Genomic DNA, 56,824 nt, shown 5'->3' with positions numbered 1-56,824 from the left:
GCGGCCGAGGCCTCGTGCCCGCCGAGCCGCTCTACCTGCGCGAGTCCGACGCCAAGGTCCCCGGCCCCCGCAAGCGGGCGGGCGCGTGAGCCCGGCCGAGCCGGACCCGGCCGACGACGGGCGCCCCGCTGAGGACGCGCACGGGCTGCCGCCCGGATACCTGCTGCGCCCCATGACCGTGTGGGACATCCCCGAGGTGCTCGCCCACGAGGCCACGCTCTTCCCGCTCGACGCCTGGCCCGCGCACTTCTACGAGGAGGAGCTCGCCCAGACCGGCCCCGCCAGCGGGCGGGACGCGCACGGCCGCCCGCCCACCCGGGACTACCGCGTGGTCGTCCGCGACGTGGCCGCGCCCGGCTCCGCGGACGACGACGGCCCCGCCCCCGGCGAGATCGTCGGCTACGGCGGGATCATGGTGGTCGGCGACGTCGCCGACGTGCAGACCGTGGGCACCGTCGCCGCGGCGCAGGGAAGGGGGATCGGCGCGGCCCAGCTGCGCTGGATGGCCGCGGAGGCCACGGTGCGCGGCGCGAGCGCCCTCATGCTCGAGGTCCGGGCCTCCAACGCCGCCGCCCGGCGCCTCTACGTGCGCCACGGATTCGAGGAGCTGCACGTGCGCCGCCGCTACTACCCGGGCGGCGAGGACGCCGTGATCATGCGCAAGGCCCTGTGACCGGGCCGCTCACTAGACTGGAGCCCATGCCCACCGCCACCGCAGCCCCCCTCGTGCTCGGCATCGAGTCCTCCTGCGACGAGACCGGCGTCGGCGTCGTCCGCGGCACCGCCCTGCTGGCCCACGAGGTCGCCTCCTCCGTCGAGGAGCACGTGCGCTTCGGCGGCGTGATCCCGGAGATCGCCGCCCGTGCGCACCTCGAGGCCCTCGTGCCCACGATCCGCCGCGCTCTGGACGCCGCCGACGTCACCCTCGCGGACCTCGACGCGATCGCCGTCACCTCCGGTCCGGGTCTGGCGGGCGCGCTCATGGTGGGGGTCGCGGGGGCGAAGGCGCTCGCCACGGCCCTCGGCACGCCCCTCTACGGCATCAACCACCTCGTGGCGCATGTGGGCGTGGGCATGCTGGACGGCGTGCGGCCCGCGCAGTGGGACGACCTGCCCGCGGACCTGGGCGCGCTGCTCGTCTCCGGCGGGCACACCGAGATCCTGCGCGTGGGCCGGATCAGCTCCGAGGTCGAGCTGCTGGGCTCGACCATCGACGACGCGGCCGGCGAGGCGTACGACAAGGTCGCCCGGCTCATCGGGGCGGGCTACCCCGGGGGCCCCGTGATCGACCGGCTCGCCGCCGAGGGCGATCCGAGGGCCTTCCGCTTCCCGCGCGGGCTCACCGCGGGCAAGTTCGTCGGCAGCGTCGAGGAGCCCGGCCCGCACCGGCACGACTGGTCCTTCTCCGGGCTGAAGACCGCCGTCTCCCGCGCCGTGGAGCAGTTCGAGGCCCGCGGGCTCGAGGTGCCGCGCGCGGACATCGCCGCCTCCTTCCAGGAGGCCGTCGCGGACGTGATCACCGCCAAGGCCGTCCGCGCCTGCCGCGAGCACGGGCTCACCCACCTGATGCTCGGCGGCGGCGTCGCGGCGAACTCGCGCCTGCGCGCCCTGCTCGCCGACCGGTGCCGCTCCGCGGGCATCGAGCTGACCGTCCCGCCCGTGGACCTGTGCACCGACAACGGGGCGATGGTCGCCGCGCTCGGCGCACGCCTGGTGCGCGACGGCGTCGCCCCCTCCGACGCGTGGTTCGGCGCGGACCCGGGACAGCCGGTCGAGGTCGTCAGCGTCTGAGCGCGCCCGGCCCCTTGCCGCCACGCCCACACGTTCCGTAGATAGGGCCCATGACCGGCCATGAGCACCCCCGCCCCGAGTCCACCTCCGCCGCCGTGGACGAGCAGATGCTGGAGGACTTCCTCAATCAGCACCTGCTCGGCTCCCGCTCGGGCGTGAAGGCGTTCCGCGCCGCCGAGCAGACCTGGGCCGGCACCCCGCAGGAGGCCGCGCTGCGCCGCCTCGGCGACGCCGTCCAGGACGACCAGGACCGCCTGGAGGCGCTCATCGGCGAACTGGGTCTCCGCACCCCGCTGGTGGACCGGGCCGCCGGCGCGGCGGCCGAGGTCGGCGGACGCCTCAACCCCGTGAACGCGCTGCGCACGCGCGGCTCCGGCTGGACGCAGATCGAACTGGACCTGCTGCAGGGCATGCTCCAGGCCAAGTCCGCGATGTGGCACGTCCTCGAACAGCTCGCGCCGCACCTGCCGGCGGTCGACGCCGCCGAGATGCAGGCACTGCGTCAGAGGGCCGCCGACCAGCAGCGCGAGGTCCAGCGCATCACCTCCGCCACCCTCGAGGGCCGGTTCCTGGCCGGCTGAGGCCCGGGCTACTCCTCGCCCGTCTGATGCTCCCCGGACCGACCGCCGTGCACCTCGGCGGGCAGCTCGTCCACCGGGGCGACGACGACGTCCTGCAGCTTCCAGTCCAGGGCGGCGATCGCGTCCCGCAGCGCGCAGCAGCGGGCCACCGTCACGTCCGCCCCCTCGTGCGGCACCACGAACATCTCGACGTGGAACACGTGGCCCTCGTCTCGGACGCGGGCGCCCGCATGGCGCACCCACGGCTCCGCCCAGGCGACCCGCTCGGCACGGTCGATGAGCGGGTGCGGCCGGGCGCCGTCGATCGTGGCGGCGCGGCGGTCCGCCAGGTTCGTGACGGCCTCCTTGAGGTTCTTCCAGCCGTCCAGCACGATGCTCACTCCCACGAAGATCGCCGCAGCGGAGTCCGCCCACCACCAGCCCAGGCCGATGCCGGCCACGCCGACGATGGTGGCCACGCCCGTCTGCCAGTCCGCCTTGTTCATGTCCGCGTCCGCGTACAGCACGCGGTCGTGGAGCTGCTCGGCCAGCGTGAGCTTCTTGTGGCCGAGGATCATGGGCCCGGGCACGGACAGGGCCATCACGGCCATCATGAACCAGCCCTGCCACACGGTGTGCCCGAACAGGTCGAACGTGCCGATGGGTGGGTGCTCCGCCGTCACCAGGCCCAGGATGGAGTCGCCGACGAGGACCACGCCCATCACGGACAGGGCGACGGCGGCCACGAGGTGTCCCACCCCGACGGACCGGTGAGAGCCGTAGGGCCGGGCCCGCGTCGGGGCCATGCGGGCCACGCGCAGGGCGACGAGGAACGCGATCGGCGGGATCAGGGACAGCAGGTCCTCGATCCACGCGGCCCGCATGGCCTGCGAGGAGCCCATCACGATCGCCACGAGGACGATCGTGACCACGATCACCCCCAGCGTCACCCATTCGAGCCGCTTGGCCTGCTGGACCACGCGCTCGATCTCCGGGGGCAGCTCCGTGGCGCCGAACCGGCGCCCGCTCGGCCCCGTCTCCCGGGTGTCCTGCCGCGTCATCGGGCCTCCTCCGCTGCGCGCTGGTCGAAGTACGCCTCGAGTGCCGTGAGCATCTGATTCTCACCCAGGGGCACGGCCATCACGAGCTTCACCGGCTCGCCGTCCGGGCCCTCCGCCTCGGCGTAGTCGCGGGTGATGCTCGCGTGCGACGTCCACGGGGACGCCGAGGTCAGGCCACCGGCCACCAGGTCCATGTCACCCTTCTCCAGCGCGGTCATGAGCGCCTCCTCCCCGGCCACGGTCCACTCGACGCGTGCGTCGTGCGCCGCCGCGAAGCCGCGGATCAGGTCGGGCTCGGGGCCGACGGGCTCGGCGCCCGAGGCGTCCACGTGGGGCGGGTGGTGCACGACGCCGGCGCGCAGCACCCCGCCCGTGACGCGGTCCAGGGTGCCGTCCGGGTCGGCGGGGTAGCCGGAGGAGGTGCAGGCGGTGAACCCGAGGGCGGCGCCCCCGAGCAGGCCCGCCAGGGCGGCCCGGCGGGTGATGGTCATCGTCCTCATTCCGTGGGCGAGTGCGAGCGGTGCCCGGCGTTGCCGAGGCCTTCGGCGCCGTCGAGATGGTCGAGCACGAGGCGGACCGCCTCCCGGGCGTCGGTGGTCTCGGACCAACCGGTCGCGGCGCGCAGGGCCGTGGTGTCCATGATGGGCACCGCTGCGGCCATGTCCACCCACCCCGGGTCGGTGGGCTGCAGCCGTGCCCGGTAGCTCAGCGCCGCGGCCGCGCGGAACAGGCCCACGGGCAGCTCCAGGATGCGGCGCGCCCCGAGGACGGTGCCCATGGTGTGCGCGTCCAGCACGGGGTCGGCGGCCACATTGAAGGCGCCGCCTGCCCGGTGGACGATCACGCGCCAGTACGCGTCCGCCACGTCCTGGGCCGTGAGCGCCTGGAATCGCAGGCCCCGCGGGAACGGAAGCACCGGAGTGCGCAGGCGGGCGACCAGCCGGGCGGGGACGAGGTCGCCCAGGAAGTAGTCCTTGATCTCGGGCCCGGCGGCGGACTGGAAGATCAGCCCGGGGCGCAGCCGGGTCACGAGCAGCTCAGGGTGCTCGGCCTGCACGCGGTCGAGGATCGACTCGACCTCGGCCTTCTGCGCGGCGTAGTGCGAGGTGGGGACCCCGGTGGTGGGATGGGACTCGGGCACGGCGCGGCCCTTCGGCCCGGGCCCGTACGCGCCCACCGAGGACGCGTAGACCAGGTGGGGCACGCCCGCCTCGGCCACGGCCCGGAACACCCGCTCGTTGCCGGCCACGTTGACGGCGCGCAGGTGGTCGCGGTCGCGGTTGGGGCGGATCACCCACACCAGGTCGACAACGGCGTCGGCGCCGGCCACGATCTCGCGCAGCCGCCCCGCCGCCGTGGGCTCCGCCACGTCCAGGCGGTGCCACTCGACGCCGTCGTAGGGCGCTCCGGCCCGGTCCGGGCCGCGCCGGCTCACGCCCACGATCGAGCTCACCTCGGCCGCGGCCTGGAGGCGGTGCAGGACAGCGGTGCCGACGTTGCCCGTCGCGCCCAGGACGACGATCCTCACGGCTTCAGGACCACCTTGATGCAGCCGTCCTCCTTCTTCTGGAACGTCTCATAGAGGGCGGGCGCGTCCTCGAGCGGGGCGGTGTGCGTGGCCAGGTCGAGCACGCCGAGGGGATCGGACGGGTCGTCGAGCAGGGGCAGCAGGTCGTCCACCCAGCGACGGACGTTGCACTGGCCCATCGTCAGGGTGACCTGCTTGTCGAACAGGGTGAGCATCGGCATCGGGTCCTTCATGCCGCCGTAGACCCCGGAGAGCGACACCGTGCCGCCGCGCCGGACCGCGTCGATCGCGGTGTGGAGGGCGCTCAGGCGGTCGACGCCGGCGGTCTTCATGGCCGCCCGGCCGAGCGCGTCGGGCAGCAGGCCCACGGCGGTGTGGGCCGCATGCCCCGCCGGGGAGGCGTGCGCCTCCATGCCGACCGCGTCCACGACCCCGTCGGGGCCGCGGCCGCCGGTGCGCTCGCGGAGCACCTCGGCCTCGCCGCCGTCGGCGTCCAGGACCTCGATGCCGTGCCGGGCCGCCATCGCGCGGCGCTCGGGGACCGGGTCGACGCCGATCACCCGGTACCCCAGGTGCACGCCGATGCGCGCCGCCAGCTGGCCGATGGGGCCGAGGCCGAGCACCGCGAGCGTGCCGCCGTCGGGGACGTTCGCGTACTGGACCCCCTGCCAGGCGGTGGGGACGACGTCCGAGAGGAACAGCCACTGCTCATCCGGGCCGGTGTGCGGCACCTTCACGGGGCCGTAGTCCGCGTGGGGCACACGCAGCAGCTCGGCCTGCCCGCCGGGGACGGAGCCGTAGAGCCGGGAGTAGCCGAAGAGCGCGGCGCCGGAGCCCTGCTCCCGCACCTGGGTGGTCTCGCACTGGGACTGCAGCCCGCGCTGACACATCCAGCACCGACCGCAGGAGATGGTGAAGGGCACGACCACCCGATCACCGGGCCGGATGTGGGTGACCTCGGACCCGACCTCGCGGACGATGCCCATCGGCTCGTGGCCGATCACGTCCCCCGCGTCCATGAACGGCCCCAGGACCTCGTACAGATGCAGGTCCGACCCGCAGATGCCGGTCGAGGTGACCTCGATGATCGCGTCCGTCGGCTCCTGGATCCGAGGATCCGGGACCTCCTCGACGGCGACGTTGCGCTTTCCCTGCCATGTGAGTGCTCGCATGGTGCGACCGTAGCCGCGTCGGGCGGGCCGGCGGAAGCGTGGAGGCGCGGCGGGGCCGCCACCTCGTCGGGGGAGCGGCCGCTCAGCCGGTGCGGCCGGCCAACGAGGCGCGGGTGCGGGCGGCGGCGTCCAGCACGACCGCGCGCAGCGGGGCCACCGCGTCATCCGTGTCCTCGCCCGCGGCCGGCGGGCCGGCCAGGGCCTGCGCCTCCACGCGGCGCTGCCGGGCCGCGGCGCCGCCGTCGTCGATCATCGCCTGGACGCCGGCGAGCTCCGCCGCGCAGCCCAGCCGCTCGGCGACCGGGGTCAGTCGCTCGATCTCCGCCGGCAGGTGCTCCGCCAGCGGGACCTGGGTGCCGCGGGCGTCCACGATCACGGTGGCGTCCATGCCGTACCGGGCGGCGCGCCACTTGTTCTCCTGCACGTGCCACGGCGGCAGGACCTCGACCGTCTCGCCGCGCTCCAGGCTCGCGGACAGGTCGTCCACGAGGCACTGCGTGTAGGCGGTCACGGCGGCGATCTCCTCGAGCGTGGCCAGGCCGTCGCACGCGCGCATCTCCACCGTGCCCAGGCGGGGCACGGCCCGCACGTCCCAGCGGCACTCGGTGACGTCCGCGATCATGCCCACCTGCTCCATCTGGGCCACGCAGCGCTCGAAGTCCTCCCACTCCTGGAACTGGAACGGCAGGCCGGCCGTGGGCAGCTGCTGGAACAGGAGGGTGCGCTGGGACTGGTAGCCCGTGTCCGTGCCCGCCCAGAAGGGGGAGGAGGCCGAGAGTGCGAGCAGGTGCGGCACGCGGTTGACCAGGCCGTTCACCACCGGCATGGCCTTGGAGACGTCGTCCAGGCCCACGTGCACGTGCACGCCGAAGATCAGCATCTGCCGACCCCAGTACTGGGTGAGATCCAGCATGCGGTCGTAGCGCTCGCTGGGCGTCGAGGGCTGCGCGATCGCGTCCGCGAACGGGTGCGTGCCCTGGCAGAACAGGGAGATGCCCCGCGCCGCCGCGGCGTCGGCCACGCGCGCGGCGATCCGGCCGAGGTCCGCCGTCGCGGCGTCGACGCGCTCGTGCACACCCGTGACGAGTTCCACCGTGTTCTGCAGGAGCTCGCTGGTCATGTGCGGGTTCACGTCGTCCTCGGCGAGGCCCTCGGTCACATGCAGGGCGCGCAGCAGGTCTGGGGCCTCGGAGCGCAGCTCGCCGGACACGGCGTCCACGAGCGCGAGCTCCCACTCGATTCCGAGAGTGGACTGCGCGGAGTCGGCGAAGGGCAGAGTCATGCCGCCCATCCTAGAAGCCCCTGCCGGGTCTGCGCCCGGTGTCCACGCTTCGGACCTAGGGTGGGGCGCATGGCCCGTCCCCGCCCCGCCTCCCGCTCGCCGCGCCCCACGGCCGCCGCCTCGGAGGCGGACGCCACCGCCCTGGCCCCCGTCCTCGAGCCGGAGGGCCGCGCGCTCCTCGACTCCCTCGCCGGGTACCGCGAGGCCGACGCGCTCGCGGTCTCCTCACGCCTGCGTGCGGCCGGGCATCCGCCGGAGCGCGTGGCCGCCGCGCTGACCCAGGCCGCGCTGCGGTCCCGGGCGGAGGCCCGCCTCGGGCGGCAGGCGCGCCGGATGCTGTTCACCCGCGACGGCCTGGAGCAGGCCACCCGCCCGCTGGTCGCGGGCCTGCACGCGGACCGGCTGGCGGCCGCGGGGGCCCGGTGCGTCGCCGACCTCGGCTGCGGTCTCGGCCTGGACGCGCGCGCCTTCGCCGACCGGGGCCTGGACGTCGTGGCGGTGGAGCGGGACGCCGTCGTCGCCGCGGCCGCCGAGGTGAACCTCGCCGGCCACCGCGGTGCGCGTGTGGTGCACGGCGACGCCGTGGCCTGGGCCCGCGCCCACGTGCCCGCCGAGGCGGACGCGGTGTGGCTGGACCCCGCCCGCCGTCAGGTCGGCGGGGGCGGGTCCGCGCGCGTGTTCGACCCCGAGGCGTTCTCCCCGCCCCTGAGCGTCGTGACGGACATCGCCGCGACGGGCGTGCCGGTCGGGGTCAAGCTCGGCCCGGGGCTTCCGCACGAGGCCGTGCCGGCGGGCGCCGAGGCCGAGTGGGTGAGCGTCGACGGCGACGTCGTGGAGGCCGCCCTGTGGTTCAACGCGGCGGCCCGCCCCGGGGTGCGGCGGGCGGCGCGCGTCATGACCGTCCGGGGCGGGGAGACGACGACGGCGCAGCTCGTCTCCGGCGCGGACTTCGGCGACTCGCCCGAGCTCGAGGCCGTGGGGGAGGAGGGCATGGCGGGGCTCGTCGGCGCGGTCCTGCACGAGCCGGACGGCGCCGTCATCCGGGCCGGACTCGTGACGGACCTGGCCGCGTCCTGGCCCGTGCCGACGCGGCAGCTGGACCCCCACCTGGCCTACCTCGTCGCGCCCGAACCCGTGCGGGACGGCCTGGCCCGCGCCCATCGGATCGAGGCGGTGCACGGCTTCCACCTGGCCTCCCTGCGGCGCTGGGCGAAGGAGACCGGGGTGGGTCGGCTGGACGTGAAGAAGCGGGGCATCCGCGAGACGCCCGAGGAGGTGCGGCGCGCCGTCCTCGGCGGGGCGAAGCCGGGCCGGCGTGGCGGGGCCGGACGGCACGCCACCCTCGTGCTGGCGCGCGTGGGTCGGTCGCGGTTCGCCCTCGAGGTGACGCCGTTGGACTGACAGGGCTCCAGGCCGCGGGCTCCGGGCGGCGGGAGCCGTCGAACCCCCGTTGGGGGATTACGGCACCCTCGTGTACGGTATTCGACTGAGGCAAGGCTCACCTCCACGGGAGCGCGCCCACCACCCCGACTGCTCATCCCGGGGCAGCCCCGCCGCCCAGAAGGAGAACCATGCCGCGTTCCGCCCGTGCCCCCCGCCTCGCCCGTCTCGCCCTGACCTCGGTGGCGGCCCTCGCCCTCGTCGGCTGCTCCGCCGGCGGCGCGGCCACGGGCTCGTCCTCCGCGAGCGCCTCCGGCGAGTCCTCGTCCTCCGCGAGCGCCGCCGACGGCTCCTCGGCCGCCTCGGGCGGCGTCGCGGCCGGGGTCACCGTCACCGACATGTCCGGCGCCGAGGTCACCCTGCCGGAGGAGGTCGACTCCGTCATCGCCACGGACAACCGCACCTTCCGCACGCTGGACGACTGGGGCGTCGAGCTGTCGGCCGCGCCGAAGCAGATCATGTACAAGGGCGAGGGCGGGCCCTCCTACCTCCAGGACGACTCGGTCGCCGACATCGGCAACCACCGGGAGCCGGACATGGAGCTGTTCGTCACCGCCGAGCCGGACGTCGTGTTCAACGGCCAGCGGTTCAACGAGCGCAAGGCCGAGATCGACGAGCTGACCGGCGACGCCGCCGTCGTGGACACGGACTTCGACGTCACGCAGACCCCCATGGACGAGGGCCTGAAGGAGCTGACCACCCTGCTGGGCGAGGCCACCGGCCACGAGGCCGATGCCGAGAAGCTCATCGCCGACTTCGACGCCGCCACCCAGCGCGCCAAGGACGCCTACGACCCCGAGCAGACCGTCATGGGCCTCATCGCCTCGGGCGGTGAGCTGTCGTACGTCGCGCCCAGCACCGGTCGCGCCATCGGCCCGTTCTTCGACATGCTGGAGCTGACCCCGGCCCTCGAGCAGTCGGGCACCGACAACCACCAGGGCGACGACATCTCCGTCGAGGCCATCGCGAAGTCGAACCCGGACTGGCTGATCGTCATGGACCGCGACGCCGCCATCGGCGAGGAGAACGCCACCGCCGCCGAGCTGATCGAGCGCTCCGAGGCCCTCCAGGACGTGACCGCGGTGAAGGAGGGCAACATCGTCTACCTGCCCGCCGACTTCTACGTCGCCGAGGACATCCAGAACCACACCACCGTCATGGAGGACCTCGCGAAGGCCTTCGAAGGCGCGCAGTGACTCTCGACGTGCGTCACCACGTCGCCGACGCCCCGCCCCGGCTCGAGGAGCCGGGGCGGGGCGACCGCGTGTGCTGGGTCCCGCCCGCCGTCCTGCGGCCCGAGCGCACCCGCTGGCAGCGCACCTGGCCGCTGCTGGTCGGCGTCGTGGTGACCGCGGCCCTCATCGTGGTCTCGCTGTTCGTGGGCGTGTACGACGTCGGCGCGGAGGGCGGACGCGAGATGTTCGCCATCACGCGCGTGCCGCGCACGGTCGCCCTCGTGCTGGCCGGCGCCTCGATGGCGATGTGCGGGCTGATCATGCAGCTCATGACGCAGAACCGCTTCGTGGAGCCCAGCACCACGGGCACCACCGAGTGGGCCGGTCTCGGCTTATTGGTGACCATGGTGCTCGTGCCGGGGGCGGGCCTGGTGACCCGGATGGCCGGGGCCATCCTCTTCGCCTTCGTCGGCACCCTCGTGTTCTTCCTCTTCCTGCGGCGTGTGCGCCTGCAGTCCTCCCTCATCGTGCCGATCGTGGGCATCATGCTCGGCGCCGTCGTGGGCGCCGCCTCGACGTTCCTCGCCCTCCAGACGGACATGCTGCAGCAGGTGGGCGCGTGGTTCGCGGGCTCGTTCACCTCCGTGGTCCGCGGCCGGTATGAGCTGCTCTTCCTCGTGCTGATCGTGTGCGTGGCGGTCTTCGTCATCGCGGACCGCTTCACCGTGGCCGGCCTCGGCAAGGACGTCGCCACGAACGTCGGCCTCAACTACGACGCCGTGATCCTCACCGGCGTGGCCATGGTGGCCGTGGCCACCGGCGTGGTCACCGTGGTGATCGGGGCCCTCCCGTTCCTGGGGCTCGTGGTCCCCAACCTCGTGTCCATGGTGCGCGGCGACAACCTGCGGACGAACCTGCCCTGGGTGGTCATGGTCGGCGTGTGGATCGTGATCGTCTGCGACCTGATCGGGCGCACCGTGATCGCCCCGTTCGAGGTGCCCATCTCGCTGATCCTGGGCCTCGTGGGCGCGATCGTGTTCCTCGCCCTGCTGCTGAGGCAGGCCAAGCATGGCTGAGCCGCTCGCGACCGCCCCGGGTCGCCTCCCCGCCCCGCCCGGTGGCGCCACCGCGGCCGGGCCCGTCGAGGCCGACGCCCCGCGCCGGTCCGGCGCGTTCGTCACCGCCGCCGACCGCCGGAGGTATGCGGTCGTCGTCGCCGTGCTGGCCGCCGTCGCCGTGCTCTCCACCGCCGGGATCCTGCTGTGGGGCAACGAGGCCGAACCCGGTTCGCGCGCGTTCTGGATGATCGCGCGGATGCGCGTGGAGTCCCTGGGCGTGATCGGCATCGTGGCGCTGTGCCACTCCTTCGCGACCGTCAGCTTCCACACGGTGACGGGCAACCGCATCATCACGCCCTCGATCATGGGGTTCGAGGCGCTCTACACCGCCGTGTCGACCGCCGCCGTGTACGTGCTGGGAGCCGCCGGCGTCGCGGTGCTGACCGGGGTGGGGCCGTTCCTCGCCCAGGCCGCGCTCATGGTGGCGCTGGCGACGGCCCTGTACTCGTGGCTGCTCTCCCGGCCCTACGGCAGCGTCCATCTGATGCTGCTCGTGGGCGTGGTGCTGGGCGGCGGGCTGGCCGCGCTGAGCACGTTCATGCAGCGACTGCTGGACCCGAACTCGTTCGACCTGCTGAGCGCGCGGCTCTTCGGCAACATCTCCAACGCCCGGACCGAGTACGTGGCGATCGCCGCGCCCATCGCCGTCGTCGTGTGCGCGCTGCTGTGGCTGCGCTCCCGCCGCCTGAACACGGTGGCGCTCGGCGCCGACGCCGCGACCAACCTGGGCCTGCACCACCGGCGCGAGCTCATGGTGACGCTGCTGCTGGTCTCCGTGCTGATGGCCATGACCACCGCGCTCGTGGGCCCGATGACGTTCCTCGGCTTCCTCGTGGCGACGCTGGCGTACAGCCTCGTCGACACCCACGACCACCGGTTCATCCTCCCGGTGGCGGCGCTGGCCGGGTACGCGGTGCTCACGAGCGCCTACTTCGTGCTGCGGCACGTGTTCTACGCGGGGGGTGCGGTCACGGTGGTCATCGAGCTGATCGGCGGCATCACCTTCCTGGTCGTCGTGATGAGAAAGGGACGTCTGTGATCGAGCTGCGCGGCGTGGTGAAGCGCCACAGCGACGAGGTGTGCATCGGGCCCGTGGACCTGGACATCCAGGCCGGGGGAGTGACCGCGCTCGTGGGGCCCAACGGGGCGGGCAAGTCCACGCTGCTGACGATGATCGGCCGGCTGCAGGACGCCGACGCCGGGACGATCGCCGTGGGCAGGCACGACATCACCACGACGCCGTCCCGGAAGATCGCGCAGACCCTGTCCATCCTGCGGCAGGAGAACCACTTCGTGACGCGGCTGACCGTGCGACAGCTCGTGGGGTTCGGGCGCTACCCGTACACGCGCGGCCGGCTGACCCTGGAGGACGAGCGGCACGTGTCCGACGCGATCGACTTCCTCAACCTCGGCCCGTTCGAGAACCGGTACCTCGACCAGCTCTCGGGCGGCCAGCGGCAGCGCGCGTACGTGGCGATGGTGCTGGCGCAGAACACCGAGTACGTGCTGCTGGACGAGCCGCTGAACAACCTGGACATGCAGCACTCGGTGCAGATGATGCAGCAGTTGCGCCGGGCCGCCGACGAGCTGGGCCGGACCGTGGTGATCGTGCTGCACGACATCAACTTCGCCGCCCACTACGCCGACCGGATCGTGGCCATGGGCGACGGCCAGGTGGTGGAGACCGGCACCCCGGCCGAGATCCTGCGCCCTGAGGTGCTGGAGCGAATCTTCAAGACCCCCTGCAGCGTGGTGGACGGACCGCACGGGCCGCTGGCCGTGTACTACTGAGCGGGGCGACGGTGAGGCCGGCCCGGGTCGGTCCGGGCGGGGGTCGGGTGCCCGGCCGACGCGAGCGTTCCGTGGGCAGAACCCGCCGGGTCTCGCCTTCCGGGGGCAGAACCCGCGTGTTTCCAGGTTCCGTGGGCAGAAGCACCCTCGCTTCTGCCCACGGAACCCCTGCGCATGGACGGCAGGGCCATACGCGACGACGACGTCAGGCATCCCAGCCGTTCGAGACCTGTGCCCGTCGTCTGAGGACGGCCTCGATCACCCGCGCGTATCCCTCGCCGACGTCCCGGCTCGTGACGTGCAGGGTCATCTGCCCACGCTCCGCGTAGTACTGGTCTCGCCGGGCGTCCCGGGCGTGTTGCTCGGCACTCCGGTGCACCTCGCCGTCGTACTGGAGGACGAGCCGGCAGTCCTCGAACCACAGATCGGCCTCGGGGGCGTCCCGCCGCCCGGGGTCGAACACGTGCTGCAGCGTCGGCTCGCCCAGCCCCGCCTCGACGAGCGCCAGCCTCAGCCGGGTCTCCTGCGGCGAGTCGGCACCCACCCGTACGCGCTCGAGCGCCGCCGTCGCCCGCGGTCTTCCGACGAACCGCCCGAGCGGCCGCATCGCCTCGTGCAGCGCGGTGACCGTGGTGATGGGAGGCCGCCGGCCGCGCGGGGACCAGGGGTGACGGACCAGGTGGTCACCCGCCGACACGAGGGATGCCTCGTCCCAGGGGTGGCCGATCGAGCACAGATCGAGCCAGGTCCGTTCCGGCGTCGTCACCCGTAGCCCGAGCACGGAGGTGACGTGGCCGGCGGGCAGGGGTCTGCGGTGCTCCATGACGCCGGGGATCCGCGCCCGTGCGGTGCCGCGGTGCAACGTGATCTCGACGGCGGCGCGTCGCGTGGCCCCGCCCGGGGGAAGCGGGAGGCCGTGGAGGTGCGCCGCCGTCTCGTGGGAGAGAACGGCGTCGGGACGGGACCGCAGGAGGGCGGTCAGCAGGTCGAGGCCGACCCCGTGGTGCGGCGGCGGGAGCCCGGCAGACTCCCAGGTGCGCAGCGGCATGTCACGGCGACGGTGGATGCCGCGGGCGAGGCGGAGGACGTCGGACCGCCGCACCCGGCTGGGCGGCAGACCGCGTTCGAGCACGTCGCGGGTGGTGAAGACGGGGACGAGGGGGAGATCGGGGGCGAAGGACATGGGTCGACCTTGACGCGGTCGGCCTGACGACGGCCGGGCGGGCCGCGTGTCTGTGCACACCAGCGCAGGGTGGGCCGGCTGTGCAGGACTCGGCGGCGGCCGGTTGTCCCGCCGGGACGACGTCGTCATGGCTCGGTGGGCAGAACTGCGAGGAGTTCCGCCCACGCAACATCCGTGGGCAGAAGAGAGGGCGCTTCTGCCCACGGAGACCGAAAACCTGCGGATGCTGCCCACGCGATGGGCGGGGGTGCGGTTTCTGCCCACGGAGGGGGAGGGGGGAGGGTGGGGAGTGGGGGAGGGACAGGTTGCGGGCCGCCGTCGTGACCACTCCGCGTGCTCTTGGGCTCGGAACCCGCCCCGCCCGCCGCCCCACGGCATCCCACCGCACCGCGCCCCACGCCTCCGCCCACGGCGGACGGCGGGGACACGGCTGGCACTCATGTTGAAGGAGTGCCAAAACCCGGAGTAGAGTCTGGACTGGCACTCGGGGGTACCGGGTGCCAATGCCCGAGGTGGACCGTCCGGCACCGCGACGACGGAGGGTCTGACGCCCGTGGCGCACCCGCAGACCACAGCATCAGCGGACCGGCGAGCCCGCCGGAGCCGCACGTCGACGAAGAAGGAGTGTGCAGCATGTCTGTCTCCATCAAGCCCCTCGAGGATCGCATCGTTGTCCGCCCCCTGGAGGCCGAGCAGACCACCGCGTCGGGCCTCGTGATCCCGGACACCGCCAAGGAGAAGCCGCAGGAGGGCCAGGTCGTGGCCGTGGGCCCGGGCCGGGTCGCCGAGAACGGCAACCGCGTGCCCGTCGACGTCGCCGAGGGTGACGTGGTGCTGTACTCCAAGTACGGCGGCACCGAGGTCAAGGTCGGCGGCGAGGAGTACCTGGTGCTCTCCGCCCGCGACGTGCTGGCCGTCGTCGCCAAGTGACCCCGCCGCGACGGGCCCGGTGAGCGGCGCGCACCGCACCGGTGCGCGCGCCCCGGGCCCCTCGCGTCCCCGCACCCCCTGACTCCCTGAACGAAAGGAGCGTCCGTCATGGCCAAGCAGCTGGCTTTCAACGACGACGCACGCCGCGCCCTCCAGGCCGGCATCGACAAGCTCGCCGACACCGTCAAGGTCACCCTCGGCCCCAAGGGCCGCAACGTGGTGCTCGACAAGGCGTGGGGCGCCCCCACCATCACCAACGACGGCGTCACGATCGCCCGTGAGGTGGAGCTGGAGGACCCGTACGAGAACATGGGCGCCCAGCTCGCCAAGGAGGTCGCCACCAAGACCAACGACATCGCGGGCGACGGCACCACCACCGCCACCGTGCTGGCCCAGGCGCTCGTGAACGAGGGCATGCGCCAGGTCGCCGCCGGCGCCGCGCCGGGCGAGGTCAAGAAGGGCATCGAGGTGGCCGTGGCCGCCGTCGAGCAGCGCCTGCAGGAGAACGCCCGCCCGGTCGAGGGCCAGGAGGTGGCCCACGTGGCCGCCATCTCGGCCCAGAACGACGAGGTCGGCGAGCTGCTGGCCCGCGCGTTCGACACGGTCGGCACCGACGGCGTCATCACCATCGAGGAGTCCTCCACGACCTCCACCGAGCTGGACGTCACCGAGGGCATGCAGTTCGACAAGGGCTTCCTGTCCCCGTACATGGTCACCGACGCCGAGCGTCAGGAGGCCGTGCTCGAGGACGCCTACGTCCTGATCAACTCGGGCAAGATCTCCAACGTGCAGGAGCTGCTGCCCCTGCTCGAGAAGGTCCTGCAGGCCAACAAGCCGCTGTTCGTGATCGCCGAGGACATCGAGGGCGAGGCCCTGTCCACCCTCGTGGTGAACAAGATCCGCGGCACCCTGAACGTCGTGGCCGTCAAGGCCCCGGGCTTCGGCGACCGCCGCAAGGCCATGATGCAGGACATCGCGATCCTCACCGGCGCCCAGGTCGTCTCCCCGGACCTCGGCATGAAGCTCGAGCAGGCCGACCTGGACGTGCTCGGCTCCGCCCGCCGCATCACCGTCACCAAGGACGAGACCACCATCGTCGACGGCGGCGGTGCGGCCGAGGACGTCGAGGCCCGGGTCGCCCAGATCAAGGCCGAGTCCGCCGCGACCGACTCCGACTGGGACCGCGAGAAGCTCCAGGAGCGCCTCGCCAAGCTCTCCGGCGGCATCGGCGTGATCCGCGTGGGCGCCGCCACCGAGGTGGAGCTCAAGGAGCGCAAGCACCGCATCGAGGACGCCGTGTCCTCGACCCGCGCCGCCCTCGAGGAGGGCATCGTGGCCGGCGGCGGCACCGCGCTCATCAATGCGCTGACCGCGCTCGACACCGACGCCGACGTCCAGGCCCTGACCGGCGACGCCGCCGTGGGCGTGGACATCGTCCGCAAGGCCCTGAAGCAGCCGCTGCGCTGGATCGCCCAGAACGCGGGCGAGGACGGCTACGTGGTGGTCTCCAAGGTCGCCGAGCTGGAGCCGAACCACGGCTTCAACGCGAAGACCGGCGTCTACGGCGACCTGATCGCCGACGGCGTGATCGACCCGGTCAAGGTGACCCGCTCCGCGCTCGCCAACGCCGCCTCCATCGCGGCCCTCGTGTTGACCACCGAGACCCTCGTGGCGGACAAGCCCGCCGAGGAGGACGAGGCCGACCACCAGCACTGACCCCTCCGTCGGCCCTGACGCGGCCGGTCGACGACGACGGCCCCTCGCCCGCCCGGGTGAGGGGCCGTCGTCGTGCGGGCGGGAGACGACCGCCGTCCGGGGCGCCCTCTAGGGTGTGCCCATGGACACACCCACGCCGCCCCGTCCCACCGGGTCCCACCCGACCCGGGCCCCGGCCCGGCCACGGCTGCGCCGCTTCGTCCGCGAGTTCTCCTATCCGCACGGCATCCACCCGGCCCTCGTGCCGGGCGTGTCCGTGGAGGACCGCCGGGTGCGCTACGGCGTGGACCGGGTGATCCTCGCCGTCGTCGGCCTGCTGGTGGTCGGCTTCGTGGTGTGGGGCGTGCTGCAGCCGGACGCCGTGCTGGCCGTCTCGAGCGCGGCCCTCGACTGGGTGATGCTCCACGCCGGCTGGCTGTTCGCCCTGCTGGCCATCGGGATGGTGGTGTTCCTGCTCGTCCTGGCGTTCTCCCGGTACGGCGAGATCCCGCTGGGACTGGACGGGGAGAAGCCGGAGTACTCCACGGCGAGCTGGTCGGCCATGCTCTTCGCGGCCGGCATCGGCATCGGCATCATCTTCTTCGGCCCGTACGAGCCGCTGACCTACTACCTGGCCCCGCGCCCGGGGGCGTACGAGGCGGGGAGCGAGGAGGCGGTGACGGGCGCGCTGGCCCAGGCCGCGCTGCACTGGGGCGTGAACGCGTGGGCGATCTACGCGATCGTCGGTCTGTCGGTCGGCTACGTGTCCTACCGCCGGGGCCGGGTGCCGCTGATGAGCTCGATCATCGCGCCGCTGTTCGGCGACTCCCAGCGCAGCGACTCGGTCGGCGCGCGCCTGATCGACGGGCTCGCGATCATCGCCACACTGTTCGGCACGGCGGCCTCGCTGGGCATCGGCGCCCTGCAGATCGGCCGCGGCGTGGAGATCGTCTCGGGCTGGTCGGCGCCGGGGAACACGGTGGCGCTGGGGATCATCGTGGTGCTCACGATCGGCACCATCTTCTCGGCGGTGTCCGGTGTGGCCCGCGGCATCCGGTGGCTGTCCAACATCAACATGCTGCTCGCCCTCGGCCTGGCGCTGTTCTTCTTCGTCGTCGGCCCGACGGCGTTCCTGCTGAACATCGTGCCCGGCGTCCTGATGGACTACGTCTCCTCCGCCCCGGACGCCCTCGGCGCCTCGATGGCCCAGGGGGAGGACATGCAGGAGTTCCTCTCCAGCTGGACGATCTTCTACTGGGCGTGGTGGGTCAGCTGGGCCCCGTTCGTGGGCGTGTTCATGGCGAAGATCTCGAAGGGTCGGACCATCCGCCAGTACGTCCTCGGGGCCCTGTTCATCCCGGCCGCGGTGATCGTCGGCGCGTTCACGATCATCGGCGGCACCACCATCTGGCTGCAGCGGACCCAGGGCTCCGTGGCGCCGGACGGCACAGCCGCGTCGCTGCCCGCGCCGGCGGAGATCTTCTGGGTGGTCCTGGACCAGCTGCCCGGCGGCGGGCTGGTGGCCCCGGTCGTGATCGTCATGCTGGCGGTCTTCTTCATCACGACGGCGGACTCCGCCTCGATCGTGAACTCGCAGCTCTCGCAGCGCGGCGCCCCGGCCCCGCGCCGCACGATCACGGTGTTCTGGGCACTGTGCATGGCGGGCATCGCGGTCGTGATGCTGCTGACCGGCGGCGACACCGCGCTCACCGGCCTGCAGAACCTCATCACCATCACGGCGCTGCCGTTCACCGTGGTGCTCGTCCTCATGGCGGTCGCGCTCCAGCGCGAACTGGCCAACGACCCCTTCGCGATCCGTGACCGGTACCAGCGGGCCGCCGTCGAGAAGGCGACGGTGCGGGGCCTGGTGGAGTACGGGGACGACTTCGCGTTCACGGTGGAGCGCACCCCGCCGGGCAGCTGGTACGCGGCCGGCGAGGGGTTCGACTCCACCGCCGCAGAGATCACCGACTGGTACCGCCGCACGGACGAGGACGGGAACCCCGTGGACTACGACTACGTGCTGGGCGAGTACCTGGACGAGGGGGACGGGGACGGCGCGGACGGGCCCGCCGGAGCAGGCCCGTCCGGCCGCTGACTCAGGCGCGCGGCTCCGGGGTGCCGACGAGCTGGGCGCGGGAGTCGGCGGTCGCGTGGGCGCGGGCCTCGACGATCTCCTCCTCGTCCTCGCCGAAGATGTCGCCGCGTGGGGCGTCGTAGCGGTCCCGGTCGAGGATGCCCTCCTGGGAGGCCACGAGCGCGGGGATGAGGGCCTGGCCGGACACGTTGAGGGCGGTGCGACCCATGTCCACGATCGGGTCGACGGCCAGGAGCAGGGCCATGCCCTCGAGGGGCAGCCCGGCGGTGGACAGCGTGAGCGTGAGCATCACGGTGGCGCCGGTGGTGCCGGCGGTCGCGGCGGAGCCCAGCACGGACACGAGTGCCACGAGGGCGTACTGGCTCAGGCTCATGTCGATCCCGTAGAACTGGGCGATGAACACGGCGGCCACGGCCGGGTAGATCGCGGCGCAGCCGTCCATCTTGGTGGTGGCGCCCAGCGGGACGGCGAAGGAGGCGTAGCCGGTGGGCACGCCGAAGTTGCGCTCGGCCACCCGCTGGGTGACGGGCAGCGTGCCGAGGGAGGAGCGGGAGACGAAGCCGAGCTGGAACGCCGGCCACACGCCGGTGAAGAACTGCTTGACGGAGAGCCCGTGCAGGCGCGCCAGCACCGGGTACACCACGAGCATCACGAGGGCCAGGCCCACGTAGATCGCCACCACGAACTTGGCCAGCGTGCCCATCGTGGACCAGCCGTACGAGGCCACGGCGTTGCCCAGCAGGCCGATGGTGCCGATCGGGGCCAGGCGGATGATCCACCACAGCAGCTTCTGGATGATCGCGAGCACCGAGCGGGAGAACGTGAGGAACGGGGCGGCCTTCTCGCCGACCTTGAGCGCGGCCACGCCCACGACGATCGCGATCACGAGGATCTGCAGCACGTTGAACGTGGGGGAGGAGGCGAGCGCCCCGTCCTCGCCCGCCGTGGTCTTGACGGTCAGGCCGAGGAAGTTCGCCGGCACCAGGGAGGTCAGGAAGTCGAGCCAGCCGACGTCCTTGGCCTGGTACGACGCCGGCGCGGTCTGGCCGGTGCCCACGCCCGGCTGCAGCACGACGCCGACGGCGAGGCCGATGAGCACCGCGATCAGGCTCGTGATGGCGAACCACAGCAGGGTCTTGGCGGCCAGGCGGGCCGCGTTGGTCACCTGGGCCAGGTTGGCGATGGAGGCGACGACGGCGAAGAAGACCAGCGGGACGACCGTGGCCTTCAACAGGCTGATGTAGATGCTGCCGACGGTGGCCAGCGTCTCGCCGAGCCAGGTCGGGTGCTCGGAGGTGTGCCCCGTCGCGCGGGCGATCAGGCCCAGGACGAGGCCGAGGACGAGGGCGGCGGCGATCTGCCAGCCGAAGTTCGACGTCCAGGCGGGGAGCCGGCGTCGGGGCGCCGGTGCGGGGGAGGACTGTGCGGTGCTCATCCGGGGAGGTTAGGCGGTCCAATACCATGACGCCGAAACGGATTGCTCCATGTGACGTCGTGGTGACGCCCGTCTCGCCCCCGCGTGGCCCAGCGCGGGGGTCCTGTGATGTGGCCCGCACCCGGGTCGCCGGTTTGGCCCCCGGGCATAGAATCGCGGAAACACCCGTCCCGAAAGGCGCCTTCGTGACCAACACCAGCACCGGTCCCAGCCCCGAGCCCGTCCGCTCCTCCTCGGATCCCTTCGGCTTCTTCGGCCTCACCTATGACGACGTCCTGCTGCTGCCCAACGCCACGGACGTGATCCCCGCGGACGCGGACCCGGGCACCCGGCTGACCCGCAACATCCGCTTGAACATCCCCATCGTCTCCGCGGCGATGGACACCGTGACGGAGGCCCCGCTGGCCATCGCCATGGCCCGCCAGGGCGGCATGGGCATCATCCACCGCAACCTGTCCATCGAGGACCAAGCCCGCCACGTGGACACCGTGAAGCGCTCCGAGTCGGGGATGATCAAGGACCCCGTGACCATCGGCCCCGACGCCACGCTCGCCGACCTGGACGAGCTGTGCGCCCAGTACCGCGTCTCGGGCCTGCCGGTGGTGGCCGAGGACATGACGCTGCTGGGCATCATCACCAACCGCGACACCCGCTTCATCCCGCGCGAGGAGTGGGCCACCCGCACGGTGGACACCGCCATGACCCGCATGCCGCTGATCACCGCGCAGGAGGGCGTCTCGCGCGCCGAGACCATCCGCCTGTTCTCCCAGAACCGCGTGGAGAAGCTGCCGCTCGTGGACGATGCGGGCCGCCTGACCGGCCTGATCACCATCAAGGACTTCGACAAGGCGGAGCAGTACCCGGACGCCGCGAAGGACGACGAGGGCCGCCTGCGCGTCGGCGGCGCCGTCGGCTTCTTCGGCGACGGCTGGGAGCGCGCCATGGCGCTCGTCGAGGCGGGTGTGGACGCCCTCGTGGTGGACACCGCGAACGGCCACACGCACGGCGTGCTGGACATGATCGCGCGCCTGAAGAAGGACAAGGCGGCCGCGCACGTCGACGTCATCGGCGGTCAGGCCGCGACCTACGCGGGCGCCAAGGCGATCGTCGACGCCGGCGCGGACGCCGTGAAGGTGGGCGTGGGCCCGGGCTCGATCTGCACGACCCGTGTGGTGGCCGGCGTCGGCGTCCCGCAGATCACCGCCATCTACGAGGCGGCCAAGGCCACGCGCCCCGCGGGCGTCCCGCTGATCGCCGACGGCGGTCTGCAGCACTCCGGTGACATCGGCAAGGCCCTCGTGGCCGGCGCCGACTCGGTGATGCTCGGCTCCCTGCTGGCCGGCACGGCCGAGTCCCCGGGCGACCTCGTGTTCTACCAGGGCAAGCAGTTCAAGACCTACCGCGGCATGGGCTCCCTGGGCGCCATGCAGACCCGCAACGGCACGCGCTCCTTCTCCAAGGACCGCTACTTCCAGGCGGACGTGCCGGACGAGGACAAGCTGATCCCCGAGGGCATCGAGGGCCAGGTGCCCTTCCGGGGCCCGGTCGCCTCGGTGGTCCACCAGCTCGTGGGCGGCCTGCGCCAGACGATGTTCTACACGGGCGCGTCCACGGTGGCCGATCTCAAGGAGAACGGCCGCTTCGTGCGCATCACCGCGGCGGGCCTGAAGGAGTCCCATCCGCACGACATCATGATGACCGTCGAGGCCCCGAACTACCGTTCGCGCTGACCCGCACGTCGGGTCCGGGGGGAGCCCCCGGACGGGGCGGCGCCGACGACACGGTCGGCGCCGCCCCGTGGCGCCTGGGCTAGGCTGGCCCGGTGACGAACCAGATTGAGATCGGCCGCGGCAAGCGCGGCCGCCGGGCCTTCTCCCTCGACGACGTGTCCGTGGTGCCCGCGCGGCGCACCCGGGATCCCCAGGACGTCAGCCTCACGTGGCGCATCGACGCCTACACGTTGGACATGCCCGTGATCGGTGCGCCCATGGACTCCGTGATGAGTCCGGAGACCGCCATCGCGATGGGGCGGCTGGGCGGTCTCGGCGTCCTCAACCTCGAGGGCCTGTGGACCCGCCACGAGGATCCGCGCCCGCTGCTCGAGGAGATCGCCGCCCTGGAGGCCGGCCCGGCCGGGACCGAGGCCACCCGCAAGCTGCAGGAGGCCTACGCGGCCCCCATCCGCCCCGATCTGATCACCGAGCGCCTCGCACAGATCCGCGAGGCCGGCGTCGTCGTCGCGGGCTCGCTGACCCCGCAGAACACGCAGGAGTTCTACCGCACCGTCGTGGCGGCGGGCGTGGACCTGTTCGTCATCCGCGGCACCACCGTCTCGGCCGAGCACGTCTCCTCCACCCAGGAGCCGCTGGACCTCAAGCAGTTCATCTACGAGCTGGACGTGCCCGTGATCGTGGGCGGGGCGGCCGGCTACACGCCGGCCCTGCACCTGATGCGCACCGGCGCGGCCGGCGTGCTCGTCGGCTTCGGCGGCGGCGCGTCCACCACCACGCGCCGCGCCATGGGCATCCGCGTGCCGATGGCCACGGCCATCTCGGACATCGCCGAGGCGCGCCGCGACTACATGGACGAGTCCGGCGGCCGCTACGTGCACGTGATCGCCGACGGCGGCGTCTCCACCTCGGGGGAGATCGTCAAGGCGATCGCCATGGGCGCGGACGCGGTCGTCCTGGGCGCCGCCCTGGCCCGCGCCACCGACGCCCCCGGCGGCGGCTGGCACTGGGGCCTCGAGGCCGTCCATCCGGAGCTGCCGCGCGGGCACCGCACCCACGTGGGCCAGGTGGCTCCGCTCGAGGAGGTCCTGTGGGGGCCCGGCCGCCACGCCGACGGCACGTCCAACCTGATGGGCGGCCTGAAGCGCGCCATGGCCACCTGCGGCTACACCGAGCTCAAGGACTTCCAGAAGGTGGAGGTCCTTGTGACCCCCACCCAGACCGTCTGATCCCCGCCGCCGCGTGGCGGCACCCCGACCGAAAGAGTTGATACGGCGTGCTGCGCACCGCCCTCAAGCCCGTCTGGCTGGCCACCCTGGTGCTGGCCCTCGTGGCGGCCGCGGTCTTCGTGGCGCTGTCCAAGTGGCAGTTCGAGTCCGCGGAGACGAACGCGCCGCCGCCGCGCACCCAGACCGAGAACGCCGTGCCGTTCCTGGAGCACGTGCGCCCCTACGAGGCCCTGCTCGGCTCGCAGGCAGACCAGGTCGTCACGGTCGAGGGGGAGTTCGTGCCCGGCACGGACGTCCTGGTCGGCCCGCGCCTGCTGAACGGCCGCGACGGCTACTGGACGGTCACGGCCCTCCGGGTGGCCGGCGCCCCGGACGGCGAGGTCGTCCCGGTGGTCCGCGGTTGGTCGGCCCGCGCCGACGTCGTGGACCCCGCGCCCGCCGGGCAGGTCACCGTCACCGGGCGCCTGCTGCCCCCGGACGGGCCCCTGCCGCGTGAGGCAGCGGCCGAGGACACCGCCGACCGGCTCCTGTACCGCAGCCTGGCCCCGGCCCAGCTGGTGAACGTGTGGGACGAGCCGTCCTACGCGGCGTACGTCGCGGCGTTCGAGATGGTCGACGCCGCGGGCGCCGAGACGGGCGCGGCCGGCCCCGGCGGGCTCGAGCCGGTGTGGGTGGCCCCGCAGCCGGAGGAGACCCAGATCATCTGGCTCAACGTCTTCTACGCCGTGGAGTGGATGCTCTTCGCCGGCTTCGCCCTGTTCCTGTGGTGGCGGTTCGTCCGCGACGACCACGTCCGGGACGAGCACGAGCGCCGGCTCGACGAGGAGTGGGCCGCGCAGTGGCGCGCCGAGGAGCTCGAGCGGCGCCGGGCGGCCGCGCGCGAGGCCAAGGAGCGGGCCGTCGCGGCGCAGGCCGCGGCGCACCCACGCCAGGACCACGACGACGACGGGGCCGCGCGCCCCGACCCCCGCGACCCGGGCCCCCGTGGGCCCCGAGAGGAGCAGAGCCGATGAGCACCCAGCACCCCGGCCCCCAGCCGGTGGACCCGGCGAGCCTGCCGGATCCCGAGGACATCACGGAGGCCGACCTGCCCGAGCCGCCCCCGCGGCCGGGCCGGGAGCATCGCCGTTTCGCCGGCACCCAGCAGCAGATCCGCTCCGCCACCCGCCTCTACGTGGTGTGCGCGTGGATCACCGGCATCATGCTCCTGCTGCTCGTGGCGGAGATGGTGCTGAAGTACGGCATGCACGTGGAGCTCTACGCGGGCGGCACCACCCTGGACGGAGAGGCCAACGGCCTGGGGCTGCACCCCACGGACAGCGTGACCGGGGGAGTGAACCTGTCCCTGTTCATCCTCATCGCCCACGGCTGGATGTACGTGGTGTACCTGCTCGCCTCGTTCCGCCTGTGGTCCCTGATGCGCTGGGAGCCGCTGCGCCTGCTGGCGATGGCCGGCGGCGGCGTCGTGCCGTTCCTGTCCTTCGTGGTGGAGAAGCGCATGACCCGCGTGGTCCGGGACGAGCTGCACCGCTTCCCGGACGCCGCGCGGCGCTACTGAGCGCCTCGACTATCCTGGACGGGTGACGCAGAATGCCCCCCACCCCGACACCCCCGCCCCGCTCAGCGACGTGATGCCCACGGTGCTGGTGCTGGACTTCGGCGCCCAGTACGCACAGCTCATCGCGCGTCGTGTGCGCGAGGCCAACGTCTACTCCGCGGTCGTGCCCGCCTCCACCCCGGCGGCGCAGATCCTGGAGCGCGAACCCGCGGCGCTGATCCTCTCGGGCGGGCCGTCGTCGGTGTACGAGCCCGGCGCCCCGCAGCTGGACCCGGCGCTGCTCGAGGCCGGGGTGCCCGTGCTGGGCCTGTGCTACGGCTTCCAGTCGATCGCGCACGCCCTCGGCGGCACCGTGGCCAAGACCGGCACCCGGGAGTACGGCTCCACCCGCCTGGACTCGGTGGACGCCGACTCCGTGCTGTTCGCGGACCAGGACCTCGAGCAGGTCGTGTGGATGTCCCACGGGGACGCCGTGACGCAGGCGCCTGAGGGCTTCGCCGTGACGGCCTCCACCGCGGGCGCCCCCGTCGCCGCGTTCGAGGACTGCGAGCGCCGCATCTACGGCGTGCAGTGGCATCCCGAGGTGGGCCACTCCTCCCACGGCCAGCGGGTGCTCGAGCAGTTCCTGCACGAGGGTGCGGGCCTGGGCGCGGACTGGACGGCCAGCGGTGTGATCGAGGAGCAGGTCGAGCGCATCCGCGAGCAGATCGGGGACAAGCGGGCCATCTGCGGCCTGTCCGGCGGCGTGGACTCCGCCGTGGCCGCGGCCCTCGTGCAGCGCGCCATCGGCGACCGCCTCACCTGCGTCTACGTGGACCACGGCCTCATGCGCGAGGGCGAGTCCGCCGAGATCGAGCAGGCCTTCGGCGAGGCCCACGGCGGCGCCCGCCTCGTGATGGTGGACGCGCGCGAGGACTTCCTGTCCGCGCTGGCCGGCGTCACCGACCCCGAGGCCAAGCGCAAGATCATCGGCGAGCGGTTCATCCGCACCTTCGAGAAGGCGCAGGCGGACATCGTCCTCGAGTCGGAGCACGACCCGGACGCCACCGAGGTCCGCTTCCTCGTGCAGGGCACGCTCTACCCGGACGTCGTCGAGTCCGGCGGCGGGGACGGGGCGGCCAACATCAAGTCCCACCACAACGTGGGGGGCCTGCCGGACGACATCCAGTTCGAGCTGTGCGAGCCGCTGCGCGAGCTGTTCAAGGACGAGGTCCGCGCCGTGGGCGCCGAGCTCGGCCTGCCCGAGGGCATCGTGCACCGCCAGCCGTTCCCGGGACCGGGTCTGGGCATCCGCATCATCGGCGAGGTCACCCAGGAGCGCCTGGACCTGCTGCGCCGCGCGGACGCGATCGTGCGCGCGGAGCTCACCGCGGCCGGGCTGGACCGCCAGATCTGGCAGTGCCCGGTGGTGCTGCTCGCGGACGTGCGCTCCGTGGGCGTGCAGGGTGACGGCCGCACCTACGGCCACCCGGTCGTCCTGCGCCCCGTCACCAGCGAGGACGCCATGACGGCGGACTGGGCGCGGATCCCGGACGACGTCCTGTCCCGCATCTCGAACCGCATCACCAACGAGGTCGACGGCGTCAACCGCGTCGTGCTCGACGTGACCAGCAAGCCGCCGGGCACCATCGAGTGGGAGTGAGCGGCGCGTCCGGCGCCGCATCCGGCCGCCCCTGACCGGGGCGGCCGTCCGCACGAAGACCGCCTGGACCCAGGCGACGGAGGAAGGACCGCACGCACGTGACCGAGCAGGAGTTCCCGCGCCTGGCCCGCGCCCGCGCCGCCGCACGCCCCGACGAGGGGCAGACCCGCCCCGACCCGGCCGCCTGGGTGTCCTCCCTGGGCTCGGGCGCCGAGAACGACACGATGCTGCGGTTCGCGCCCTCGGCGGCCAACAGCATCGACCTCACGGAGGCGAACTCCTCCGGCGTCTCGCAGCTGCTGCTGGGGCGGCGCACCCGCCTGTCCACCCTGCTGCCGGCCGGCCCGGAGCTGGACGCGGCGCACGAGGTCTCCCTCGGCCTGCGCGCCAAGGTCCGCGAGCTGGCGGAGGAACGCGGCATCGACGTCGGCGCGCTCGCCGTGGGCGTGGCCACGTGGACGGCCGAGGAGGACGGCCGGCGGGAGCGCCGCTCCGCCCCCGTGCTGCTGGCCCGCGTGGCCCTGACGGTGCGCCGCGGCGCCCGGGGCCGGGACGAGCTGGAGGTCCAGATCACCGAGCCGGCCCGGCTGAACCCGGCGCTCGTGCGGAACCTGCGCCGGCACCACGGCATCGCCCTGGACCCCGAGGCGTACCGGCAGGCCGCCTACGCCACGGCGCGCCTCGAGCCCGCCCCCGCGTTCGCCCGCCTGCGCGAGGAGACCGCCGCGATCGCGGACCTGCACGTCGAGGACTGCCTGCTCGTCTCCACGTTCGCGGACCTCGGCGAGACCGCCTCGCTGCCCGCCTCCCTCGAGGACCTGCCCGTCGTGCAGGCCCTGTACGACGCCGGCACCGGCATGGTGCCGCGCCCGGCGGCGCTGCAGCCCACGGGCGCGCCCGCGGAGGACGACGTCGCCCCGGCGGACGAGCGTCTCGTCCTGGACGTCGACGCCGCCCAGGCGCGCGTGCTCGAGCACGCCGCGGCGGGGGAGTCCCTCGTGGTGGCGGCGGCCCCCGGCACCGGGCAGACCCAGACCGCCGCCGCTCTGGCCGCACGCCTGGCCTGGGAGGGCCGGCGCGTGCTGGTCGTGGCCGAGCGCTCCGCCGCCCTGGCCGACGTGCTCGACCGCCTCGTGGAGGCGGACCTGCGCTCGATCGCGCTGGATGTGCCCGCCAACGCGGACCCCGAGCTGCTCCGTCGCCAGCTCGTGCAGGCCGTCCTGCGCTCCGAGCGGGCCGTGGACACCGACACCGCCCGGGACGAGGCCGCGCTGACCGAACGGCGGCGTCGGCTGCAGGAGCACGTCGGCTCGCTGCACCACGTCCGCCCCCGCTGGGGCTGCTCGCCGTTCCAGGCGATGCAGGCCCTGGCCGCCCTGACCGGGCTCGAGACGCCGCCGGCCACCACCGTGCGCCTCAAGCGCTCCGTGCTGGACTCCACCGTGAACCGGCAGGCCGTGGGCGAGCAGCTCGTGCGTGCCGGGGAGCTCGGCGCGTTCTCCGCCGCCGCCACCGAGAGCCGCTGGTTCGGCGCGCGCGTGCGCAACGTGCAGGAGACCGAGGCCGCCTCGGAGCTGGCCGACGAGCTGGCGGCGGCCCTGCACACCACCCGGCGCGCCGTGGACACCGCCGCCGCCCAGGCCGGCCTGCGCCCCGAGCGCACGGTGGCCGGCTGGGCGGAGCAGGCGGACCTCTACCGCCGCGTGGCCCGCACCCTCACCGAGTTCACCCCGGAGGTGTTCTCCCTCGACGTGCCGCAGCTGGTCGCGGCGACCGCCACCAGCTCGTGGCGGCGCCTCCACCTGGTCGAGATGTCCTCGGTGGCCCGGTCCCGCCTCCGCCGCGCGGCGAAGGACGCGGTCCGCCCGGGCGTGCAGCCCACGGACCTGCACGGCGCCCTCGTGGACGCCGCCGCCGTCCTGGAGGACTGGAACCGCCACGCCGCCGAGCCGGGCACGCCCCCGCAGGTGCCGGACCAGGGCGAGCACGTGATGGGTCACGTCGGCCAGGTGCGCGAGCACCTGCGCCGGCTCGAGGGCGTCCTCGCCCCCGAGGCCGTGGCCGAGGGGCCGCTGGACGAGCGCGACGTGGACGACCTCGTGGCCGCCGTCGACGGGCTCGTGGCGGACCGCGACACCCTGGCCACGCTGCCCGAGCGCACCCTCGTGCTGGACAGCCTGCGCGACCACGGCCTGGCGGAGCTGCTCGAGGACCTGCGCGACCGCGAGGTGCCCACCGAGGCCCTGACCGCCGAGCTCGAACTGGCGTGGTGGCAGTCCGCGCTCGAGGCGATGATCTCCGGGGACGACTTCCTGGCCATGATGAGCGGGGCGGACCTGACCGAGGTCGAGCGCGGGTTCCGCGACCTGGACCGCGCCCATCTCGAGCGCGGCGGCGCCCGGCTCTCCGCCGCGTTGGCCGCGCGCTGGCGGGAGGCGCTGCGCACCTATCGCGCGGACGCGGCCGTGCTGCGCACCCTGCTCAAGCAGGGCAGCCCCACGGTCGAGTCCCTGGCCACGATCACCCCCGAGCTCCTGCAGCCGCTCGTTCCGGTGGTCACCACCTCGCCCATGGCCCTGTCCGAGTTCCCCCCGGAGTGGCGCGCCGACGTCGTCGTGCTGCTGGAGGCCGACGCGACCGCCCTGGCCACCGCGATGGGCGCGCTCACCCGCGCCCCCCAGGTGGTGGCCCTCGGCGACCCGGTGATCGGGCGGCCGCAGTCGTTCCAGGTGTCCGTGGACCCGACGGCGACCGCCGGGCCCCTGCGCCCGCTGCGCTCGGCCTACGACGCGCTGGACGAGGTGCTGCCCACCCTGCCGCTGCGCACCGTGCACCGCCCCCTCGAGCGGCGCCTCGTGCGCCTGCTCTCCGCGCTCGCCTATGACGGCGCCCTGGATGCGCTGCCCACCGCGGGCGAGGCCACCGGCCGGGATCGTGCCGTCACGGCCGAGTACCTGCCCGAGGGCACCGGCATCCCGATGACCGGCGGCGACGTGGTCGAGTCGACGAACGCCGAGGTCGCCCGCACCGTGGAGCGGGTGTTCGAGCACATCCGCGACCGGCCCGAGCAGTCCCTGGCCGTGGTCACGGTGTCCGAGCAGCACGCCCGCCGGGTGGCCGCCGCCGTGCAGGCCACGGCCGCGCAGGCGCCGTGGGCCCACGAGTTCCTCGCCCGCGGCCGCGGCGAGGACGCCGCCGACGCCGAGCCGTTCGTGATCGTGCCGGTCGTGCGCGCCGCCTCCGTGGTGCGCGACGCCGTGATCCTCACCCCCGGCTACGGCCGCACCCCGCACGGCCGCGTGGTGCACCACTTCGGCGCCTTCTCCGACCCGGACGGCGAGCGCATGGTCACGGTCGCGCTCACCCGCGCCCGTCGCCGCCTGCACCTCGTCTCCGCGCTGCGCGCCGCGGACCTGGACGAGGACCGGCTCGACGGCGGCGCCCTCTGGTTCCTGCGGCTGCTCGAGGCCTACCTCGGCGAGGACGCCGCGGATCCGGTGGGCATGGTGGGCGACCCGCTGCTGGCCGATCTGCGCGACCGGCTCGAGGAGCACGGCGCCCGCGTCCTGCCCCGCTGCGGCGGCGTCATGGACCTGGCCGTGCTCGATCCGCGCGCGGAGCAGGACGAGGCGCCCCGTCCGCTGGCCCTGGCCGGCGACGGCGGCGAGGTGTACCGCGCCCTCACGGTGCGGCAGCGCTCGCGGACCCTGCCCGAGGGGCTCGAGGCCCGCGGCTGGGAGCCCCGGACCCTGTGGGCGATCGACGTGTTCGCGGACCCGGAGTCCGTGGCCCGCGAGCTGGCCGACCGGCTGGGCGTGGAGCCGGCGGACGAGACGGACGAGACCGACGACGATGTCCGCTGACGGCGCGCCGCGCCGCCGCGGCCCGCGCCGGGCGGACGCCCCGGGCACCGGCCCGGCAGCCGCCGACGGCCGCGAGCCGCGCCTGCCCGGGATGCCCCGGCTGACCGGGCAGGCCGAGACGTCGCCGGCGACCACGCCGACCGGCCAGGAGGCCGGGGTCGAGACCGGCCCGGTCGAGGCCGAGCGCGACCGCTGGCTGCGCGAGCAGCGCCCGCCCCACTGGGGCTGAGCCGGCCCGATGCGGCCGGGTCAGTCCGCGGCGGCGGAAGCCGAGGACGACGTCGAGGACGTCGAGGACCCGGCGGCCGAGTCCGAGGTCGATCCGCCGGCCGAGCCGGTGCCGGAGCGCGAGTCGGTCCGGTAGAACCCGGAGCCCTTGAAGCTCACGCCGACCGAGCCGTACTGCTTGCGCAGGACGCCGCCGCACGCGGGGCACTCGGTGAGGGCGTCGTCGGTGAAGGCCTGGACGACGTCGAAGGCGTGGCCGCAGTCCTTGCAGCGGTAGGCGTAGGTGGGCATGCTCAGCTCCAGCTCGCTCGGGGCGCGCCGGGGCGCGCGGTTCTGGGGGGATCCGACCCCCGATGCTACTCCGCGCCGCGGGCCGGGCTCAGACCCAGCGCAGCCCGGCCGCGGTGACGACGCCGTCCACGGGCCGGTCCGTGGGCTCGGCGGGGATGGCGCCCGCCGGCAGCAGCTCGTCCTCGAACACGAGGGCCACGGTCGGCACGCTCCGCGGCAGCTCGGCGAGGAAGCGATCGTAGTAGCCCCCGCCCTGGCCCAGGCGCATCCCGTCCTCGGCCACCGCGAGCGCCGGCATGACCACCGCGGTCGCCGCCGCCAGCGCGTCGGTCCCGAGTCGTTCGCCCACGGGCTCGTCCACGGGGGCGTTCGCCGCGCGCGCCGTTGCGACGTCCGGGTGCCACGGAGCCCAGCTCAGGCGGCGTTCCGGCTCGATCACGGGGACGAGCACCCGCGCCCCCGCGGCCAGCAGGCGGGTGCGCAGCCCACCGGTGTCCGGCTCGGTGGCCATCGGCAGCACGGTGGCCACCACCGGGGCGGTCCCGTCCGCGGTCGCCGCGGCCACGCGCGGACCCAGCCACGCCCACAGGTGCTCGACGGCGGCCGCGGACTCGGCGGCGCGGCGCGCGGGGGAGCGGTCGCGGCGGGCGGTGCGCAGGCGCGCACGCAGGGCGGCCTTGGCGTCCACGACGTCGTCGACGCCGGCGACGGGGCCCGTGGCGGCGGGCTCGGGCACGGGAGGGGGAGTGCGCATGTCCCCATGATGCCCGCCGCACCGGTGCCGCGCCCGGCCGCGCATAGGATCGACGCCATGTCCTGGCAGCGTTCCCCCTGGCCCGTGACCCTGCGGCACAGCACCCTCGCCCTGCGGCCGCTGCGGCGGCGGGACCGGGAGGCGTGGGAGGAGCAGCGGGCGCACAACCGGGAGTGGCTGACGCCGTGGGATGCCACGAGCCCCGTGCCGGGCGCGGGCCCGGCGTCGTTCGGGCAGATGGTCCGCTGGCACGGCCGCCAGGGCCGGGACGGCAGCGCCTACACGTGGGGCATGGTCCTCGACGACGACCGCCCGGACCGGGACCGTCTGGTGGGGCTGCTGTCCCTGGGCGGGATCCAGTACGGCTCGGTGCTCTCCGGCTCGATCGGCTACTGGATCGACCGTCGCGAGGCCGGCCGGGGGCTGACGCCGACGGCCGTGGCCATGGCGACGGACTGGGCGTTCCGCAGCGCCGGTCTGCACCGGGTCGAGGTCAACATCCGCCCGGAGAACGCGGCCAGCCTGCGGGTCGTGGCGAAGCTCGGCCTGCGCGACGAGGGCCTGCGGCGCGCGTACCTGCACGTGGACGGCGCCTGGCGGGACCACCGGACGTTCGCGGTGACCGCCGAGGAGGTCCCCGACGGCCTGCTGGCCCGGTGGCTGGCCACCCGGCCGCGCCCCTGAGCGGTCCGGCGGGACACGCCGCGTGCGGACACGCCGCGATGGCCGGGCCGGTCCGCCTCCGGCGCTAGGCTGACGGCATGGACGAGACCACCGCGCCGACGAGGGCCGTGCAGGCCGCGCTCGACGCGCTGGCCGACGCCCGGGTGAGCGCGTCGCTGGTCATCGTGGCCCTCGTGGCCTTCCTGGCCTGGCGGCTCGTGCTGCGCCGCCATCGTCTCGCGTCCGCCCCCGCCCGCCCGTCGATGCCGAGGTCCTTCATGCACCGCCTGCAGAGCTCGCCCGCCGTCCGTGCCCTGACCGCCCGGTTCTCGGGCCGCCTGAGCGCCGCCGCCGACGCGGCGCGCGCCGCCCGCGGCCGGACCGGCCTGCACATCCGGTGGGGGCGCACGGCGCTGTTCCTCGCCGTCCTCGTGGCCCTGCTCGTGTTCCTCGTGGCCGGGCTCGCCGCGGCGTTCGGCGCGGGCACGCTCGCCCTGGCAGGCTGGTCGCTCCTGTTCGCCGTGGCCGGGCTGGCCGGCCTGCGGGCCCTCGCGGTCCGCGACCGCACCCGTCGCGCCCGGCCCGCCGCCGTCGTCGTCCCGGAGCGCCCCACCGCCCCGGCGGCCGAGGAGCGGCAGGCCCCGCCCGCGGACCCCGAGCGGGACCGCCGCGTGCTGGAGACCGTGCTGGCCTTCGAGACCGAGGCGCCGCGTCCGGCCGCCGCGCCCGCCGCGGCCCGGGCCGAGCCCGTGGTGGTGACCGCCTCCGCCGCCGCCCCCGCAGCGGACCGTGCGGTGACCATCCCCGCGGTGCCGCGCCCCACCTACCTGGACGCCCCGGAGATGGCCCGCCCCCTGCCGGCGCCGCTCGAGACCCCCGCCCCCACCGGCGCGGACACCCGGCCCCAGGACGCCGCGCGCACGGCGGACGATCAGATCAGCGCCGCCGCCGAGCAGGACATCGCCGCCCTGGACCTGGACAACGTCCTGGCGCGGCGCCGGGCCTGCTGAGCCCCGCCGGGCGGGCGCGCCCGTGAGCATCGACCGAGCCGCCGCGCGCCAGGCCGTCCGCGCGTCGGGCGAGCGCTGGCTGCGCACCCGAGCCGACGCCCTGCACCTGCAGCGGGGACGTCGGCTCGCGCGCGTCCTGGACCTGGACGTGATGACCGGACGCGCGGGCGACGCCCGCGTCCGCTCCCGCACCCTCGTCCTCGCCCGCGACCCCCGACACCCCGCCGCCCCCGGCGCGGCGTGCCCGCCCGTCCCGGGCGAGCGCGGGATCCTGGAGGACGGCACCCTGTGGTGGTGGGCCCCCGCCGACCCCGTCCTGCCGGGCCTCACGCTGACCGCCGATCCGGACGCGCTCGCGGCCCTGATCGGCACGGCGCCGGGCCGGGCCCGCCTCACGTGGCGCGGCTACCGGCCGCGGGACCGCGCGGTCCTGGCCGTCGAGGCGACCGGCGACGACGGCGTCGTGGCCCGCACGTTCCTGAAGGTGCTCCCGCCCGCGCGGGCCGCACGGGTCGCCCGGCGCATGGCCGCGGCGGGGGCGGCCGGGGTGCCGGTGCCCGCCGTCCGCGCGGCGCCGGAGCGCGGGGTGCTCCCGCTCGCGAGCGTGCCGGGCCTGCCCTGGCGGGCGCTGCTGGCCGGACCCGAGGCCGCCGCACTCGACCCCGCGCGGGTCGCCGCGCTGCTGGACCGGCTGCCGCCGGTGCCCGAGGAGCCCCCCGGCCCGGCGGGCCCCACGGCCGGGGCGGCCGGGGCGGCCGGGGGCGCCGACGCGGACGACGGCGGACCCGCCGTCCTGCTCGAGCACGCCACGTGGGCCGCCGTCGTGCTGGACCCCGAGGCCCAGGACGAGGCGGTCGCCCGGGCGGACCGGCTCCGCGCGGCGCTCGCGGCCGGGGACCCCGGCCCGCGCGTGCCCGTGCACGGCGACCTGCACCCGGGGAACCTGCACGTGGACGCGGCGGGGGAGCGGATCACCGGCGTGCTGGACGCCGACGACCTGGGCATGGGACACCGCGTGGACGACTGGGCCGTCCTGATCGCCCATCTCGAGGCGGGCGCCGTGGACCTCGGCGCCGGCGGCGCCGCGCTGCACGCCGTGGCCGCACGGTTCCGGCGCCACGCCCGCAACGAGGTCGACGAGGTGGCGCTGGCCGCCCGCGTCGCGACCGTCCTCGCCGCCCTCGCGGCGCAGCCGACCGCGCCCCGCGCCGTGCGGGCCGCCCGCCGGGCCGCCGCCGACGCCGCCCTGGGCCGCGTCGGCCTCTGACCCGCGACGGCGGCCGCCACAGTCGGGCCGGCCCGCCGGGCCGGGCCGCCCCCTCGAGCGGCGGTCAGTCCGCGCCGAGCCCCTCGCGGAGCGCGTCGAGCTCGTCCCGGACGCGCGCGGCGCCGTCGTGGTCCCCGAGGGCGGACAGGCACTGGTGCAGGCCCGTGAGCGCGCCGAGGCGCACGAGCGTGGAGTCGGTGGAGTCGCACACCAGGCGGAAGAGCGTCGCGGCCTGCTCGGGGCTGCCGTCCTCGGCCACCACGTAGGCGGCGAAGAGCTCGGCCTGCGCGGCGCCCTCGCGGTCCCCGGCGGCGGTGAACAGGTCGGCGGCCTGCAGCGCGGTGGCGATCGCCTCCGGCCCCCGCTCGAGCGACCACAGGGCCCGGGCGCGGGTGTCCGTGTAGTCGGCCACCTGCCAGTCGGCGCCGGCGTCCCGCACGAGGACGAGCGCCTCCTCGAGGAGGTCGAGGCCCTCCGCCTGGCCGGACTCGCACAGCAGGTACCCGTGCGCGTGCAGCGCGGCCGGCAGCACCGCCGGGTCCTCGTCCACCGCCTGGCGCGCGGCCGCGACCGCCCGCTCGAACAGGTCGAGGGCGGAGGGCCGGGTGCGTTCGTCGCGCTCGCGGTTCACGAGGGCGCCGGCGGCCAGGAGCGTGCGTGCGGCGTCCTCCCACTGGCCGTGGGCCTCGAACAGGCCGGCCGCCTCCCGCCACAGGGGCAGCGCGTTCTCGGCGCGGTCCTGGTCGTGGTGGGCGTGGCCGAGGTCCACGAGGGCACGGGCCTGCTCGACGTCCCGGCCGTGGGTGGCCTCGCGGCGCACCAGCCGGGCGAGCAGGGGCTCGGCCTCGTCGGCGCGGCCGGCGAGCACGAGCTGGTGCGCCCACCAGTAGCTCAGGCTCGAGGCCTCCGGCGCCTCGGCCTTCTCCGCGTGCACGGAGGCCAGCTCCCACGCGGCCACGGCCACCTCCTCGTACCCGTCGAGGTCGCCGGCCACGCGCCCGGCCAGGGCCGCCGCGGAGGCGGCGCCGCGCCGCAGCCCGACCGAGGCCATCCGCTCCGCGGCCTCGAGCGCCAGGTCGAGGGCCGCCGTCGGACGGTCCAGCTCGTGGGCGGCGATCGCCCGCACCGTGGTGGCGGAGGCCAGGACGGCGCGGGCGGCGGGCAGCGCGGTGACGACGGCGGCCGCCGCGTCCGCCTCGGCGTGCTCGCCCCGCCACAGGTGCAGGCGGGCGAGCAGCAGGTGCGCGCTGGACCACGAGCCGGTGGGCAGCAGGGCACCGGCCGCGCGCAGCCCGCCCAGGACGGCGATGACGCGGCGGGCCAGCTCGAGCGCGGCGTCCAGGTCCCCGGTGTGCACGCGGTGCACGGCCAGCGCCAGGGCGGCCTCGGGCAGGACGGTGTCCCCGGGGTCCTCGCCGGGAGCGCCCGGCTCGTCCTCCACGACGCCGGCCAGCACCGCCGCCTCGACCGTGTCCGGATCGCGCACGAGGGCAGCGCCGAGCTGGGACTCGAGCCCGGCCTGCCGGGGCCGGCCGAGGTGGCGCAGCAGCGCCGCCCGGGCCTCCACCCAGCGGGTCAGGGCGGCCTCGTCCCCGACCTGGCCCGCGGCGACGGCGAGCGCCCGCAGCAGGGCGAGGCGGACGTCGTCCTGGCCGGGCACGAGCGCGGCCAGGCCGGAGTCGGCGAGGCGGGCGGACTCCCGGGGCTCGTCGCGCAGCGCGGCCTCGAGGGAGAGCTCCCACCAGCCGCGGGCGTCCAGGGCGGTCGGGGCGTCGGGCGCCGCGGTGCCGCGGGCCTGCCGGAGCAGGGCGCGCACCCGGTCCAGAGCGGCGTCGACGGCCGGCTCCGCGGGGCCGCCGGAGGGGCCGTCCCGGCGGGGCGGGTCCTGCGGGGTGTCCACGGGCGCCGCTCCTTCCGGGGGTGGGACGGGTGGTCCTCCAGCCTAGGGCGCGGGTCGGTGGGCCGTGCCGCTGTTCGCGGTGGGCGGTGCTCGTAGACTGGCCGGGCCCGCGGCGTCGCCCGCCGCGGGCCGTCCCACCGCCGCCAGGAGCCCGCAGCCATGAGCACCACCCCCGCCGCCCCGGACGCCGCCGGAGCACACCCCGCCGGCCCGTTCCAGACGCGCGCCGGCGCCTACGCCCTGATCGTGGACGGCGGCCGCGTCCTGCTCAGCTCGTGGCAGGGGCCCGAGTTCCTGCAGTGGACGCTGCCCGGCGGCGGCATCGAGCTCGGCGAGAGCCCGGAGGAGGCGTGCCTGCGCGAGGTGTGGGAGGAGACCGGCCACACCGCCGAGCTCACGGGCCTGCTGGGCGTCACGACCGGGACGATCCCGGCGGAGAAGCGCCTGCGGGGCGAGCCGCTGCCGCTGCTCACCGTGCAGGTCCTCTACACCGCCCGCATCACGGGCGGCGTCCTGCGCCCTGAGGTCGGGGGATCCTCGACGGACGCGCGCTGGTTCGACCTCGCGGAGCTCAGCGGGCTGCGCACCGCCTCCTGGGTCACCGAGGCGCTCGCCCGTGCCGGGGTGGCCGCGTGAGCCGCCCCGCGGCCCTCGCCGCCTCCGCCCTCGTGCTGTCGCTGGCCCTGGGGGCGTGCGCGCCGCAGGCGGACGCCCCGCCGACGCCCTCGGCGTCAGGCGCGCCGATCACGGTCGTGCACGGCGGCGAGGGCCTGGAGGCCGCCGTCGCGGCGGTCCTGGCCCGTCACCTGCGCCTGCACGGCCACGCCGTGGCGGACGAGGACGGCGTCGCCGTGGAACAGCCCGCGTGGTCCGCCGCCGGCGGGGACACGGTCGCCGTCGTGGACACCCTGGCCCTGGCCGCCGCCGCCGACCCCGCAGCGGCGCTGCCGTCCCCGCCCACGCCGACGCCCACGCCGACGCCGACCGGGACGGAGGCCGGCCCGTCCACGGGCACCGTGCCCACCCCCTCGGCCACCGCCTCCACCGCCGCCCCGAGCCCCACCGCGCTGCCCGTCGGCGACCCCGCGGCGGACGCCCCGGCGGCCGGGCGCGTCCTCGAGACGCTGCTCGCCGAGGAGACGGCCGCGGCGGGGACACCGCAGGACGAGGCCCCGGCGGCGCTGTCCTCGTCGGCGGGCGTGCTGCGCCTGACCGCGGTCGTCACCCAGACGACCGCGGCCCGGCTCGAGCTCGAGTCGATCACGGACCTCAACGGCCGGTGCGAGTCACTCACCGCCGTCGCACCCCCGGCCCTGACCTCCGCGGCGGACGCGGCCGCGGCCCTGCGCGTCCGCCTGGACCGGCTCGCCGGCTGTCGCCCCGAGACCTGGCTGGCCGACACCGAGGACCCGGCCGCCGCCGTCGTCGCGGACGAGGCCCAGGTCGCGCTTCTGACCGGCACGGATCCGGAGATCGACGCGAGCACGCTCGTCCCGCTCGAGGACGACGGCCGCGTGCTCCCCGAGGGGCGACTGACCGCCGTCGGCTCCGCCGCGATGCTGGACGACGACGCCGAACGGCGCATCGCCGAGGTGATGTCCGCCCTCGACGGCGACGGCCTGCGGGAACTCGAACGGCTCACCACGGGCGACGACCCGCTCCCGCCCGCCGAGGCCGCGCAGTACTGGCTGGTGGACCATGGCCTGGAGGACGCGCCCGAGGACTGGTTCGTGCCCCGCGGCTCCTGGTTCTGAGCTCGCGCGAGGGAGGGGCGCCGGCCCTCGTCGCATGACCGCCACTGTGATGCACACCGCCCGGGGGGTGCCATGATGGGGGCATGCCGACCCCGCATCCCCGCCAGATCCGCCAGTCCGCCAAGCTGCTGAACGTCCGCTACGACGTGCGCGGCCCCATCCTGGAGGAGGCACAGCGGATGGAGGCCGCGGGCCACCGGATCATGAGGCTGAACATCGGCAATCCGGCCCCGTTCGGCTTCGAGGCGCCGGACGCCGTCCTGGCGGCGATGCACCAGCACCTGCCGCACGCGCAGGGCTACTCGGACTCCAAGGGCATCTACTCGGCGCGCACCGCCGTCTCGCAGTACTACGAGTCCCGGGGCATCCGGGACATCGGCGTGGACGACGTGTTCATCGGCAACGGCGTGTCCGAGATGATCACGATGGTCCTGCAGGCCCTGGTCGACGACGGCGACGAGATCCTCGTCCCCTCGCCCGACTACCCGCTGTGGACCGGCGCCACCACCCTGGCCGGGGGCCGGGCGGTGCACTACCGCTGCGTCGAGGAGGAGGGCTGGGAGCCCGATCTCGAGCACATCGAGTCCCTCATCACGGAGCGCACCAAGGGCATCGTCCTGATCAACCCGAACAACCCCACCGGCGCGGTCTACTCCCGCGCCGTGCTGCAGGGCATCGTGGACGTGGCCCGCCGCCACAACCTCGTCCTCATGGCGGATGAGATCTACGAGAAGATCACCTACGACGGCGCCCGCCACATCAACGCCGCCGGCCTGTCCGACGACGTGCTCACCCTGACGTTCTCCGGCCTGTCCAAGGCGTACCGGGTGGCGGGCTACCGCTCCGGCTGGGTGGCCGTGTCCGGGCCGAAGCACCGGGCCGCCGACTTCCTCGAGGGCCTGACCCTGCTGTCCAACATGCGGATGTGCGCCAACGTGCCCGCGCAGCACGCCATCCAGGTGGCACTGGGCGGCTACCAGTCCATCAACGACCTCGTCCTGCCCGGCGGTCGGCTGCTCGAGCAGCGCAACCTCGCCCAGGACCGCCTGAACGCCATCCCCGGCGTGTCCGTGCAGCCGGCCCACGGCGCCCTCTACCTGTTCCCGCGGCTGGACCCGGAGGTCTACGCGATCGACGACGACGAGGCGTTCGTCATCGAGCTGCTGCGGGCGAAGAAGATCCTCGTCTCGCACGGCGGGGCGTTCAACTACCCGCACAGCGACCACTTCCGGCTCGTCACGCTGCCCAGCGTGAAGGACCTGAGCGTGGCCCTGGACCGCCTCGAGGACTTCCTCGAGGACTGGAGGGAGCGCCATGGCTGACACCCCGGCCGCCGAGGCGGGCCGACCCGCCCGCCCCACCGACGACGGCGTCTTCGGCGCCCCCGCCCGGGAGCTGTTCGCCGCCCGCCGCGGGGACGAGGTCCGGGGCCCGGCCGACGTCGACGCCGCCGCGACGCCCGGCTACGGCGGGGACAAGGCGAAGGGCAAGAAGGACCTGGCCGCGCGCGGCGCGGTGCTCGCCGACCTGCAGGAGCTGCTGTTCGCCCAGTCGGTGCGCGACGCGCCCGTGGGGGAGGTGCCGTCCCTGCTGGTGGTCCTGCAGGGCATGGACACCGCCGGCAAGGGCGGGATCATGCGCCACGTGATCGGGGCGATGGATCCGCTGGGCGTCCACGTGCACGCGTTCAAGGCGCCGACCCCGGAGGAGCGCGCCCACGACTTCCTGTGGCGCATCCGACCGCACCTCCCGCGGCCCGGCCTGGTCTCCGTGTTCGACCGGTCGCACTACGAGGATGTGCTCGTGCACCGCGTGCGCGGGCTCTCCCCTCTGGCCGAGGTGGAGGAGCGCTACGGGGCCATCCGCGAGTTCGAGGCGGCCGTGCGCGCCGCGGGGACACGGATCGTCAAGGTGATGCTGCGGATCTCGCCGGAGGAGCAGGCCAAGCGCCTGCTGGCCCGCCTGGACGACCCCACGAAGCACTGGAAGTTCAGCGAGAGCGATCTCGATGACCGCGCGTACTGGGACCAGTACATGGACGCGTACCGGATCGCGATCGAGCGGACGGACACCGAGGACGCGCCGTGGTTCATCGTGCCGGCGGACCGCAAGTGGTTCGCGCGGCTGGCGGTGCAGCAGCTGATCATCGAGACCCTGCAGGGGATGGGGCTGGACTGGCCGAAGGCCGACTTCGACGTCGCGGCCGCCCGCCGTCGCCTGCTGGCGGGCTGAGCGCCGCCGTCGTCGCGCTGGGCGGGCAGTGGTGGCCGGACCTTGCCAAGCACGGGGTCGCGGTGAGTCGATGTACGGACACCGGGCGCCGCAGAGGCGCTCCGGATCCGATCCGAAAGGTGGACCCATGACTGAGAACGCCAACCAGAATGCCCCGCTGACCGGCAAGACCGTCGCGTTCCTCGCGACCAACGGCGTCGAGCAGGTCGAGCTGACCTCCCCGTGGGAGGCCGTGATCGCCGCCGGCGCGACCCCCGTGCTCGTCTCGCCGGAGTCCGGCACCATCACCGCGATGCAGTCCGACTGGGATCACGGCGAGTCCTTCGACGTGAACACGACGGTGAAGGACGCCAAGGCCGAGGACTTCGACGGCCTCGTGATGCCGGGCGGCACCCTGAACGCGGACGCCATGCGCGTCAACAAGGACGCCCAGGCGTTCGTGCGTGCCTTCTTCGAGCAGCACAAGCCGGTGGCGGCCATCTGCCACGCCCCGTGGACCCTGATCGAGGCCGGCGTCGTGGAGGGCCGCCGCCTGACCAGCTACCCGTCCCTGAAGACTGACCTGAAGAACGCGGGCGCCCAGTGGGTGGACGAGGAGGTCGTCGTGGACAACGGGCTGACCACCTCGCGCTCCCCGGACGACCTCGACGCCTTCAACGCCAAGCTCGTGGAGGAGCTGAGCGAGGGCAAGCACGAGGACCAGACCGCCTGACCGACGTCGGGAGCGATCCGTGTGGGGGCGGGGGCCAATGGCCCCCGCCCCCACCGTTTCTCGAACGAAAGCGTGGCGGAGGCCGCCGTTTCCCGAACGAAAGTGGGGGGCGGGGTCAGCTGGCGTCGGGGGCGGCTTCGCCGCGCACCTGGTCGAGGCGGACGCGGGCGCCGTCGAGCCAGGCCTGGCAGCGGTCGGCCAGGGCCTGGCCGCGCTCCCACAGGGCCAGGGACTCCTCCAGGCCGGCGCCCCCGGTCTCCAGCCGCCCCACGGTCTCCACGAGCTCAGCGCGCGCCTGCTCGTAGCTCATCTGGGCCACGTCCGAGACGTCCGCGGAGGTGAAGCCCTCCACGCCGCTCGGGCGGCCCGCGTCCTGCGTCTGCTCCATGCCCTGCTCACTCATGCCTGTCGTGTCCTCTCGTGGGATGGGGTCGGGGTGGTCCGGTGCGTCTCGACGACGTCCGCGGCGATCCGTCCGGCCGCCACGAGGATGTCGAGCCGGTCGTCCGGGGCGACCTGGTCCGCGTCGCGCACGACCTGTCCGGCGTGCTGGACCACGGCGTAGCCGCGGTCCAGGGTGCGCTGCGGGGACAGGGCGCGGACGCGGGCGCGCAGCTGCGTGAGGGCGTCCTCCTCGCGGACGAGCCGGTGGCCCAGGGCGGACCGGCCGCGCTCGCGCCACCGGTCCGTCTCCTCCTGCCGGGTGTCCACCATCACGTGCGGACGGGCCAGCACGGGCCGGGAGCGCAGGGCCGCGAGCCCCTCGGCCTCGGCGCGCACGCGGCGCTCGACGGCCGCGGCCAGCCGCAGGCGCGCATCCGCGAGTCCGGCGGCCTCCTGGGCCGCGTCCGGGACGATCCGCTTGGCCGCGTCCGTGGGGGTGGAGGCACGCAGGTCGGCGACGTCGTCGAGGACCGGGCGGTCCGCCTCGTGGCCGATCGCCGAGACGACGGGCGTGCACGCCACCGCCACGGCGCGCACCAGCGCCTCGTCCGAGAACGGCAGGATGACCTCCTCGAGCGCGCCGCCGCCGCGGGCGATGACGATGACGTCCACGGCCGGGTCGGCGTCGAGCTCGGCGAGCGCGGCGGCCACCTGCCGAGGGGCCTCGGCGCCCTGCACGGCGACCTCACGGATCTCGAACTCGGCGGCGGGCCAGCGCCGCAGGGAGTTGCGCAGCACGTCCTTCTTCGCGTCCGAGTCGCGGCCGGTGATGAGCCCGATCCGGTGGGGGAGCAGGGGCAGGGGCCGTTTGCGCGCGGGGGAGGTCAGCCCCTCCTCGGCGAGGGCCCGGCGCAGCAGCTCCACGCGGGCCAGCAGATCGCCGAGGCCGACCGGGCGCATCTCCTGCACGTTCATGGACAGGCGCCCGGCCTTGAGCCAGAAGTTCGGCTTCACGCGCGCCACCACGCGGGAGCCCTGCTGGACGGTCCCCTCCAGGGTCATGGCGACGTTCCGCCAGGCGGTGAGCGGCAGGGACACCTCCTCCTCGAGGTCCCGCATGGTCATGTAGACGTTGCCGCGGTTGTTCTTGAACTCGATGAGCTGGCCCTCGATCCACGTGGCGGGCGCGCGCTCGATGTGGGCCTTGAGGTTCTCGGAGAGCCGGCGCAGGGGCCACGGCCGCTCGGCGGAGGTCTCGCCCGCGCGGGCGGGCGCCGAGACGGGCACGTCCGACGCCGCCGGGGCGCCCTCGGTCACGGGCTGGTCCATCCGGGTCCCTCCTGTCCGCGCCCGGTCCGCCCGGGCACGGGCCCACCGTACCGCCCTCACCGGACGCGCAAGACGGCGCCCGGGCGTCCCCCGGACCCGCCGCCGGCCCGGTCGGGCGCCCAGACCGGGGAACCTCCGGCCGGGATCAGTACGCTCGACGGGGTCGGAACGGAACGGAATGGAAGGACCCCATGCGCACCACTCTCAGTTTCCTCGTCGCGGCCCTGGCGGGCCTGCTGGCGGTGCTCGCGACGGCCGGCGCCCTCGTCGACGAGGCGACGCACCGCCCGGAGCTGCTGCGCGGGGTGACGGAGCAGGTCGCCGTGGACCCCGAGGTCCGCGCCGCCGTGCCGGGGGTGATCGACGACGTCGTGCACGACGCCATCCCCGAGCAGGTACCGGGCCCGCTGGCCCAGGCGGCCGAGGACCTGCTGCGCCCGCTGGCCCAGCGCGTGGCGGACGACCCGCAGGTGGTGCAGGGCTGGTCCGACACCGCCGACGAGGCCCGGCGCGCCTGGCTCGCCCAGCTCGAGGACCCGCAGGGCGCGGACGAGCCCGGCTCCGGCGCGGACGTGACCATCCCGTTCGGTCCCGTCGCGCAGTCCGGGATCACCGCCGCCCTGGGCGACATCGAACGTGACCTGCGCGAGGACCGGTTCGACCTGCCCGCGCAGGCGCTGCTGGAGGGGATCGTGGGCGCGGACGTCGGCGACTGGGCCGCGGACACGCTGCTGGCGCCCCTGTACGACCGTGCCGCGGACCTGCGGGACAGCACCGCGCTGCGCATGGACGCGCGCATCGACGCCTTGGCCGGCACGGACCGGGCCACCGTGCACCGCTGGGTGGACGCCTCCGCGCACTGGCGCTGGGCCGCCGCCGCGTCCGTGCTGGCGCTCGTGGGCGCCCTGCTGCTCGCCCCCCGAGGGCGGCGGGGCCTCGCCGTGGCCGTGGCGGGTGCGGTCGCCCTGGCCGGCGGGCTGATCGGTGGCGCCCGCCTGGGTCCGGACGCGGTCCACCTCACGGCGCCCGAGGGGGCCTCCCCGGGGGTGGCCGCGTTCGTCCAGCAGATGGAGGAGGCCGCCCGCCCGGCGTTCGCGGCCGCCGTCGCCCCCTACCCCCAGACCCTGACCACCCTGGGCTGGATCGTGCTGGCCGGGGGCCTGCTGCTGGCCCTGGCGGAGCTGTGGGTCGCTCGGCGTGGCCGGGTCCGTGCCGCCCGGGCGGACGGTCCCGGCGCGGTGGGCCGCTCCCACACCGCCGCCGACGTCACGTCGCGCTGAGCCCGCGGCGAAGCCCGGGCCCGGTCTGCGTCCCGGCCGATAGCATGGGGGGCATGTCCGCTCCCTCCGTCTCCGCCCGTCCGTCCGCCGTCGGCCTCGGGATGCCGCAGGTCCCGCGCGTTCGCCGATCCCGTGAGGAGGTCGAGGCGACCGCGCCCGTGTCCGGTGAGAAGCGCGTGCTGCTGGCCGCCCCCCGTGGCTACTGCGCCGGCGTGGACCGCGCCGTCGTCGCCGTCGAGAAGGCCCTCGAGCACCACGGCGCCCCCGTGTACGTGCGCAAGGAGATCGTCCACAACCGGCACGTCGTGGACACCCTGACCGAGCGCGGCGTGGTGTTCGTCGACGAGCTGGACGAGGTGCCCGAGGGCGCCCTGACCGTGTTCTCCGCGCACGGCGTGTCCCCGGCCGTCGTCGGGGAGGCCGCCCAGCGCAACCTGCGCACCATCGACGCCACGTGTCCGCTCGTGACCAAGGTGCACCGCGAGGCCGTGCGCTTCGCGAAGCAGGACAAGCAGATCCTGCTGATCGGTCACGAGGGCCACGAGGAGGTCGAGGGCACGTTCGGCGAGGCGCCCGAGCACACCACGGTGATCAACGACGTCGCCGAGGCCCGCACCGTCCAGGTGGAGGACCCGGACAACCTGATCTGGCTCTCCCAGACCACGCTCTCCGTGGACGAGACCCTCGAGATCGTCTCCGTGCTGCGCGAGCGGTTCCCGAACCTGCAGGACCCGCCCTCGGAAGACATCTGCTACGCCACCTCCAACCGGCAGGCGGCCATCAAGTCGATCTCGCCGGAGTGCGACCTGGTGATCATCGTGGGCTCGGCGAACTCCTCGAACTCGGTGCGCCTCAAGGAGGTCGCCGCGGAGTACGGGGCCACCCGCGCCGAGCGCGTGGACTTCGCCAACCAGGTGGACGAGTCCTGGTTCGAGGGCGTGGCCACCGTGGGCCTGTCCTCCGGCGCGTCCGTGCCCGAGGTGCTGGTGCAGGAGGTGCTCGCGCTGCTGGCCGAGTACGGCTACGGGCAGGTGGACGAGGTGGTGACCGCCGAGGAGGACATCATCTTCTCCCTGCCCAAGGAGCTGCGCGCCGAACTCAAGCGGGTGGGCGACGAGTCCCGCTCGCTCGGCGGACGCCGTCGCGACGCCGAGGCCTGAGCGCGCCCCTCGTTTCACCGCTGAGGCCCGCAGACTCGCCGTCACGACGCCGGCGAAGCGGCGAGTCTGCGGGCCTCGGTGTGCCCGGGCCTCGGCGTGCCGGGCCGACGGGTGGTCAGGGACTCAGAGTCCGAAGACCCAGACGAGCAGGGTCATCGACGCGATGGAGATCAGCACGGCGGCGATGATGTTCAGCCACACGCCGCCCTTCACCATCTGGCCGATGGTCACGTAGCCGGAGCCGTACGCGATGGCGTTCGGCGGGGTGGCCACGGGCAGCATGAACGCGCAGGTCGCGGCGAGGGCGACGGGCGCGGCCAGCATGAGCGGGGCGACGCCGGTGCCCAGGGCCACGCCGGAGGCGACGGGCAGGAACGTGGCCGCGGTGGCCGTGTTCGAGGTCATCTCGGTCAGCAGCAGGATGCCGACGGCGGCGATCACCACGAGCACCCACACGGGGATGTCGCCGAGGCCCTTGACCTGCTCACCGAGCCACGTGGACAGGCCCGACTTGGAGAACTGACCGGACAGGGCCAGGCCGCCGCCGAACAGCAGGAGCACGCCCCACGGCAGCTCCTTCGCGGCCTCCCAGTCGAGCAGGCGCACGCCGCGCCCGGCCCCGCCGCCGGCCGGCAGGAGGAACAGGATGAGTCCGACGACCATGGCGATGGCCGCGTCCGAGAGCAGCGGGGACGTCAGGTCCAGGACGTACTCGGAGATCAGCGGCACGGTGATCCAGGCCAGCGCGGCGAGGACGAAGACGGCGAGGACCTTGGCCTCGGGGGCCCTCATGCGGCCGAGGCGGGCCAGCTCGGTGGCGATCAGGTCGCGGCCGCCGGGGACCTCGTCGATCTCCGGGCGGAACAGCACGCGGGTGAGCAGGAACCAGCACGCGAAGAGCAGCACGACGGCGATCGGCACGCCGACCAGTATCCACTGGCCGAAGCCGATCTCCACGCCGTGCTCGGCGGCCATGTGGCCCGCGAGCAGGGTGTTGGGCGGGGTGCCGATGATGGTGCCGAGCGAGCCGATGGACGCGGCGTAGGCGATGCCGAGCATGAGCGCGGTGCCGAAGTTCGTCTTCGTGAGGGAGCGGATCTCGGCCTGCGTGGGGGCCTCGCCGGGCGCGGAGGTGGGCGCTGCGGGGCGGTCGGCCTGGTCTACTGCCTCGTCCGCGGTCAGGGCGCCGTCCGTGCCGTAGCGCTGGACGAGCACGAGGATGGACACGCCGATGGGGAGCATCATCACGACGGTGGCGGTGTTGGACACCCACATGGAGATGAACCCGGTGGCGATCATGAAGCCCAGGACGAGGTTCACGGTCCTGGCGCCCATGAACTTCAGGACGCCGAGCGCGATGCGCCGGTGCAGGTTCCACCGCTGCATGGCCAGGGCGAGCATGAAGCCGCCCATGAACAGGAAGATGATGTTGTTGCCGTAGCTCGCGCCGACGGTGTCGAAGGTGATGCCGCCGTCGGGCTCCTCGGCGGGCACGCCGAGCGGGAAGATGACGAGCGGCAGCAGGGCGGTGGCGGGGATGGGCAGGGCCTCGGTCATCCACCACACGGCCATGAGCACGGCGGTGGCGGCGACGAGGCGGGGCCAGACGCCGAGGTCGCCCGGCATCAGCAGGAACAGGGCGACGGCGAGCAGGGGGCCGACCACGAGGCCGATGATGCGCTTGACGTTCTCGCCGCCGGGCAGCGGCTCGTCACGCATGCCCGGGGAGAGGTCGTGCTCGAACTCCTGGGCGGCCGCTCGGGGGTTGAAGCGGGAGACGTGCTCGTTGACGTTGCTCGGCGGGGGGAGCGGACGGGACTGCATGGGGCCTCCTCATCAGGTCAGGCCCTCGGCATGGCCTGGCAATTCTCTGTGAGTTTCACGGTAGCAAGTGGCCCGGGGCACGGAAAGACGACGTCGGGCCCGCGACGGCCCACCCGCCCGGACCCCGCTCACGCCTCCCGCGCCGACTCCGCCCGACGACGGCGCAGCTCGTCCTCTCCTCCACGCCCGCGACCAGCTCCGGGGCGGCCAGGGGCCGGGGCGCGGACTCGAGCGTGCGGATGTCCGGCGTGGGGGCCAGGCCCGGGTCGGCGTCGCGGAGGCGCCGGGCGGCGGGGAGCACGCGCGATTCGACGTTGCCGACGAGCTGGTTGTAGCGGTCCACGGCGGTCTTGAGGGAGCCGCCCATGCGGTCCAGGTGGGTGCCGAGCGTGCCGAGACGCTCGTAGAGGTCCTTCGCGCTGGCCACCACGGTGTGGGCGTTCTCGGCCAGGGTGTCCTGCCGCCACGCGTAGGCCACGGACTTCAGGGCGGTCAGGAGGGAGACGGGGGCGACGAGCGCGACGTTCCGGGAGAACGCGTGGTCCAGCAGCCCGGGGTCCGCGTCCAGCGCCGCGGCCAGGAGCGACTCGGCGGGCAGGAAGCACAGGACCAGCTCGGGGGAGTGCTCGAGGCCGTCCCAGTAGGACTTCGCGGAGAGCTGGTCCACGTGGCGGCGCACGGCCGCGGCGTGCTGGGCGGCCAGCGCCTGGCGCCGCTCGTACGCCTCCTCGCCGGGCTCATCCGCGAGGGCCTCGGCGGCCAGCGCGTCCCCGATGGGGGCCTTGGCGTCCACGGCCATGGCCTTGCCGCCGGGCAGGGACACCACGAGGTCCGGGCGGAGGCGCTCGCCGTCCCTGCCGGACAGCGTGGCCTGCTCCGTGAAGTCCACGTGGTGGAGCATGCCCGCCGCCTCCACGACCCGCCGCAGCTGCGCCTCGCCCCAGTGGCCCCGGGCGGAGGTGGACTTGAGGGTGGCCATGAGCGAGGTGGTCTGGTTCAGCAGGTCCCGGTCGGTGGCCGCGGCGGCGCGGAGCTGCTCCCCGAGTCGGCCGAACTGGGAGGCCCGATCCCGTTCCAGCACGCTCACCTGCTCCTGGAGCGCCGCCAGCCGCTGGCCCAGCGGCGCGAGCGTGGACATCACCTGGGACTCCGCGCGTCGGCGTTCGGCGTCCTCGGCGCGCGCGGCCGTGAGCGCGCGCTGCTCCGCCCGGGCGGCCGCGAGCTCCTCTCGCGCCCCCTGGTGCTCGGTGCGCAGCGCGGCCAGCTCGGCCTGGGCCCGGCGGGCTTCCTCACCGCCACCGGCCGCCCGGCGCCACATGAGCCACGCGCCCACCAGGGCGCCCAGCACGAGTCCGAGGATGAGGGCGAGCAGCAGGTTGAGGATCTCCATGCCCCCACCCTCGCAGGCCGCACGGACACGGTAGGCCGCGGCGCGCCGTCGTCGTGGTGGGCGGCTCAGCCGAAGAGCGGGTTGGGGCCGTTGGCCACGACCTGCGGGTCGCCGTCGACGCGGGCGGCGATGCCCGCCGCGGCCACACCGGGCAGATACGGGAAGACCATGCGGGTCGAGGCCAGGGCGGCGGCGTCGAAGGCCTCCACCGCGACGGCCGGGCGGGGCCCGTCCGCCGTCTCGATCTCGCCGTCGAACACGGCCACCGCCCGCATGGGGCGCGGGCTGATCTTCGCGACCGTGGCGGCCGCCTGCTCGGGCTCGAGGTCCGGGTGCTCCCACATGCCGCGCTGGCCGTCGGCGGCGACGGCGAGGATCGTCGGGGCGAACACGGACTGCCGGCCGAGCGTGTCGAACACGTGCTCCACCGCGAGGCTGATCAGCGGCAGCAGCTCGCCGCCGGGAGGCGTGGGGGTCGGTCCGGTGGGCGTCGGGGTGCTCATGGGGCCGAGGCTACCGGCCCTGTCCGACGGCGCCCACCCGCGCCTAGCGTGAACCCATGCAGCTCACCATCGCCCCCGGGGACATCACGGCCACGCACGCGGACGCCGTCGTCAACGCCGCCAACTCCACCCTGCTCGGCGGCGGAGGCGTGGACGGCGCCATCCACCGGCGTGGCGGCCCCGAGATCCTGGCCGAGTGCCGCCGCCTGCGCGAGACCGACCTGCCGGAGGGGCTGCCCGCCGGGCAGGCCGTGGCGACGACGGCGGGGCGCCTGCCCGCGCGCTGGGTCATCCACACGGTGGGCCCGGTGTGGGCCAAGACGATCGACAAGTCCGACACCCTCGCCTCATGCTACCGCGAGTCCCTGAAGGTGGCGGCCGGGCTCGGCGCCCGGACGGTCGCGTTCCCGGCGATCTCCGCGGGGATCTACGGCTGGCCCATGGAGGACGCGGCGCGGATCGCCGTCGAGACCTGCCACGCGATGGCGGACGAGGTGGGCGACACCGTGGACGAGGTGCTGTTCGTGCCCTACGGCGACACGGCGGAGGCCGCGTTCCGGACCGTCCTGGACAGGGTTGAGCGGGGCTGACTCAACTCCGTGGAATACCCCGTGGGGGGACGGCGTTGCACAGGACAGTCGCCGCTCAACCGGAGCGGCCCGCCCTGCATGAGGAGTGATCGACCATGGCTCGTCCCATTGATCCGTTCCGCGAGATGGAGCGCCTGATGACCGGCTTCGCCCGCACCTCCGGCGCCGCCTCCATGCCCATGAACCTCTACCGCGAGGGCGACGTGTTCGTCGCCGAGGTGGAGCTGCCGGGCGTGGACCCGAGCTCGATCGACGTGGACGTCGAGGAGCGCACGCTCACCGTCCGCGCCGAGCGCAAGGAGGCCCCCGCCGGGGAGGACCGTCGCTGGCTCACCAAGGAGCGTCCGGCCGGCACCTTCGCCCGCCAGCTCAACCTCGGCCAGGGCCTGGCCCTGGACAAGATCGAGGCCGACTACAGCGACGGCGTGCTGCTGCTGACCATCCCGGTGGCCGAGCAGGCCAAGCCGCGCAAGATCCAGGTCAAGCACACCGGCTCCGCCGCCCAGGTGGAGGGCGAGGCCGTAGAGGGTGAGGCCGTGGAGGGCTCCGCCGCCGAGGCCTCCGGCGAGTGATCGCCCTCTGACGGAGCCGTGGCCGGCGTGACCGGCGCGCGGCCCGTTCCCCCGAACGCAGATGCGGCGGGCCCCCACCGGGGGCCCGCCGCTTCCGCGTGGTGGTCAGGCGCGGTCGGCCAGGATCAGCTGTGCCGCCTTCTCGCCGATCATGAAGCACGTGATGTTGGGGGTTCACGGTCACGTGCTCGGGCATCACGGAGGCGTCGGCCACGCGCAGACCCGTCACGCCCTTGACGCGCAGGCGGGCGTCCAGGGGGCTCATGGCGTCGTCGTCGGCGCCCATGCGCACCGAGCCCACCGGGTGGTACACGGTGTTGTGGGTGCGGCGCACGTAGTCGGCGATCTCCTCATCGGTCTGCGCCTCCACGCCCGGGGCGAGCTCCCGGCCGGCCCACTCTGCCATCGCCGGCTGGGAGACGATCTCCCGGGCCAGTCAGATGCCGGCCACCGCGACGGCCACGTCATGGCCCTCCGGGTCGGTGAAGTAGCGCGGGTCCACGGCCGGCTTGTCCCAGTAGTCGTTGGAGCGCAGGCGCACGGTGCCGCGGACCTTGGCGTGGGGTGGACCCGGTGGCCCTGCGGTCTCGGCTGTCGTCCTCTGGTCGGCAGACACAGGTGTGCTTCCTCTCGTCGGGGTCTGGGCGGCCCGTCCACACTACGGATCGGTCATCTGGGCGGGGATGCGTGCTGGGTGGTGCGGGTCTCTGGGTCCGTGGGGGCGGGGGCTGGGGCTGCCGGGCCCCGTGGCCGCTGGGCCTCTGGGTTCCGTGGGCAGGAGAGCGAAGGTTTCTGCCCCCGGAAGCGAAAACCCTGCCGGTTCTGCCCCCGGAACAGGGGAGAGCGCGCTTTCTGCCCACGGAGCGGGCGGGGCTGCCGGTTCTGCCCACGGAACGGGGCCGGTGCGGGACGCCTCCGCCGCGGTGGGTCCGCCGGTAGACTGCCGGACTGTGGCTTTGACTATCGGATTCGTGGGACTGCCCAACGTGGGCAAGTCGACCCTGTTCAACGCGCTGACGCGCCAGACCGTGCTCGCGGCGAACTACCCGTTCGCGACGATCGAGCCGAACGTGGGCGTGGTGAACCTGCCGGACGAGCGGCTGCCCCAGTTGGCCGAGATCTTCGGCTCCGAGCGCATCCTGCCGGCCACGGTGTCCTTCGTGGACATCGCCGGCATCGTGAAGGGCGCCTCCGAGGGGGAGGGGCTGGGCAACCAGTTCCTGGCGAACATCCGTGAGGCCCACGCGATCGCCCAGGTGGTGCGCGCGTTCGACGACGGCGACGTCGTCCACGTGGACGGCAAGGTGGACCCGGCCTCGGACATGGAGACCATCAACACAGAGCTGATCATCGCGGACATGCAGACCGTGGAGAAGGCGATCCCGCGCGTCGAGAAGGAGGTCAAGGGCAAGAAGAAGGAGCCCGCCGACCTCGAGGCGCTCCAGGCCGCGCTCGCGGTGCTGGAGCGGGGCGAGACGATCTTCGCGGCGAAGGACAAGGACAAGCTGGACATGGACCGGCTGCGGGAGCTGAGCCTGCTCACCGCCAAGCCGTTCATCTACGTGTTCAACTCGGACGACGGCGTGCTGGGGGACGAGGCCAGGCAGCAGGAGCTGCGCGACCTGGTGGCTCCCGCTCAGGCCGTGTTCCTGGACGCCAAGCTGGAGTCCGACCTCGTGGAGCTCTCCGAGGACGAGGCCCGCGAGATGCTGGAGATGAACGGCCAGGACGAGTCCGGGCTGGACCAGCTGGCTCGCGTCGGCTTCTCAACGCTCGGCCTGCAGACGTATCTGACGGCGGGGCCGAAGGAGACGCGCGCGTGGACCATCCCCGTCGGCGCGACGGCGCCCGAGGCCGCCGGCGTGATCCACACCGACTTCCAGCGCGGCTTCATCAAGGCCGAGATCGTCTCCTTCGACGACCTCGTGGCCGCCGGCTCCATGGCCGAGGCGAAGGCCGCGGGCAAGGTGCGCATGGAGGGCAAGGAGTACGTGATGAAGGACGGGGACGTGGTGGAGTTCCGGTTCAACGTGTAAAATTCTCCTATAGGAGAGTATTTGCCGATTTATTTAAGCCGGAGCACTCGATTGATTAGTGGGAGTCTTCCTGGCGCAATATTCGCCTAGGTCGGACCTGGGCTGCCCACTGAGTGTGAGGACCAGGTTGTACTCGATCGGAGATCGTAGCCATGAAGAACAAAGTGGGATACGTCGACCGAAACCAGCTGCGGAGCTGGGCTGACACACGCTCCTCGCAGTCCGAGTTCCCACGTCTAGTGCGACGCCTCATCCTGGAAACCACGCCAGGCCTGGTCGAACTTGGGATGCCCGCGGGTGACGGGGTGGCGGCTGGCGATTGGGACGGTTCAGTCCGGACGGCGAAAGCGACGGCTTGGGTTCCGGACGGCTTGTCCGTGTGGGAACTGTCAGTCGATTCCAGCCCCAACTCCAAGGCCGACAAGGACTACACCAAGCGAATAGACGCTCCATATGGGACTTCGACATCAGACTGCACTTATGTGGAAGCGATCCTGCGTCCTTGGACGACACGGTCCAGATGGGCTGCAAGCAAGCGGAGCGACAACGTCTGGAGAGACGTCAAGGCCCTTGGACTAGACGACGTGGAGTCCTGGCTTGAGGCGGCGCCAATCACGTGGGCGTGGTTCTCGGAGGAACTCGGGCTCTCGCCATATGGTCTTCGTACCGGCCTGTCATGGTGGCGCGACTGGGCAGCACAAACCAATCCGGCATTGACGCCGGAAATCGTACTTGCTGGTCGGTCTGACGCTGCAAAGGCCCTCGAAGGACGGCTAGCTTCATCCGGTTCCGTCACGACGGTTGCTGGCGCATCCATGGAGGAGGCATGCGCCTTTATCGCTGCGATCGCCGTCCACCACGAAGAACAAGGCAAGGGGCAGATGCTAGCGCGGCTGGCATTCGTTGACGATGTATCCACATGGAGGCAGTTGACGGGCTCGTCCCAACCGCTGATCCTGGTCCCGTGCACACCCGAGCTGGCAAGGGCGATACCCGCTGATACTGTACACAATTTTTGCGTGCCGGTTATATTCACTGAAGGCTCCGATATCACGCTTCCGGCGCTAGGCGCCGCCGAGGTGGCAGCCGCACTGACAAGTGCCGGGGTCACGGACAGAGACAAGGCCGACGCACTCGGTAGACTCGCACGTCGAAGCTTGACCGGGTTGCGTCGAAACCTGGCCGTCAAGGCCGTCCTGCATCGACCTGCCTGGGCCGACGCGAGTCCATCCCGAAGCTTCCGCTCAATCCTGTTGGCTGGCTCTTGGGGGGACAACGTAGAAGGGGATCGCTCGATCCTCGAGGCGCTCGCGGGAACCGACTACGAATCCTTTAGAGAAGATATCGCCGGGATTGCCGACGGTCCCATCGACCCTCTGGCGATCCATACTGACGGAGCCTGGCATCTTGTCTCGCCAGTAGACGCGTGGATGCTGTTGGTGTCGAAGCTGACCCACGACGACATGAAGCGATTCGAGGCCATCGTCGAGATGGTTCTCGCAGAGGGCGATCCGGCCCTCGAGCTTCCACGTGAAGAACGGTGGCGAGCAACGATCGAAGGCAGGACTCGCCGCTATTCGGGCGACCTTCGCCGTGGTATTGCTCAGTCTCTGGCCCTTTTGGCAATTTACGGCGGAACCGTCACTTTGTCGGCCGGGGCAACGGGTTCAGACTTCGCAAATCACTTAGTCGCTAAGTTGCTCGAATGGGCCTCAGGAGACGACACCGGGCAAGCGTGGCAGTCGATCGCGGACCTTTTGCCACTGCTCGCTGAGGCCGCGCCCGACGCCTTCCTTGATGCGGTCGGCGCAGCAGCAGCCGGCGACGATCCTTTGTTATCGACCATGTTCCAGGACGCCGCGGAAGAATTAGGGTTGTTATCGGGCGGCACTCCCCACTGCCATTTGCTATGGGCGCTTGAGTGTGTATCCTGGTCCCCTGGTCACTTCGGCCGTGCCGTCGATCTCCTGGCCCGTTTGGACGAGATAGATCCAGGTGGCCGGATAATAAACCGTCCCGCCGCCTCGCTGGCTGCGCTATTCCGCCCGTGGCATCCTAATAACTCCGTTGATCCCGGCCGGCGAATTGCAGCCCTTGATGCGCTGCGCCATAGGCATCCCGGCGCCGCTTGGAAGCTGGAGACCAGCATGCTTCCGGAGCGTCATGGGATGCACGTTCCGATCAGCTCACCAGCGTTCCGACCCTGGAAGCCGGACAAGCAGTCGGTGACATACGGCGAGATTTGGAGGATGACGACCGCCGCGGTTGAGCGCTGCATCGAGGATGCTGGTGAAGATGCACAGCGCTGGTCAACGATCCTTGCTCACACTTCAGATTTGTCATCCGCAGATCGAGAACGTGTGGTGGCTGCGCTTAGTTCGATGGCCGACCAGCCGGAGTGTGCGACTGACTTCCAGGACGCTGTGTGGCGAGCACTCGTGAGCCTTATCGGCCGCCATCGCGAGTTTCCGGACGCTGCGTGGGCGCTCCCCGACGAGGAGCTGGTCAAGCTTGATGCGCTGGCCGCGCGTTATGAGCCTAAATCCGCATACCTCCGATTGGTTGGACTTTTCCAGTCGTGGACCCCGTATGTAGGCGCTCGCAGAAGTGATGACTACCAAGGCTTTGAGCGAGAGCTTGGACATCGACGCAGCGCAGCTGTTAAGGAGATCGAAGCCGAGGGGGGATTCGACGCCATCGAGAGACTGGCACGCGACGCATCTGTAGCCGGGGCCGTTGGCAGCGCGCTCGCGAATGCGGGCTTGTTCCGCGACGCTGAAATTCTGCTTTGGCTTGCGTCTGAGGACGACGATCTCGTCAGCACGGCGATGTCGTACTTCTCAGGTCGCTATGTCCTCGAAGGTTTCGAACTCATCACAGGCTTGCTTGAACGGGACGCCCTCACCGTTAATCAGCGTGTTCGACTCCTGCTTGTTGCCCGTGGCAACCTACCGGAGGCATGGGCTTTGGCGGCTGAGGATCCGGAGGTTGAGACCGGGTACTGGGCGGCCTTCCAACCGTTCGGCTTGGGCCAAGACTTCGACAAGATTGACGAGGTGGCCGATCGATTGATCCAAGCTGGCCGACACGCCGACGCCCTACATCTGATGTGCACTTACGCGCACATCGAAAAGGACGGACCGCGCCCGCAGGCAGCGCAGCTCATGGTGGACGCCTTAGATGGACTCTTGTCAAACCAAGATCAATCTGCTGACGCTCGGGGCCTATCGACCTACGATTTTCAACAGTTATTTGCCTATCTCGAGGCCATGCAGGAGCATCTCGAGCCCGGCGACCTCGTCCGGCTCGAGTGGGCGTATCTTCCAGCGCTTGGATACGATGCTAAAGTGCCTGCGCTCTCTGAAAGTTTGGCTGCGGATCCGGCGAAATTTGTCGGAGTTGTGTGCGCCGTCTACCGTGCTCGGCCGAAGCATGAGGACGAGGAAGTGGCCGATGACAAAGCTCACGAAGGGCAGCGGGACGCTTCCATGGCAGCCAATGCGTACCGACTGCTCAATGCGTGGGACTCACCGCCTGGGCTAGTCAATGGCGTTATGAATGCCCAAGTACTTCGAACCTGGATTGACAGCGCAACGGAGGGCCTTGTGGAGGGTGGCCGGGTCGAAGCGGGCCTGCAGCATATTGGGCAGGTTCTCGGGCACACCCCTCCAGATGCTGACGGTACCTGGCCGGGCTGCGTCGTGCGGGATCTCATCGAAGAGGTGCAACTCGATCACATCGAGAATGGCCTCTACCTCCACATCGTCAATAGCCGCGGCGTCTCCAGTCGAGGCCTAGAGGACGGTGGTCAGCAAGAGCTCGAAATTGCTGAGAGATATCGTGTGCAGGCGGAAGCGCTCGCTGACGAAGCGCCTCGAGTGGCCAGACTTTTTAGACGCGTAGCTGGCTCGTACGAGCGCGAGGCAAGACGCCATGAGGAGAGCGCGGAACGCGTCCGGCGCGGACTCTATTGATCCATTACGCGAGGGTCGCGCCCGAGGAGGTGTAGTGAAGTGTGAGATTTCTGTGCTAAATACTCGACAAGTGTGGCAGCACCCGTCATTGCGCATTGGAGGAGGAATCGCGGCGGCTTAAGAACGACGATCAGAGCGGGGTTGCCGCATTGTGACCACGGCGCGGAGACCTACCTTGCGCCGTCCCCATGGTGCCTCGCGATCCCCGGTCCCGGTGACTAGGCGACGACGTTGGCCAATGAGGCAGTTACTGCCTCAACAGCCATTTTTAGAGCAGCGGCCAGGGGAATGCGAAAGCTTGGCCGCTAGGTGTAGGAGGGCATGACGTTGTTGACTCGGGTCGGTGCCAGTGAGGCCGGAGGGGCGTCTCCGCAGGAGGTATGAGGCCGATGGTAGTTGTAGTGGTTCACCCACACCTGCAGGGCCTCACGCCGAGCTTGCTCTGAGGAGTACGGGCGGGCGTAGAGGACCTCATCGACCATCAGCCGGTTGTACCGCTCGACCTTCCCGTTGTGGCGCGGGGTGTAGGGGCGGATCCGGTGGTGCCGGCCTCCGAGCGAGACCACCTTCGCGGTGAAGTCCACGGCCCGGTAGTTGTTTCCGTTGTCCGTGATCACCCGGTCCACGGTGATGCCGTGGGCGGCGAAGAACGCCCGCGCCCGGCAGTAGAAGCTCACGGTCGTGGCCGCC

49 protein-coding genes and 1 pseudogene (1 of these 50 cut by a window edge) are annotated in these 56,824 nt (G+C 73.2%); 33 read left to right on the top strand and 17 right to left on the bottom strand.

All coding sequences use genetic code 11. From position 1 onward, the window contains the following. The 4 genes in view from tsaB to AUV08_RS03605 are tightly spaced (at most 50 nt apart) and all read left to right on the top strand, a layout consistent with a single transcriptional unit that may run on beyond the window. Positions 1-89: the end of a tRNA (adenosine(37)-N6)-threonylcarbamoyltransferase complex dimerization subunit type 1 TsaB gene (gene tsaB / locus AUV08_RS03620; RefSeq protein WP_036315870.1), read on the top strand. It extends 583 nt beyond the left edge of the window; the window shows 89 of its 672 coding nt (coding positions 584-672); the start codon falls outside the window, past its left edge; it ends in the stop codon at positions 87-89. Further along, positions 86-673, top strand: coding sequence for a GNAT family N-acetyltransferase (locus tag AUV08_RS03615; protein ID WP_061867104.1), 588 nt, complete (start codon positions 86-88; stop codon positions 671-673). Before tsaB ends, AUV08_RS03615 begins: the two co-directional genes overlap by 4 nt. A gap of 26 nt (positions 674-699) precedes the next feature. Then, complete coding sequence (gene tsaD / locus AUV08_RS03610; protein ID WP_061867103.1) at positions 700-1,791, top strand: tRNA (adenosine(37)-N6)-threonylcarbamoyltransferase complex transferase subunit TsaD; 1,092 nt, start codon at positions 700-702, stop codon at positions 1,789-1,791. 50 nt (positions 1,792-1,841) lie between these two features. After that, positions 1,842-2,372, top strand: a complete 531-nt coding sequence (locus AUV08_RS03605; RefSeq protein ID WP_049146667.1) for a hypothetical protein — start codon at positions 1,842-1,844, stop codon at positions 2,370-2,372. 8 nt (positions 2,373-2,380) lie between these two features. Here the strand turns inward: AUV08_RS03605 and AUV08_RS03600 are convergent, their stop codons facing one another. The 5 genes from AUV08_RS03600 to AUV08_RS03580 all read right to left on the bottom strand — a co-directional run bounded on the left by AUV08_RS03600 (position 2,381) and on the right by AUV08_RS03580 (position 7,394). Then, a complete protein-coding gene (locus AUV08_RS03600; protein WP_061867102.1) occupies positions 2,381-3,412 on the bottom strand; it encodes a cation diffusion facilitator family transporter in 1,032 nt (343 codons plus the stop codon). Then, positions 3,409-3,903, bottom strand: a complete 495-nt coding sequence (locus tag AUV08_RS03595) for a hypothetical protein (RefSeq protein ID WP_061867101.1) — start codon at positions 3,901-3,903, stop codon at positions 3,409-3,411. The genes AUV08_RS03600 and AUV08_RS03595 overlap by 4 nt, the downstream gene beginning before the upstream one ends. Before the next feature lie 5 nt (positions 3,904-3,908). Continuing rightward, the gene (locus AUV08_RS03590) at positions 3,909-4,940 is read right to left on the bottom strand and encodes an NAD-dependent epimerase/dehydratase family protein (protein WP_061867100.1); all 1,032 of its coding nucleotides are present in this window, start codon (positions 4,938-4,940) and stop codon (positions 3,909-3,911) included. Continuing rightward, complete coding sequence (locus AUV08_RS03585) at positions 4,937-6,112, bottom strand: zinc-dependent alcohol dehydrogenase (RefSeq protein WP_061867099.1); 1,176 nt, start codon at positions 6,110-6,112, stop codon at positions 4,937-4,939. Before AUV08_RS03585 ends, AUV08_RS03590 begins: the two co-directional genes overlap by 4 nt. An 82-nt stretch (positions 6,113-6,194) precedes the next feature. Further along, positions 6,195-7,394, bottom strand: coding sequence for a glutamate--cysteine ligase (locus tag AUV08_RS03580; protein WP_061867098.1), 1,200 nt, complete (start codon positions 7,392-7,394; stop codon positions 6,195-6,197). A gap of 69 nt (positions 7,395-7,463) precedes the next feature. Between AUV08_RS03580 and AUV08_RS03575 the strand changes: the two genes are divergently transcribed. The 5 genes from AUV08_RS03575 to AUV08_RS03555 all read left to right on the top strand — a co-directional run bounded on the left by AUV08_RS03575 (position 7,464) and on the right by AUV08_RS03555 (position 12,918). Continuing rightward, on the top strand, positions 7,464-8,795 hold the full coding sequence (locus tag AUV08_RS03575) for an SAM-dependent methyltransferase (protein ID WP_061867097.1): 1,332 nt from the start codon (positions 7,464-7,466) through the stop codon (positions 8,793-8,795). Between the two features lie 170 nt (positions 8,796-8,965). Continuing rightward, entirely contained in the window at positions 8,966-10,030 is a 1,065-nt protein-coding gene (locus tag AUV08_RS03570) for a siderophore ABC transporter substrate-binding protein (RefSeq protein WP_061867096.1), read from the top strand. Next, the gene (locus AUV08_RS03565) at positions 10,027-11,085 is read left to right on the top strand and encodes an ABC transporter permease (protein ID WP_084776545.1); all 1,059 of its coding nucleotides are present in this window, start codon (positions 10,027-10,029) and stop codon (positions 11,083-11,085) included. Before AUV08_RS03570 ends, AUV08_RS03565 begins: the two co-directional genes overlap by 4 nt. After that, complete coding sequence (locus AUV08_RS03560) at positions 11,078-12,166, top strand: iron chelate uptake ABC transporter family permease subunit (RefSeq protein WP_061867095.1); 1,089 nt, start codon at positions 11,078-11,080, stop codon at positions 12,164-12,166. The genes AUV08_RS03565 and AUV08_RS03560 overlap by 8 nt, the downstream gene beginning before the upstream one ends. Further along, a complete protein-coding gene (locus AUV08_RS03555; RefSeq protein WP_044659446.1) occupies positions 12,163-12,918 on the top strand; it encodes an ABC transporter ATP-binding protein in 756 nt (251 codons plus the stop codon). The genes AUV08_RS03560 and AUV08_RS03555 overlap by 4 nt, the downstream gene beginning before the upstream one ends. 205 nt (positions 12,919-13,123) lie before the next feature. On the opposite strand, the gene AUV08_RS03550 is transcribed toward AUV08_RS03555, so the two are convergent. Continuing rightward, positions 13,124-14,101, bottom strand: coding sequence for a hypothetical protein (locus AUV08_RS03550; RefSeq protein WP_036315903.1), 978 nt, complete (start codon positions 14,099-14,101; stop codon positions 13,124-13,126). A gap of 633 nt (positions 14,102-14,734) precedes the next feature. Here AUV08_RS03550 and groES point away from each other — a divergent pair. The 3 genes from groES (at position 14,735) to AUV08_RS03535 (ending at position 18,824) form a co-directional block, all read left to right on the top strand. Further along, complete coding sequence (groES, locus tag AUV08_RS03545) at positions 14,735-15,031, top strand: co-chaperone GroES (RefSeq protein WP_044659448.1); 297 nt, start codon at positions 14,735-14,737, stop codon at positions 15,029-15,031. Between the two features lie 108 nt (positions 15,032-15,139). After that, complete coding sequence (gene groL, locus AUV08_RS03540) at positions 15,140-16,747, top strand: chaperonin GroEL (RefSeq protein ID WP_061867094.1); 1,608 nt, start codon at positions 15,140-15,142, stop codon at positions 16,745-16,747. Positions 16,748-16,868: 121 nt separating this feature from the next. Further along, positions 16,869-18,824 carry a BCCT family transporter gene (locus tag AUV08_RS03535; RefSeq protein ID WP_081097746.1) on the top strand — a complete coding sequence of 652 codons (1,956 nt, stop codon included), beginning with the start codon at positions 16,869-16,871 and terminating at the stop codon, positions 18,822-18,824. Between the two features lies 1 nt (position 18,825). Here AUV08_RS03535 and AUV08_RS03530 read toward each other — a convergent pair whose 3' ends face one another. Continuing rightward, positions 18,826-20,259, bottom strand: coding sequence for a dicarboxylate/amino acid:cation symporter (locus tag AUV08_RS03530; protein ID WP_061867093.1), 1,434 nt, complete (start codon positions 20,257-20,259; stop codon positions 18,826-18,828). 185 nt (positions 20,260-20,444) lie between these two features. On the opposite strand from AUV08_RS03530, the gene guaB reads away from it, so the two are divergent. From guaB to AUV08_RS03495, 7 genes are all read left to right on the top strand, one after another. Further along, positions 20,445-21,989: an IMP dehydrogenase gene (gene guaB, locus AUV08_RS03525; RefSeq protein WP_061867092.1), complete on the top strand. Its 1,545-nt coding sequence runs from the start codon at positions 20,445-20,447 to the stop codon at positions 21,987-21,989. A 92-nt stretch (positions 21,990-22,081) separates the two neighbouring features. Further along, complete coding sequence (locus AUV08_RS03520) at positions 22,082-23,218, top strand: GuaB3 family IMP dehydrogenase-related protein (RefSeq protein ID WP_061867091.1); 1,137 nt, start codon at positions 22,082-22,084, stop codon at positions 23,216-23,218. Between the two features lie 47 nt (positions 23,219-23,265). Then, entirely contained in the window at positions 23,266-24,231 is a 966-nt protein-coding gene (locus tag AUV08_RS03515; protein WP_061867090.1) for an SURF1 family protein, read from the top strand. Continuing rightward, positions 24,228-24,776: a DUF3817 domain-containing protein gene (locus AUV08_RS03510; protein ID WP_036340922.1), complete on the top strand. Its 549-nt coding sequence runs from the start codon at positions 24,228-24,230 to the stop codon at positions 24,774-24,776. Before AUV08_RS03515 ends, AUV08_RS03510 begins: the two co-directional genes overlap by 4 nt. A gap of 22 nt (positions 24,777-24,798) precedes the next feature. After that, on the top strand, positions 24,799-26,418 hold the full coding sequence (guaA, locus tag AUV08_RS03505) for a glutamine-hydrolyzing GMP synthase (protein ID WP_061867089.1): 1,620 nt from the start codon (positions 24,799-24,801) through the stop codon (positions 26,416-26,418). Between the two features lie 98 nt (positions 26,419-26,516). After that, positions 26,517-30,281 carry a DUF4011 domain-containing protein gene (locus AUV08_RS03500; RefSeq protein ID WP_061867088.1) on the top strand — a complete coding sequence of 1,255 codons (3,765 nt, stop codon included), beginning with the start codon at positions 26,517-26,519 and terminating at the stop codon, positions 30,279-30,281. Further along, complete coding sequence (locus tag AUV08_RS03495; RefSeq protein WP_061867087.1) at positions 30,271-30,510, top strand: hypothetical protein; 240 nt, start codon at positions 30,271-30,273, stop codon at positions 30,508-30,510. Before AUV08_RS03500 ends, AUV08_RS03495 begins: the two co-directional genes overlap by 11 nt. A gap of 20 nt (positions 30,511-30,530) precedes the next feature. Here the strand turns inward: AUV08_RS03495 and AUV08_RS03490 are convergent, their stop codons facing one another. Beyond that, positions 30,531-30,800 carry an FmdB family zinc ribbon protein gene (locus AUV08_RS03490; RefSeq protein ID WP_061867086.1) on the bottom strand — a complete coding sequence of 90 codons (270 nt, stop codon included), beginning with the start codon at positions 30,798-30,800 and terminating at the stop codon, positions 30,531-30,533. An 88-nt stretch (positions 30,801-30,888) separates the two neighbouring features. Beyond that, positions 30,889-31,554, bottom strand: a complete 666-nt coding sequence (locus AUV08_RS03485) for a 5-formyltetrahydrofolate cyclo-ligase (RefSeq protein WP_231862062.1) — start codon at positions 31,552-31,554, stop codon at positions 30,889-30,891. Positions 31,555-31,611: 57 nt separating this feature from the next. Between AUV08_RS03485 and AUV08_RS03480 the strand changes: the two genes are divergently transcribed. The 3 genes from AUV08_RS03480 to AUV08_RS03470 all read left to right on the top strand — a co-directional run bounded on the left by AUV08_RS03480 (position 31,612) and on the right by AUV08_RS03470 (position 34,494). After that, complete coding sequence (locus AUV08_RS03480; protein WP_044659461.1) at positions 31,612-32,238, top strand: GNAT family N-acetyltransferase; 627 nt, start codon at positions 31,612-31,614, stop codon at positions 32,236-32,238. A 77-nt stretch (positions 32,239-32,315) separates the two neighbouring features. Beyond that, positions 32,316-33,227: a hypothetical protein gene (locus AUV08_RS03475; RefSeq protein WP_061873104.1), complete on the top strand. Its 912-nt coding sequence runs from the start codon at positions 32,316-32,318 to the stop codon at positions 33,225-33,227. A gap of 22 nt (positions 33,228-33,249) precedes the next feature. Next, positions 33,250-34,494 (top strand): phosphotransferase, encoded by a 1,245-nt coding sequence (locus AUV08_RS03470; RefSeq protein WP_061873103.1) that lies wholly within the window; start codon positions 33,250-33,252, stop codon positions 34,492-34,494. A gap of 64 nt (positions 34,495-34,558) precedes the next feature. On the opposite strand, the gene AUV08_RS03465 is transcribed toward AUV08_RS03470, so the two are convergent. After that, positions 34,559-36,394, bottom strand: coding sequence for a hypothetical protein (locus AUV08_RS03465; protein ID WP_061867082.1), 1,836 nt, complete (start codon positions 36,392-36,394; stop codon positions 34,559-34,561). A gap of 159 nt (positions 36,395-36,553) precedes the next feature. On the opposite strand from AUV08_RS03465, the gene AUV08_RS03460 reads away from it, so the two are divergent. The 5 genes from AUV08_RS03460 to AUV08_RS03440 all read left to right on the top strand — a co-directional run bounded on the left by AUV08_RS03460 (position 36,554) and on the right by AUV08_RS03440 (position 41,092). Further along, the gene (locus AUV08_RS03460) at positions 36,554-37,030 is read left to right on the top strand and encodes an NUDIX hydrolase (protein ID WP_061867081.1); all 477 of its coding nucleotides are present in this window, start codon (positions 36,554-36,556) and stop codon (positions 37,028-37,030) included. Continuing rightward, positions 37,027-38,148, top strand: a complete 1,122-nt coding sequence (locus AUV08_RS03455; RefSeq protein ID WP_061867080.1) for a glycine betaine ABC transporter substrate-binding protein — start codon at positions 37,027-37,029, stop codon at positions 38,146-38,148. Before AUV08_RS03460 ends, AUV08_RS03455 begins: the two co-directional genes overlap by 4 nt. 83 nt (positions 38,149-38,231) lie before the next feature. Further along, positions 38,232-39,470, top strand: coding sequence for a pyridoxal phosphate-dependent aminotransferase (locus tag AUV08_RS03450; RefSeq protein WP_061867079.1), 1,239 nt, complete (start codon positions 38,232-38,234; stop codon positions 39,468-39,470). After that, positions 39,463-40,380 carry a PPK2 family polyphosphate kinase gene (locus AUV08_RS03445; RefSeq protein ID WP_061867078.1) on the top strand — a complete coding sequence of 306 codons (918 nt, stop codon included), beginning with the start codon at positions 39,463-39,465 and terminating at the stop codon, positions 40,378-40,380. Before AUV08_RS03450 ends, AUV08_RS03445 begins: the two co-directional genes overlap by 8 nt. Before the next feature lie 127 nt (positions 40,381-40,507). Then, positions 40,508-41,092: a type 1 glutamine amidotransferase domain-containing protein gene (locus AUV08_RS03440; protein WP_061867077.1), complete on the top strand. Its 585-nt coding sequence runs from the start codon at positions 40,508-40,510 to the stop codon at positions 41,090-41,092. A 115-nt stretch (positions 41,093-41,207) separates the two neighbouring features. Here AUV08_RS03440 and AUV08_RS03435 read toward each other — a convergent pair whose 3' ends face one another. Both AUV08_RS03435 and xseA read right to left on the bottom strand, forming a co-directional pair. Continuing rightward, positions 41,208-41,495 (bottom strand): exodeoxyribonuclease VII small subunit, encoded by a 288-nt coding sequence (locus AUV08_RS03435; RefSeq protein WP_061867076.1) that lies wholly within the window; start codon positions 41,493-41,495, stop codon positions 41,208-41,210. Next, positions 41,492-42,805, bottom strand: a complete 1,314-nt coding sequence (gene xseA / locus AUV08_RS03430) for an exodeoxyribonuclease VII large subunit (protein WP_061867075.1) — start codon at positions 42,803-42,805, stop codon at positions 41,492-41,494. The genes AUV08_RS03435 and xseA overlap by 4 nt, the downstream gene beginning before the upstream one ends. Before the next feature lie 191 nt (positions 42,806-42,996). On the opposite strand from xseA, the gene AUV08_RS03425 reads away from it, so the two are divergent. Together AUV08_RS03425 and AUV08_RS03420 are read left to right on the top strand one after the other, a co-directional pair. Beyond that, positions 42,997-44,085, top strand: a complete 1,089-nt coding sequence (locus AUV08_RS03425) for a hypothetical protein (RefSeq protein ID WP_061867074.1) — start codon at positions 42,997-42,999, stop codon at positions 44,083-44,085. A 53-nt stretch (positions 44,086-44,138) separates the two neighbouring features. Continuing rightward, positions 44,139-45,245 (top strand): 4-hydroxy-3-methylbut-2-enyl diphosphate reductase, encoded by a 1,107-nt coding sequence (locus AUV08_RS03420; RefSeq protein ID WP_061867073.1) that lies wholly within the window; start codon positions 44,139-44,141, stop codon positions 45,243-45,245. Positions 45,246-45,368: 123 nt separating this feature from the next. On the opposite strand, the gene AUV08_RS03415 is transcribed toward AUV08_RS03420, so the two are convergent. From AUV08_RS03415 to AUV08_RS03405, 3 genes are all read right to left on the bottom strand, one after another. Further along, positions 45,369-47,069: a DASS family sodium-coupled anion symporter gene (locus tag AUV08_RS03415; protein WP_061867072.1), complete on the bottom strand. Its 1,701-nt coding sequence runs from the start codon at positions 47,067-47,069 to the stop codon at positions 45,369-45,371. Between the two features lie 55 nt (positions 47,070-47,124). Further along, on the bottom strand, positions 47,125-48,459 hold the full coding sequence (rmuC, locus tag AUV08_RS03410) for a DNA recombination protein RmuC (protein WP_157554057.1): 1,335 nt from the start codon (positions 48,457-48,459) through the stop codon (positions 47,125-47,127). Positions 48,460-48,524: 65 nt separating this feature from the next. Then, on the bottom strand, positions 48,525-48,962 hold the full coding sequence (locus AUV08_RS03405; RefSeq protein ID WP_061867071.1) for a hypothetical protein: 438 nt from the start codon (positions 48,960-48,962) through the stop codon (positions 48,525-48,527). Positions 48,963-49,018: 56 nt separating this feature from the next. Between AUV08_RS03405 and AUV08_RS03400 the strand changes: the two genes are divergently transcribed. Both AUV08_RS03400 and AUV08_RS03395 read left to right on the top strand, forming a co-directional pair. Continuing rightward, positions 49,019-49,552: an O-acetyl-ADP-ribose deacetylase gene (locus AUV08_RS03400; RefSeq protein ID WP_061867070.1), complete on the top strand. Its 534-nt coding sequence runs from the start codon at positions 49,019-49,021 to the stop codon at positions 49,550-49,552. Positions 49,553-49,647: 95 nt separating this feature from the next. Further along, a complete protein-coding gene (locus AUV08_RS03395; RefSeq protein ID WP_061867069.1) occupies positions 49,648-50,124 on the top strand; it encodes an Hsp20/alpha crystallin family protein in 477 nt (158 codons plus the stop codon). A gap of 105 nt (positions 50,125-50,229) precedes the next feature. Here the strand turns inward: AUV08_RS03395 and AUV08_RS11725 are convergent. Continuing rightward, a pseudogene (locus AUV08_RS11725) lies at positions 50,230-50,686 on the bottom strand (GMC oxidoreductase); the annotation flags it as partial. Positions 50,687-51,074: 388 nt separating this feature from the next. On the opposite strand from AUV08_RS11725, the gene ychF reads away from it, so the two are divergent. Together ychF and AUV08_RS11920 are read left to right on the top strand one after the other, a co-directional pair. Next, the gene (ychF, locus tag AUV08_RS03390) at positions 51,075-52,160 is read left to right on the top strand and encodes a redox-regulated ATPase YchF (RefSeq protein WP_061867068.1); all 1,086 of its coding nucleotides are present in this window, start codon (positions 51,075-51,077) and stop codon (positions 52,158-52,160) included. 377 nt (positions 52,161-52,537) lie between these two features. Continuing rightward, on the top strand, positions 52,538-56,134 hold the full coding sequence (locus tag AUV08_RS11920; protein WP_144879461.1) for a hypothetical protein: 3,597 nt from the start codon (positions 52,538-52,540) through the stop codon (positions 56,132-56,134). 305 nt (positions 56,135-56,439) lie between these two features. On the opposite strand, the gene AUV08_RS03375 is transcribed toward AUV08_RS11920, so the two are convergent. Further along, on the bottom strand, positions 56,440-56,824 hold a 385-nt coding region (locus AUV08_RS03375; RefSeq protein WP_157571210.1), incomplete at its 5' end, for an integrase core domain-containing protein.

It is taken from the genome of Micrococcus sp. CH7 (assembly GCF_001595485.1).
GTDB lineage: Bacteria > Actinomycetota > Actinomycetes > Actinomycetales > Micrococcaceae > Micrococcus > Micrococcus luteus.
This window is presented reverse-complemented; position numbering and strand designations above follow the sequence as displayed.

Coding starts and splice junctions, on each gene's coding strand:
- AUV08_RS03415 (WP_061867072.1), bottom strand. CDS start 47,069: ATGCAGTCCCGTCCGCTCCCCCCGCCGAGCAACGTCAACGAGCACGTC.
- AUV08_RS03585 (WP_061867099.1), bottom strand. CDS start 6,112: ATGCGAGCACTCACATGGCAGGGAAAGCGCAACGTCGCCGTCGAGGAG.
- AUV08_RS03400 (WP_061867070.1), top strand. CDS start 49,019: ATGCAGCTCACCATCGCCCCCGGGGACATCACGGCCACGCACGCGGAC.
- AUV08_RS03480 (WP_044659461.1), top strand. CDS start 31,612: ATGTCCTGGCAGCGTTCCCCCTGGCCCGTGACCCTGCGGCACAGCACC.
- AUV08_RS03445 (WP_061867078.1), top strand. CDS start 39,463: ATGGCTGACACCCCGGCCGCCGAGGCGGGCCGACCCGCCCGCCCCACC.
- AUV08_RS03560 (WP_061867095.1), top strand. CDS start 11,078: ATGGCTGAGCCGCTCGCGACCGCCCCGGGTCGCCTCCCCGCCCCGCCC.
- AUV08_RS03475 (WP_061873104.1), top strand. CDS start 32,316: ATGGACGAGACCACCGCGCCGACGAGGGCCGTGCAGGCCGCGCTCGAC.
- AUV08_RS03460 (WP_061867081.1), top strand. CDS start 36,554: ATGAGCACCACCCCCGCCGCCCCGGACGCCGCCGGAGCACACCCCGCC.
- AUV08_RS03440 (WP_061867077.1), top strand. CDS start 40,508: ATGACTGAGAACGCCAACCAGAATGCCCCGCTGACCGGCAAGACCGTC.
- tsaD (WP_061867103.1), top strand. CDS start 700: ATGCCCACCGCCACCGCAGCCCCCCTCGTGCTCGGCATCGAGTCCTCC.
- AUV08_RS03570 (WP_061867096.1), top strand. CDS start 8,966: ATGCCGCGTTCCGCCCGTGCCCCCCGCCTCGCCCGTCTCGCCCTGACC.
- AUV08_RS03405 (WP_061867071.1), bottom strand. CDS start 48,962: ATGAGCACCCCGACGCCCACCGGACCGACCCCCACGCCTCCCGGCGGC.
- AUV08_RS03600 (WP_061867102.1), bottom strand. CDS start 3,412: ATGACGCGGCAGGACACCCGGGAGACGGGGCCGAGCGGGCGCCGGTTC.
- AUV08_RS03485 (WP_231862062.1), bottom strand. CDS start 31,554: ATGCGCACTCCCCCTCCCGTGCCCGAGCCCGCCGCCACGGGCCCCGTC.
- AUV08_RS03420 (WP_061867073.1), top strand. CDS start 44,139: ATGTCCGCTCCCTCCGTCTCCGCCCGTCCGTCCGCCGTCGGCCTCGGG.
- AUV08_RS03495 (WP_061867087.1), top strand. CDS start 30,271: ATGTCCGCTGACGGCGCGCCGCGCCGCCGCGGCCCGCGCCGGGCGGAC.
- AUV08_RS03425 (WP_061867074.1), top strand. CDS start 42,997: ATGCGCACCACTCTCAGTTTCCTCGTCGCGGCCCTGGCGGGCCTGCTG.
- AUV08_RS03510 (WP_036340922.1), top strand. CDS start 24,228: ATGAGCACCCAGCACCCCGGCCCCCAGCCGGTGGACCCGGCGAGCCTG.
- xseA (WP_061867075.1), bottom strand. CDS start 42,805: ATGGACCAGCCCGTGACCGAGGGCGCCCCGGCGGCGTCGGACGTGCCC.
- AUV08_RS03550 (WP_036315903.1), bottom strand. CDS start 14,101: ATGTCCTTCGCCCCCGATCTCCCCCTCGTCCCCGTCTTCACCACCCGC.
- AUV08_RS03575 (WP_061867097.1), top strand. CDS start 7,464: ATGGCCCGTCCCCGCCCCGCCTCCCGCTCGCCGCGCCCCACGGCCGCC.
- AUV08_RS03395 (WP_061867069.1), top strand. CDS start 49,648: ATGGCTCGTCCCATTGATCCGTTCCGCGAGATGGAGCGCCTGATGACC.
- groES (WP_044659448.1), top strand. CDS start 14,735: ATGTCTGTCTCCATCAAGCCCCTCGAGGATCGCATCGTTGTCCGCCCC.
- AUV08_RS03605 (WP_049146667.1), top strand. CDS start 1,842: ATGACCGGCCATGAGCACCCCCGCCCCGAGTCCACCTCCGCCGCCGTG.
- AUV08_RS03535 (WP_081097746.1), top strand. CDS start 16,869: ATGGACACACCCACGCCGCCCCGTCCCACCGGGTCCCACCCGACCCGG.
- AUV08_RS03580 (WP_061867098.1), bottom strand. CDS start 7,394: ATGACTCTGCCCTTCGCCGACTCCGCGCAGTCCACTCTCGGAATCGAG.
- groL (WP_061867094.1), top strand. CDS start 15,140: ATGGCCAAGCAGCTGGCTTTCAACGACGACGCACGCCGCGCCCTCCAG.
- rmuC (WP_157554057.1), bottom strand. CDS start 48,459: ATGGAGATCCTCAACCTGCTGCTCGCCCTCATCCTCGGACTCGTGCTG.
- AUV08_RS03595 (WP_061867101.1), bottom strand. CDS start 3,903: ATGACCATCACCCGCCGGGCCGCCCTGGCGGGCCTGCTCGGGGGCGCC.
- AUV08_RS03435 (WP_061867076.1), bottom strand. CDS start 41,495: ATGAGTGAGCAGGGCATGGAGCAGACGCAGGACGCGGGCCGCCCGAGC.
- AUV08_RS03450 (WP_061867079.1), top strand. CDS start 38,232: ATGCCGACCCCGCATCCCCGCCAGATCCGCCAGTCCGCCAAGCTGCTG.
- AUV08_RS03490 (WP_061867086.1), bottom strand. CDS start 30,800: ATGCCCACCTACGCCTACCGCTGCAAGGACTGCGGCCACGCCTTCGAC.
- AUV08_RS03530 (WP_061867093.1), bottom strand. CDS start 20,259: ATGAGCACCGCACAGTCCTCCCCCGCACCGGCGCCCCGACGCCGGCTC.